Source organism: Roseovarius salinarum, from assembly GCF_002834145.1.
GTDB lineage: Bacteria > Pseudomonadota > Alphaproteobacteria > Rhodobacterales > Rhodobacteraceae > Roseovarius > Roseovarius salinarum.
The window spans coordinates 84324-133189 of record NZ_PHNT01000009.1 but is presented as its reverse complement, the minus strand read 5'-3'; the positions used below and the strand labels follow the sequence as shown (position 1 = coordinate 133189).

General features: G+C 69.2%; 48 protein-coding genes, 1 tRNA gene and 2 pseudogenes. 22 read left to right on the top strand and 29 right to left on the bottom strand.

The genetic code is table 11. The annotated features are described in order from the left end of the window. Positions 1-770: pseudogene (locus tag CEF10_RS10235) on the bottom strand (hypothetical protein); the annotation flags it as partial. Positions 771-1044: 274 nt separating this feature from the next. Here CEF10_RS10235 and CEF10_RS10230 point away from each other — a divergent pair. Continuing rightward, positions 1045-2112, top strand: a complete 1068-nt coding sequence (locus CEF10_RS10230; RefSeq protein ID WP_232796468.1) for a tetratricopeptide repeat protein — start codon at positions 1045-1047, stop codon at positions 2110-2112. An 8-nt stretch (positions 2113-2120) separates the two neighbouring features. On the opposite strand, the gene CEF10_RS10225 is transcribed toward CEF10_RS10230, so the two are convergent. The 4 genes from CEF10_RS10225 to CEF10_RS10210 are packed head-to-tail and all read right to left on the bottom strand — an operon-like array spanning position 2121 to position 6053. Further along, positions 2121-2864: an SDR family oxidoreductase gene (locus CEF10_RS10225; RefSeq protein ID WP_101068071.1), complete on the bottom strand. Its 744-nt coding sequence runs from the start codon at positions 2862-2864 to the stop codon at positions 2121-2123. After that, positions 2861-4183, bottom strand: a complete 1323-nt coding sequence (locus CEF10_RS10220) for an FAD-binding oxidoreductase (RefSeq protein ID WP_101068070.1) — start codon at positions 4181-4183, stop codon at positions 2861-2863. The genes CEF10_RS10225 and CEF10_RS10220 overlap by 4 nt, the downstream gene beginning before the upstream one ends. After that, positions 4180-4599, bottom strand: coding sequence for a GtrA family protein (locus tag CEF10_RS10215; RefSeq protein WP_232796467.1), 420 nt, complete (start codon positions 4597-4599; stop codon positions 4180-4182). Before CEF10_RS10215 ends, CEF10_RS10220 begins: the two co-directional genes overlap by 4 nt. An 11-nt stretch (positions 4600-4610) precedes the next feature. After that, on the bottom strand, positions 4611-6053 hold the full coding sequence (locus CEF10_RS10210) for a UbiA family prenyltransferase (RefSeq protein WP_101068068.1): 1443 nt from the start codon (positions 6051-6053) through the stop codon (positions 4611-4613). Positions 6054-6179: 126 nt separating this feature from the next. Here CEF10_RS10210 and mnmH point away from each other — a divergent pair, with 126 nt between their 5' ends. Beyond that, positions 6180-7241: a tRNA 2-selenouridine(34) synthase MnmH gene (gene mnmH, locus CEF10_RS10205; protein WP_101068067.1), complete on the top strand. Its 1062-nt coding sequence runs from the start codon at positions 6180-6182 to the stop codon at positions 7239-7241. Here mnmH and selD read toward each other — a convergent pair. After that, positions 7238-9430 (bottom strand): selenide, water dikinase SelD, encoded by a 2193-nt coding sequence (selD, locus tag CEF10_RS10200; protein ID WP_101068066.1) that lies wholly within the window; start codon positions 9428-9430, stop codon positions 7238-7240. The two genes, mnmH and selD, sit on opposite strands and share 4 nt — an antisense overlap. A 462-nt stretch (positions 9431-9892) precedes the next feature. Here selD and CEF10_RS10195 point away from each other — a divergent pair, with 462 nt between their 5' ends. After that, complete coding sequence (locus CEF10_RS10195; RefSeq protein WP_101068065.1) at positions 9893-10300, top strand: hypothetical protein; 408 nt, start codon at positions 9893-9895, stop codon at positions 10298-10300. 191 nt (positions 10301-10491) lie between these two features. On the opposite strand, the gene CEF10_RS10190 is transcribed toward CEF10_RS10195, so the two are convergent. Next, entirely contained in the window at positions 10492-11649 is a 1158-nt protein-coding gene (locus tag CEF10_RS10190) for a M24 family metallopeptidase (protein ID WP_101068064.1), read from the bottom strand. A 217-nt stretch (positions 11650-11866) separates the two neighbouring features. Here CEF10_RS10190 and CEF10_RS10185 point away from each other — a divergent pair, with 217 nt between their 5' ends. Together CEF10_RS10185 and CEF10_RS16885 are read left to right on the top strand one after the other, a co-directional pair. Next, a complete protein-coding gene (locus CEF10_RS10185; RefSeq protein ID WP_101068063.1) occupies positions 11867-12919 on the top strand; it encodes a zinc-dependent alcohol dehydrogenase family protein in 1053 nt (350 codons plus the stop codon). A gap of 128 nt (positions 12920-13047) precedes the next feature. Then, on the top strand, positions 13048-13209 hold the full coding sequence (locus CEF10_RS16885) for a hypothetical protein (RefSeq protein WP_157933001.1): 162 nt from the start codon (positions 13048-13050) through the stop codon (positions 13207-13209). A gap of 81 nt (positions 13210-13290) precedes the next feature. Here CEF10_RS16885 and ndk read toward each other — a convergent pair whose 3' ends face one another. Then, positions 13291-13713 (bottom strand): nucleoside-diphosphate kinase, encoded by a 423-nt coding sequence (ndk, locus tag CEF10_RS10180; protein ID WP_101068062.1) that lies wholly within the window; start codon positions 13711-13713, stop codon positions 13291-13293. 181 nt (positions 13714-13894) lie between these two features. Here ndk and CEF10_RS10175 point away from each other — a divergent pair, with 181 nt between their 5' ends. The 10 genes from CEF10_RS10175 to CEF10_RS10130 all read left to right on the top strand — a co-directional run bounded on the left by CEF10_RS10175 (position 13895) and on the right by CEF10_RS10130 (position 21771). Continuing rightward, positions 13895-15754 (top strand): ABC-F family ATP-binding cassette domain-containing protein, encoded by a 1860-nt coding sequence (locus CEF10_RS10175; RefSeq protein WP_101068084.1) that lies wholly within the window; start codon positions 13895-13897, stop codon positions 15752-15754. 94 nt (positions 15755-15848) lie between these two features. Continuing rightward, positions 15849-16478: a MarC family protein gene (locus CEF10_RS10170; protein ID WP_101068061.1), complete on the top strand. Its 630-nt coding sequence runs from the start codon at positions 15849-15851 to the stop codon at positions 16476-16478. A gap of 57 nt (positions 16479-16535) precedes the next feature. Next, positions 16536-17117, top strand: a complete 582-nt coding sequence (locus tag CEF10_RS10165) for a retropepsin-like aspartic protease family protein (protein ID WP_101068060.1) — start codon at positions 16536-16538, stop codon at positions 17115-17117. A 91-nt stretch (positions 17118-17208) separates the two neighbouring features. After that, entirely contained in the window at positions 17209-18462 is a 1254-nt protein-coding gene (chrA, locus tag CEF10_RS10160) for a chromate efflux transporter (protein ID WP_101068059.1), read from the top strand. Between the two features lie 65 nt (positions 18463-18527). Then, complete coding sequence (locus tag CEF10_RS10155; RefSeq protein WP_101068058.1) at positions 18528-19001, top strand: SspB family protein; 474 nt, start codon at positions 18528-18530, stop codon at positions 18999-19001. A gap of 109 nt (positions 19002-19110) precedes the next feature. Beyond that, positions 19111-19668 (top strand): class I SAM-dependent methyltransferase, encoded by a 558-nt coding sequence (locus CEF10_RS10150; RefSeq protein ID WP_101068057.1) that lies wholly within the window; start codon positions 19111-19113, stop codon positions 19666-19668. Between the two features lie 54 nt (positions 19669-19722). After that, positions 19723-21120: a class II fumarate hydratase gene (fumC, locus tag CEF10_RS10145; RefSeq protein ID WP_101068056.1), complete on the top strand. Its 1398-nt coding sequence runs from the start codon at positions 19723-19725 to the stop codon at positions 21118-21120. Beyond that, positions 21117-21293 carry a DUF4169 family protein gene (locus tag CEF10_RS10140; protein WP_101068055.1) on the top strand — a complete coding sequence of 59 codons (177 nt, stop codon included), beginning with the start codon at positions 21117-21119 and terminating at the stop codon, positions 21291-21293. The genes fumC and CEF10_RS10140 overlap by 4 nt, the downstream gene beginning before the upstream one ends. Further along, the gene (locus CEF10_RS10135) at positions 21290-21505 is read left to right on the top strand and encodes a ribbon-helix-helix domain-containing protein (RefSeq protein ID WP_101068054.1); all 216 of its coding nucleotides are present in this window, start codon (positions 21290-21292) and stop codon (positions 21503-21505) included. Before CEF10_RS10140 ends, CEF10_RS10135 begins: the two co-directional genes overlap by 4 nt. Positions 21506-21540: 35 nt before the next feature. Continuing rightward, positions 21541-21771 (top strand): N-(5'-phosphoribosyl)anthranilate isomerase, encoded by a 231-nt coding sequence (locus tag CEF10_RS10130; RefSeq protein WP_101068053.1) that lies wholly within the window; start codon positions 21541-21543, stop codon positions 21769-21771. 92 nt (positions 21772-21863) lie between these two features. Here CEF10_RS10130 and CEF10_RS10125 read toward each other — a convergent pair whose 3' ends face one another. The 3 genes from CEF10_RS10125 to CEF10_RS10115 all read right to left on the bottom strand — a co-directional run bounded on the left by CEF10_RS10125 (position 21864) and on the right by CEF10_RS10115 (position 25276). Further along, on the bottom strand, positions 21864-23237 hold the full coding sequence (locus CEF10_RS10125) for a cytochrome P450 (RefSeq protein WP_101068052.1): 1374 nt from the start codon (positions 23235-23237) through the stop codon (positions 21864-21866). Next, complete coding sequence (locus CEF10_RS10120; protein ID WP_101068051.1) at positions 23234-24448, bottom strand: hypothetical protein; 1215 nt, start codon at positions 24446-24448, stop codon at positions 23234-23236. Before CEF10_RS10120 ends, CEF10_RS10125 begins: the two co-directional genes overlap by 4 nt. Before the next feature lie 75 nt (positions 24449-24523). Next, on the bottom strand, positions 24524-25276 hold the full coding sequence (locus tag CEF10_RS10115) for a cytochrome c biogenesis CcdA family protein (RefSeq protein WP_101068083.1): 753 nt from the start codon (positions 25274-25276) through the stop codon (positions 24524-24526). A 92-nt stretch (positions 25277-25368) separates the two neighbouring features. Here CEF10_RS10115 and CEF10_RS10110 point away from each other — a divergent pair, with 92 nt between their 5' ends. Then, a complete protein-coding gene (locus CEF10_RS10110; protein ID WP_101068050.1) occupies positions 25369-25599 on the top strand; it encodes a sulfurtransferase TusA family protein in 231 nt (76 codons plus the stop codon). Positions 25600-25629: 30 nt separating this feature from the next. On the opposite strand, the gene CEF10_RS10105 is transcribed toward CEF10_RS10110, so the two are convergent. The 6 genes from CEF10_RS10105 to purC all read right to left on the bottom strand — a co-directional run bounded on the left by CEF10_RS10105 (position 25630) and on the right by purC (position 33753). Further along, positions 25630-28422, bottom strand: coding sequence for a ribonuclease E/G (locus tag CEF10_RS10105; RefSeq protein WP_101068049.1), 2793 nt, complete (start codon positions 28420-28422; stop codon positions 25630-25632). 475 nt (positions 28423-28897) lie between these two features. Further along, the gene (locus tag CEF10_RS10100) at positions 28898-30232 is read right to left on the bottom strand and encodes a sigma-54-dependent transcriptional regulator (protein ID WP_101068048.1); all 1335 of its coding nucleotides are present in this window, start codon (positions 30230-30232) and stop codon (positions 28898-28900) included. A gap of 6 nt (positions 30233-30238) precedes the next feature. Next, complete coding sequence (locus CEF10_RS10095) at positions 30239-31966, bottom strand: sensor histidine kinase (protein WP_198586175.1); 1728 nt, start codon at positions 31964-31966, stop codon at positions 30239-30241. 75 nt (positions 31967-32041) lie between these two features. Beyond that, complete coding sequence (purQ, locus tag CEF10_RS10090; RefSeq protein WP_101068046.1) at positions 32042-32710, bottom strand: phosphoribosylformylglycinamidine synthase subunit PurQ; 669 nt, start codon at positions 32708-32710, stop codon at positions 32042-32044. Further along, positions 32710-32949: a phosphoribosylformylglycinamidine synthase subunit PurS gene (gene purS / locus CEF10_RS10085; RefSeq protein WP_101068045.1), complete on the bottom strand. Its 240-nt coding sequence runs from the start codon at positions 32947-32949 to the stop codon at positions 32710-32712. The genes purQ and purS overlap by 1 nt, the downstream gene beginning before the upstream one ends. Before the next feature lie 42 nt (positions 32950-32991). After that, on the bottom strand, positions 32992-33753 hold the full coding sequence (gene purC, locus CEF10_RS10080) for a phosphoribosylaminoimidazolesuccinocarboxamide synthase (protein ID WP_101068044.1): 762 nt from the start codon (positions 33751-33753) through the stop codon (positions 32992-32994). A gap of 157 nt (positions 33754-33910) precedes the next feature. Between purC and CEF10_RS10075 the strand changes: the two genes are divergently transcribed. Together CEF10_RS10075 and bmt are read left to right on the top strand one after the other, a co-directional pair. Further along, the gene (locus CEF10_RS10075; RefSeq protein ID WP_101068043.1) at positions 33911-34225 is read left to right on the top strand and encodes a DUF1476 domain-containing protein; all 315 of its coding nucleotides are present in this window, start codon (positions 33911-33913) and stop codon (positions 34223-34225) included. A gap of 91 nt (positions 34226-34316) precedes the next feature. Next, positions 34317-35336: a betaine--homocysteine S-methyltransferase gene (bmt, locus tag CEF10_RS10070; RefSeq protein WP_101068042.1), complete on the top strand. Its 1020-nt coding sequence runs from the start codon at positions 34317-34319 to the stop codon at positions 35334-35336. A 93-nt stretch (positions 35337-35429) separates the two neighbouring features. Here bmt and CEF10_RS10065 read toward each other — a convergent pair whose 3' ends face one another. Next, positions 35430-36530 (bottom strand): PA0069 family radical SAM protein, encoded by a 1101-nt coding sequence (locus CEF10_RS10065; RefSeq protein WP_101068082.1) that lies wholly within the window; start codon positions 36528-36530, stop codon positions 35430-35432. Between the two features lie 211 nt (positions 36531-36741). Between CEF10_RS10065 and CEF10_RS10060 the strand changes: the two genes are divergently transcribed. Both CEF10_RS10060 and CEF10_RS10055 read left to right on the top strand, forming a co-directional pair. After that, positions 36742-37446, top strand: a complete 705-nt coding sequence (locus CEF10_RS10060; protein ID WP_101068041.1) for a corrinoid protein — start codon at positions 36742-36744, stop codon at positions 37444-37446. Positions 37447-37515: 69 nt separating this feature from the next. Continuing rightward, complete coding sequence (locus CEF10_RS10055; protein ID WP_101068040.1) at positions 37516-38169, top strand: DUF1638 domain-containing protein; 654 nt, start codon at positions 37516-37518, stop codon at positions 38167-38169. Positions 38170-38230: 61 nt separating this feature from the next. Here the strand turns inward: CEF10_RS10055 and CEF10_RS10050 are convergent, their stop codons facing one another. Next, positions 38231-38641, bottom strand: a complete 411-nt coding sequence (locus tag CEF10_RS10050; RefSeq protein WP_101068039.1) for a SufE family protein — start codon at positions 38639-38641, stop codon at positions 38231-38233. 130 nt (positions 38642-38771) lie between these two features. On the opposite strand from CEF10_RS10050, the gene CEF10_RS10045 reads away from it, so the two are divergent. Then, a complete protein-coding gene (locus tag CEF10_RS10045; protein WP_101068038.1) occupies positions 38772-39290 on the top strand; it encodes a hypothetical protein in 519 nt (172 codons plus the stop codon). Positions 39291-39302: 12 nt separating this feature from the next. Here the strand turns inward: CEF10_RS10045 and rnd are convergent, their stop codons facing one another. The 3 genes from rnd to purM all read right to left on the bottom strand — a co-directional run bounded on the left by rnd (position 39303) and on the right by purM (position 42179). Beyond that, entirely contained in the window at positions 39303-40460 is a 1158-nt protein-coding gene (rnd, locus tag CEF10_RS10040) for a ribonuclease D (protein ID WP_101068037.1), read from the bottom strand. A gap of 79 nt (positions 40461-40539) precedes the next feature. Beyond that, positions 40540-41133, bottom strand: a complete 594-nt coding sequence (gene purN, locus CEF10_RS10035) for a phosphoribosylglycinamide formyltransferase (protein WP_101068036.1) — start codon at positions 41131-41133, stop codon at positions 40540-40542. Then, positions 41130-42179, bottom strand: a complete 1050-nt coding sequence (gene purM, locus CEF10_RS10030; protein WP_101068035.1) for a phosphoribosylformylglycinamidine cyclo-ligase — start codon at positions 42177-42179, stop codon at positions 41130-41132. Before purM ends, purN begins: the two co-directional genes overlap by 4 nt. Positions 42180-42287: 108 nt before the next feature. On the opposite strand from purM, the gene CEF10_RS10025 reads away from it, so the two are divergent. After that, positions 42288-42364, top strand: a tRNA-Ile gene (locus CEF10_RS10025). 906 nt (positions 42365-43270) lie between these two features. Here the strand turns inward: CEF10_RS10025 and CEF10_RS10020 are convergent. From CEF10_RS10020 to CEF10_RS09995, 7 genes and pseudogenes are all read right to left on the bottom strand, one after another. After that, positions 43271-44077 carry a carbohydrate ABC transporter permease gene (locus CEF10_RS10020; RefSeq protein WP_101068034.1) on the bottom strand — a complete coding sequence of 269 codons (807 nt, stop codon included), beginning with the start codon at positions 44075-44077 and terminating at the stop codon, positions 43271-43273. Continuing rightward, complete coding sequence (locus tag CEF10_RS10015; RefSeq protein WP_101068033.1) at positions 44074-44988, bottom strand: carbohydrate ABC transporter permease; 915 nt, start codon at positions 44986-44988, stop codon at positions 44074-44076. Before CEF10_RS10015 ends, CEF10_RS10020 begins: the two co-directional genes overlap by 4 nt. Positions 44989-45053: 65 nt before the next feature. After that, complete coding sequence (locus CEF10_RS10010; RefSeq protein ID WP_101068032.1) at positions 45054-46316, bottom strand: ABC transporter substrate-binding protein; 1263 nt, start codon at positions 46314-46316, stop codon at positions 45054-45056. A gap of 13 nt (positions 46317-46329) precedes the next feature. Continuing rightward, entirely contained in the window at positions 46330-46701 is a 372-nt protein-coding gene (locus CEF10_RS17445; protein WP_332870148.1) for a TOBE domain-containing protein, read from the bottom strand. 249 nt (positions 46702-46950) lie between these two features. Continuing rightward, positions 46951-47406 (bottom strand): annotated as a pseudogene (locus CEF10_RS17440) (ABC transporter ATP-binding protein); the annotation flags it as partial. Positions 47407-47420: 14 nt separating this feature from the next. Continuing rightward, complete coding sequence (locus CEF10_RS10000; protein ID WP_101068031.1) at positions 47421-48191, bottom strand: DeoR/GlpR family DNA-binding transcription regulator; 771 nt, start codon at positions 48189-48191, stop codon at positions 47421-47423. A gap of 319 nt (positions 48192-48510) precedes the next feature. Further along, complete coding sequence (locus CEF10_RS09995) at positions 48511-48825, bottom strand: hypothetical protein (RefSeq protein ID WP_101068030.1); 315 nt, start codon at positions 48823-48825, stop codon at positions 48511-48513. Between the last annotated feature and the right edge of the window lie 41 nt (positions 48826-48866).

Genomic DNA, 48866 nt, shown 5'->3' with positions numbered 1-48866 from the left:
GGCATGGCGCGCGCCAGCCGCCGCGGGCAGTGGCCCGCGCTGCGCGCGATGCGCGGCGCCGCGGCGCGTCCGGCGGCGGCCTCGGCGCGCTTCGTCTCGGGCTTGGCTTCGACGTCGGTGGTGGCTTCGGCGGCCGGCGTGGCGGTTGCTGTCCGGGTCTCTGCCGGTGCGCCGGTCGTGTCCTCGGCCCGCGCGGAGCGGATCGCGGCGGCCATTTCGCCCAGATCGCCGGGGCGCTGGCGCGGACGCAGCGAGGCGCGCAGGACAGGCTGGGCGGCGGCGGCGGGCACGTCCTGTTCGGGGGCGGACGCCGCCAGCGTCGCCGGGCGCATGCGCGGGCGCAATGGTTGCGGTTCAAGCTGCGGATCGAAACGTGCCGGGCGTTGCGGCGGCACCGCCGCCGGCGCGCGCAGGTAGATGCGCGACACGGGCGAGGCGAGGTCCGGCCGGATCACCGTGCCGGAGCCGCTCAGCGACGCCAGGACCGGCACCTCCGGCACCGGCCGGCGCGCGGAGCCGGCGGTGACCGGCATTGACGGTGCCCGTTCCGCAACGCCGGCCGTCGCGCGCGTGGAGATCGGTGTGGGCGCACCCGTGGCCACGGCCGGCACATGGGTCACCACGTCGGGACGCATCAGGAACGCCGCCGCGCCGATCCCGGTCATGCCGAGAAGAAAGACGCAGGAGATGGCGGCGGCGCGGGGCGCGGCCAGACCGTCGAACAGGCGCAGGCCGCGCCGTGTCATGTGCAGGAGAGGATCGAATCGCATGCCGTGGGCCTAAATGCGAAACCTTAAGGGCGCAACTACGCCATGTTACGGCCCCCGCGAACGCCCGGTCAAGCGGCGGGAAACCGCCTGTCGCGCCGGCCACCGCGACGATCCGGGAAGGCCGCGGCCCGACCCGGCCCGTCCGACCACCTCCCGGCAGGCCGGCCCGGGCCGCGGATTCGCGCGCCGGGGGCGGCAATTTCCAGTCGCCATTCCGGCGATCTGCTGGCAAGGTAAGCGACGACACGACGCGACACCAAGGATGGAAAGACACATGCGACATGCAGCGAAATCCGTCATGATCGCCCTGCCCGCCGCGGCCGTTCTCGCGGCCGCCGTGCCCGCCGCGGCCCAGTCGACGGACGCCGCCGCCCGGTGCCTCGACGTGGCCGGACCGCCCGATGCGGGCGTGCCGGTCAGCCGCGATGCATTGGCGCGCGACCTGGAGGCGCTGCAGCGCGCGCGCGCCGACTGCGAGGAGGCCGCGGCCCGGCCGGACCCCGCCCCGGCCGCCCTTTACCACATGGGCGTCATCCTGCAGCGCGAGGGCGCGCACGATACCGCCCTCGCCCGCTTCGAGGCAGCCGCGGAACGTGGCGTCGCCGCCGCCCACACCAAGCTGGGCGACTATTACAACTTCGGCATCGGCCCGATCGAGGAGGACCACGACCGCGCCGTCGCGGGCTACCGGGCCGCCGCCGAAGCCGGCGACATGCCGGCCAAGACGACACTTGCGATCATGCACGGGCTGGGCCGCGGCGTGGCGCAGGACAGCGAGCGCATGATCGCGCTGCTGCAGGACGCGGCGGACGCCGGTTATCATTTCGCGCAGGTTCGGCTGGCGCAGGTCTACCGGAACGCCGACGGGCTGGCCGATACGCAGGCCGAGGCCCTGGGCCTGCCCGATCCGGAAAAAGCCGCGACGCTTTACGAAATGGCGGCCGAGCAGGGCAACACCACCGCCCGGACGGAACTGGCAAAACTCTACGCCGACGCTTCACTGTTCGACGACCCGGAGAAACAGGCGGCCTGGACGCGGCGCGCGGCCGAAGCCGGAAACCCGGCAGCGATCAACACGCTGGGGTTCCTGCATGAACGCGGCAAGGGGGTGGCGTACGACCCGGTGCGCGCGGCGGAGCTTTACGTCGAGGCGCTGGAGACCGGCGAGATCAAGGTCTCCGGGCTGCGCGGCCGCGACGGCGGGCGCACCCCGAAGTGGGACAGGCAGACGGCGCTGGAATTCCAGAAGATCCTCAAGGACCGCGGGTTCTACCGCGGCGCGCTGGATGCCATCGTGGGCCCCGGCACGCTGGGGGCGGCCCGAAAGCTGGCCGGGGACTGATCGGCGCCTCAGATCCGCGTGCGCTTGAACACCGCCTCGGGGATGTTGCGGATGACCAGCATGACCAGCGCCCAGATGCGCTTGTAGTAAAGGATGTTGCGGCCGCTGTCGCTGGCCCGCACCACCGCTTCGGCCAGGGTGACGGGATCGGTCGTCAGCCGTGGCGAGAGGTCCTTGCCCTCGGTCATCTTGGTCGCGACGAAGCCGGGCAGCACCGTCAGCACGTGCACGCCCTTGCCGGCCAGCCGGTTGCGCAACCCCGACAGGTAGGCCGTGAACCCCGCCTTGGCCGACCCGTAAATGTAGTTGGTGGCGCGCCCCCGGTCGCCCGCGACCGAGCTGATGCCGATCAGCGTCCCGCTGCCGCGTGCCTCGAAACGGTTGGCCAAGATCCCCAGCACGTTTGCCGGCCCCTCGTAGTTGGTGCGCATCACGGCACGCGCCGCCGCCGGGTCATGTTCGAGGTCCGCCTGATCGTCCCCAAGCAGGCCCACGGCGCAGACTGCGATCGCCGGTATCTCGGGCAGCGCCCCGACGAACCCCTCGTGCGTCTCCACGGCGAGCGCATCGAATTCGTGCAACGTCACGCTTACCCGGTGCCGCAACTCGATGTCGCGTTTCTCGGGATCAAGCGAGGCCGGGTCGCGCGCGGCAAGTTGCACGGGATGCCCGCGCGCCGCGAAGGCATGCGCGACGGCGAGCCCGATGTCCGAGCGCCCGCCGAGGACGAGAACCGCACCGCCGCCGCTCAAAGGCCCAGCCTTTCGGACTGCATCGAGGCGAAACCGCCCGCGTGGCCCGCCTGCCGTCGCATCCGGGCGAAGGCGTCGGCACGATCGTCCGAGGCATGCAGCGTGGCCGCCGACATCCGGGCATCCTTGGCCAGGTAGAACCGGCCGCCGTGGTCGAGCGTGATCTGGTCGAGTTGATCCATCAGGCGAAGTGTCCTTGTCGAGACGGGGAAATCCAGCGACAGCGTATACCCCGGCATCGGGAATGAGAACCGCCCGGTTTCCGCGCCGAACTTCTTGAGAACCGCCAGGAACGACCCCTGCCCCGCGTCCGACACCGTGCGCAGCAGCGCCTCGAGCCCGCGGTGGGCCTGCGGTTCGGGCAGCGCGCACTGGAACTGCACGAACCCGCGCCGCCCGTAGATCCGGTTCCAGCCCAGGATTCCGTCGAGCGGGTAGAAGAACCTGTCCCAGTGCTCGAAGACCGGCCCTGCGCGCCGGGCGCCCAGGCGGTAGTGGACCGCGTTGAACAGCCCCACGCTGTAGCGGTTGAGCGTGATGCCGGGCAGATCCAGCGGCACGCGGCCCCGCGGTGTCGCGGGCGGGCCGAAGGGATCGCGCCACAGCGTCGCCGGCAGATCGGCGCGCAAGGCATGTTCGCCCAGCATCAGCAGCGATCGGCCCAGCGCGCGCCCGCGGGCAAGGCAATCAAGCCAGGCCACCGAGTAGGTCCGGTCGCCGGTCGCCTCGAAGGCCGCCATGGCCGCGTCGAGGTCCGGTGCAGGGCGCGTCTCCTGCCGGATCCAGCCGCTTTCGACGGGGCGCAGCCGGATCGCAGCGCGCAGGATCACACCCGTCAGCCCCATGCCGCCCAGGGTCCAGGCGAACAAATCGGGGTTTTCGCCGCGCGAACACCGCCGCACCTGCCCTTCGGCGCCCATGACATCGATCCAGTCGACGAAATTGCCGAAGGTGCCGTCGCGATGGTGGTTCTTGCCGTGCACGTCCGCGGCGATCATGCCGCCGAGGCTGACGAACTTGGTCCCCGGCGTGACGGCAGGGAACCACCCGCGCGGCAGGAAACTGGCGATGATGTCGGCCAGCAGCACCCCGGCCTCCGCCTCCAGCCGCCCGGTGTCCGGGTCGAAGGCAAGCATCCGGTTGAAATGGCGCATTTCCAAGGTGTTGGCGGCACTCATCGCGCTGTCGCCGTAGGCGCGGCCGGCGCCGCGGGCGATCAGCGGGCCGTCGGCCAGCGCGGCGGTGATCGCGTCCGCGTCGCGCGGCGCACGCAGCCGGCAGTCCGCCACCGGGTATCGTCCCCAGCCAGCCAGCTTCACCGGACGGCCTCCGCATCCGTGCGGCGTGGCGCGAAAACGAACCGCTTGTCGAGGTTGTACTTGGTCACATAGCCCACCGTCAGCCCCAGCACGGCCCCGGCCTCGCGCATCAGGTCACTGCGCCAGATCAGCCAGAACGCCGTCTCGGTGCCCCAGAAGATACAGGTCGTCACCACCCCCATCGCCGTGTAGAGCGCGAACTTGCGGCCGTGGGTGGCCAGCCCCGTGGAGCGGTCGTCGAAGATCCAGCGCTTGTCGAGGACGTATTTCACCACCAGCCCGGTCAGCGTGCCCGCCGCGATCGCAACGGCAAGCCCCAGCCCCGGCGCCGGCCAGGACATGGCGAGAACGGCCCTCTGCGTGGCGAGGTTGACCAGCACGGCGGCCACCGCGAAGAGGGCGTAGCGCGCGATCAAGGCCCGCCGCGTCAAAGCACCGCCGCCCCGATGCTGAAGCCCGCGATCAGCGCCATGCAGACAAGGCTCGTGCGGTCTTTCACCGCGTAAAGCACGGGGTCGTCGTCCATCCGGCCGCGGTGGGTGATGAGCACGATCCGGCTGATCCAGTAGAGCAGCACAAGGCAGATCCCCCACAAAAGCCACGGCGCCGAGTAGAGGACCTGCACGCCCGGCGCGTTGAGGTAGAGCGCCAGCACCAGAACCGAGACATAGCCCGACGCGCTGGCCATCTGCGCAACCAGCGGGAGATCCTCGACGTTGTAACCCCGCCCGGCCGCCGCCAGCACCCCGCGATGGGCCAGATCCACGAGTTCGGCCTGCCGCTTGACGGCGGCCATGGCGAAGAAGAAGAAGATCGAGAACGCCAGCAACCAGACCGAAAGGCCGATCCCGGTGGCTACCGCGCCCGCGACGATGCGCAACGTGTACAGCCCCGCCAGGGCGCAAATATCCGCGATCGCCCGCCGTTTCAGCGCGAGCGAATACCAGGTCGTCAGAAAGAAATAGCCCAGCAGCACCAGGAAAAGCGAACCGCCCGCCAGCGCCGCCAGCCCGAGGCCCGCCAGCAGCAGCAACGGCGACATCACCGTTCCGTGCGCGATGGGCACCCGGCCCGCCGCGAAGGGTCTTTGACGCTTGCGCGGGTGCGCCCTGTCCGATCGCAGGTCGAGAAGGTCGTTGAGAACGTAGACCGACGACGACACCAGGCTGAACGCCGCGAAGGCGAGCAGCGCCTGAAGGATCACGGGCCACGCGAAGGCCTGCGCGGCCAACATCGGCACGAAGACAAGAACGTTCTTGAGCCACTGGTGCGGGCGCAGCGCCGCGGCATAGGCCGCCAGCCGCCGCGATGGCGCCCCGATGTGATCGTGATCGCCGCCCAGCGCGGCGACCCGCCGGCGCAACGTGGTGGGCGCATTGGCCGTGATGGCCCGCGCGGCATTGCGCCACACCGGAAGGTCCGCCGCGCTGTCGCCGATGTAGGCATAGCCCCGGGCGCCGTAGCGCGCTTCGAGGAAGCGCGACTTGCGCGCGCCCTTCAGGTTGGTCTCGCCGTCCGAACCGAAGACCTCGTCGAACAGACCGAGGTGATCGGCAACCGCCTCCACAAGCGTGGCGTCCGACGCGCTGACCAGGGCGGCACGCCCGCCCGACGCGCGCCAGTCGCGCACCCGCGCGATCACATCCTCGTTGAAGGGCAGGCTTTCGACCGACACGCTCGCCTGCCGCGCCAGCCGCCGCTTGAGCGCAGCGCGCCCCGACACCAGCGCGCGCACCGAGGCGAAGGGCGTGCGCCAGTCATCGGCCAGCCCCGCCCAGAAGCTTTCGAACAACATGTCCGACAGGATCAGCGTACCGTCCAGATCGACCACCAGAACGGGCAGCTCGGCCTGCGCATCCTTCGCCGTCATAAAGGTTTTCCGCCCTGCCCTTTTTGCCGTCGTCGGCACGGTAGCACGCCCGCGCCAGAGGCGGAAGCCGCCAGCGACGGTCCCGCCTCTGGCGCGGGAGCGGCATATCTCCTAGATACCACGCCCATGCACCTGACGCTGAACAGCCTCGACGATCTGGCCCGGCTGCCCGCCGATACGGTGATCGACGCCCGCTCGCCCGCCGAGTTCGCCGAGGATCACCTGCCCGGTGCGATGAACCTTCCATCGCTCAGCGATGCCGAGCGCGCCGAGGTCGGCACGATCTACGTCCGGCAGGACCGTTTCCTTGCCCGAAAGATCGGCGCGGCCCACGTCGCGCGCAACGTGGCGCGCCACCTGGAGGGACCGCTGCGCGACAAGGACGGCGGCTGGCGTCCGCTGGTCTATTGCTGGCGCGGCGGGCAGCGCTCGGGCGCCTTCGCCTCGATCCTGCAACAGATCGGCTGGCGGGCGCGTGTTCTCGACGGGGGCTACCGTGCCTACCGGCGCCTCGTGGTGCGGCTGCTCTACGACCGGCCGCTGGACCTGCGGCCGGTTCTGCTGGACGGCAACACCGGTACGGCCAAGACGCGCCTGTTGGCGCTTCTGGCCGACCGGGGCTGGCAGGTGGTCGACCTCGAGGGGCTGGCCAACCACCGTGGCTCCGCGCTGGGCGCCATGCCGGGCGGACAGCCAACGCAGAAACTGTTCGAAGGGCGAATCGCGCAAGCGCTCGCCCGGCTCGATCCGGCGCGCCCGGTGGTGATCGAGGCCGAGTCGAACAAGGTGGGGCAGCGCATCGTGCCGCCCGCGCTGTGGCAGGCGATGCGCGCCGCGCCCCTGGTGGAAGTCAGGGCCCCCGCGTCGGAGCGCGCGTGCTACCTCGCGCGTGCCTACGCCGATGTCACCGAGGCGCCCGAGCGGCTGGTCGGGCGCCTTGACGCGTTGCGCAAGCTGCAGGGCCACGCGCGCGTCGACGCCTGGCAGGCCATGGCGCGCGCGGGCGACTACACCGAACTCGCCCATGCGCTCATCCGCGACCACTACGACCCGGGCTATGCCCGGGTTCGGCGGCGGCAGGGCAAGCCGCCGGTCGCGCGCATCGACCTCGACGCGCTGGACGACGCCACGCTGGCCACCGCGTTGCCACGTCTCGAGACCGCGCTTCACGACGCCGCGAAGGGCTAGACGAGCACGATCCCGCCGCCTTCCGTCACGGTGCCGATCCGCACGGCGGGCAAATCCTGCGCGCACAGGCCCGCCAGTGCCGCCTCGGCCTGCCCGGGCGCGACGGCGGCCAACAGGCCACCGGCCGTCTGCGGATCGAACAGCGCCGCCCGACGGGCCGGATCTCCGTCGTCGCCGCCTGACAGATGTGGCGCGACATGCGCCGCGTTCGCCGCGTGAAGCGACGCGCGCTCCCCCGCGGCCAGCAAGCGTGCGGCCCCAGGCAGCAGCGGCAGCGCGTCCAGGCTCAATTCCGCGCCACAACCGCTGGCCCGGCAGATCGCCAGCAGGTGCCCCGCCAAACCGAAGCCCGTGACATCTGTCATGGCATGGGCGCCACGCAATTGCGCAGCGTCGATGGCAAGCGGGCGGGCCATCGACCCGAACGCGGCGACGACCGTGTCGCCGTCGGCGCGGGTGGCCATCTCGGCGGCAAGGATCACCCCTGTGCCCAGCGGCTTGGTCAGGATCAACGCGTCCCCCGGTCGGGCGCCGTCCAACCCGATGGGGTCCGCCTCGGCCATGCCCGTCACCGTGACCCCGATCGTCGTCTCCGCGCCCTGCGTCGTGTGCCCGCCGATGATCTCGGCACCGGCATCGGCCATCACGCCCTCGGCCCCCGCCATGATCTCGCGCAGTGTGCGCCGCTGCAGGCGCTCGGTCATGCGCGGCAGCACGATATTGAGCAAAGCCGCCTGCGGTGCCGCGCCCATGGCCCAGACATCGCCCAGCGCGTGAACGGCGGCGATGCGCGCCATCATCCATGGATCCTCGGAAAACGCGCGCAGGTGATCGGTGCTGAGCAACTGCCGCTGCCCGCCGATCACGAGCACGCCCGCGTCGTCGCCGGGGCGGCTGAGCACGTCCGCCCGACGCGGTGCGGCGAGGCCATCCAGCGTTTCGGCCAACGCGCCCGGCCCCACCTTGGCGCCGCATCCGCCGCAGATGACAGCGTGCCCCTCCAGCTCGGCCTGCACGCCCTGCGCCGCCTCGCGCGGAAGTGTCGGCGCGGGCATCTCGGGCAGCGCACGGAACCTGTCCATGAATCGCCGGTCGATCCGGTCCTTCCAGTGCCAGAGGCCGGGCAGATGCACGCCAAGCCCGCCCTTGTCTGCCACGGCCTGCCGGCCGCCCATCGACACCAGCTTGAGGAAATCGCGCTGCGGGCGGAACCGGCGCGGTGTGTGCCCCGCCAGCGCGGCGCGCAGGTTCTGGTACAGTACCGGCGCCGCGCGCACGGCATAGACGCCCGCCTTGGGGCGCGGCGCATGGGTCAGGTGCGCGCAATCGCCGGCGGCGTGGATCTCGGGCGTGCCCTCGACGCGCAGGGTGTCATCGACCTTGATGAACCCCTCGTGCAGCGGCAGGCCGGTGTCGGCAAGCCAGGGCCACGGCCGCGCACCGGCGGCCCCCACCGTCAATGCGGCCGGGATCTCGCGGCCATCCGTCAGGCACACCGCGCCCGGCGTGACCTCCGCCACGCCGGCCCCTGTCACCATCTCGATCCCGCGCCGCCGCATGGCACGTTCCAGCGCGCGCCGCGTGCCGGCGGCGGTGCCCTGCAGCGGCGCCCCCGCCTCGAGCACCCGCACCCTGGGCGGCGTTCTCGACAGCCCCGCCAGCCGGTGATGCATCGCCAGCGCCAGCTCCACCCCGGCCACGCCACCGCCGATCACCGCGACCTCGGGCGGCAGATCGCCGTCGGTCGCCTTTGTCAGGAAAGCGTGCCACCGGTCGGCGAAGGGGCCCAGCGGCTTGGCGGCGATCGCGTGGTCGGCGAACCCCGGCACCTCGGACATGTGCGACGTGATTCCGATGTCGATGGACAGCACGTCATAGGCGATGTCGGGCCGCCCCGCGACATGCACGCGCCGCGTCGAGGGATCGAGCCCGACAGCCCGCCCCTGGACCAGCCGCGCGCCGGCGAAACGCGCCAGCCGCACAAGGTCGATGTCCAGCGCGTCACGGGTATAGTGGCCGGCCACGAAGCCGGGCAGCATGCCGGTATAGGGCGCCTTGGGGTTCGGGTCGATCACCGTGAGCCGGGCGCCCGGCAGCGGCGCCATGCCCCAGCGGCGCAGCACCAGCGCATGCGCGTGGCCGCCGCCAATGAAGACGAGATCGCGGGTCAGGGGCACCTGTGGGTCCATGCGCCCGTCTCTATCCCCTGCCCGCGCAAGGGGCCAGTGGGCAAAATGCCCGAGGCGGTCACGGAAGCGTGCGCAGGGCGGCTGGTGCCCTCGCCCGACACGAGATCCCCGATGGACGCGGCGTATCGGCACCGGCCCAGCGCCCCCGGGCGACAAGGCCCCATGACGGCTTCGCCCATGCGTGACGGCAGCCCCGGCCCCTCAGGGCCGGCGGCGCACGGTTCGAGCAGTTCGTCCGCGGTTCCCGATCGACGGGCATCCGCAGGCGAACGACGCCCGACGGACTTGCGTGCAAGGGGCGCCGTGCGTTGCCGATGGGTTGCAGAGGACACCTCGGTTCGAAAAGCGTTTCCAAGGAGCGGTGACGGCAGCACCGCGACCCTCGACGCGGCACACTTGGGCAAGACCGTTTGACAGGCGTGCTACTTTGGTCGCCATGTCGCAAAAAAACGGGGGGCGGTGATGCTCATCACGGCATTGCTTTTCGGACTGGCGGCGTTGGGGCTTCTCGCGCTGGCAGCGAAGTACCTTCTCGGTCCGGCACCGGCCGACTATCACCGGCAGATCCTGGCGCATGACGGCCTGGACGACATCGAACCGGTGAAACACATCTTTCGCGCGCTCTACGTCATCATCGGCGCGGTATTGACATCGGTCGCGCTTGGCATCGGCGCGCTCGCCGCGGGGCCGGTGCTGGCCGGGTCCGGGCCGGCGGCGGCGATCGCCACCGGCATGGCCCTGGTGGCCGGCGTGCCCGGCGGCTTCGTCGGCTGGCAGGCGGAACGCCGCACCGGCGTGCGCACGCCCTGGCGCCAGGCAGCCGCGCTCACCGCTCTCGTCGTTTCGGGAGGCGTGCTCGCGGCGGTGTAGCGTAACGGGCCGCGCGACGCGCCGGGCCAAACGCTCCGCGGACGGCCTGATGCACCACTCGGGCGGGGCACTGTCCGCGCACCGGGGCCGAACAGCGGGAAGGTCCCGCATGGCCGCCCCTCGGAGCATCGTGCGAGCGCCCGGCGGCGCACCACAGGCGGGCCCGGGAACCTGTTGTCAGGTGGCGAACTCTAGCCGCGGCTCAGCAGGATCCGGCGCGGGTACTCGGTGAGGTACTCGCAGCCCGTTTCGGTAACGACGACCGAATCTCCGATACGCCCGGCCACCCGCCCGTCGACCGAGATGCCCCCGTCCACGGCGAAGGTCATGCCGGGCCGCAGCGTGGTCGTGTCGCCGGCCTTGAGCTCGGGCGCCTCGAGGTAGGCAACCCCGATGGAGCGGCCCGTGCGGTAGCCGGTCTCGTAGCCACGGGCGCGGTAAACCTCGTCGGCGGCGGCGGCGACCTCCTCGGCCGCGACACCGGGCCGGATCGCGGCGATGGCAGCCTGCTGCGCATCGATCGCCGCCTGCTGGACGCGCGCCGCCTCGTCGGTCGCCTCGCCAACGTGGAACATCCGGTCGAAGCCCAGCTTGTACTGCTTGAACTGGGCCATGTTGCAGAAACAGAAGTAGACGGGGTCGCCGCGTTCATAGGCCTTCACACTGGCGCGGCGGTGCACCATCGCGGTATCCGCCCCGCTCTGCACGATCTGCAGGTTGTGGATCATGGGAGAGACGAACCGTTCCCAGCCCGCGTCGGTCAGGAACCCCGCCGCCTTGCGCGAGCCCGCCTCGATCACGGCGACCGCGGACTCGTATTCGCGCGCGCCCTCGCGCAGTGAATCATGGGCCGCGCGCATCATCGCCCCCGCGATCTCGCCGGCCTGCTTCATCACGGCGATCTCGAAGGACGACTTGATCATCCGCATCGCGCCCAGCACCGGGGAAATGTCGCGCAGCCGCGTGCCCGGGTAGGTGTCGTCGATCCAGTTGCGCAGGATGGCGGGCAGCTGGTCGCGCTCCACCCACAGCTCTCCCGGCGCCTCGCCCAGCACGTCGCCCAGCACGCGGGGCCAGCGGCGCGGGCCCGAATCCTCCCATGCCCGCACGTCGTCGACCCATGTCATGGCCGCCACCATCTGGGATTCCATCAGCGGCGTGACGACCACCGGCGCGGCATCGGCCTCGACGATCAGCACGGTGGGCCGCCCGAATTCCACCCCCAGGTAGCCCCAGAAGCCGGCGAGGTAGGCGATCGAGCTTTCGTCGGTGAAGATCGCCCGTTCGATGCCCGCCCGCCGCATCCGGTCCTGCAGTTCGCGCGTGCGCGCCCTCGCCTGCTCCAACATGAGACGTCTCCCTTCGCCTGGTGGCCCGCGGCACGGCGGCCGCCCAAGCGCACGCTAGGCGACGGGGCCGTTGCGCGACAACCGGGTCTTGCGCCCGGCACCCGCGCCGCATGTCCCGAAGCCGACGGCGTGGATGCGACACGCGATGTCGCGAACCGGCCACAGGGCCACCCGGTGCAGGCCTAGTCTGGCGCCACACGCATTGCCCGGAGGCCCGATGAAAGCCGCCCTGATCACCGAATTCGACGGTCCGATCGACATTTCGCAGGTGCCCGACCCGACCTGCCCGCGCGACGGGGCCGTGGTGGCGGTGCAAGCCTGCGGCGTGTGCCGCTCGGACCACCACGCCTGGAAAGGCGCGGACCCCGATGTCGCGTTGCCCCACGTCATGGGGCACGAATTCGCCGGCGAGGTCATCGAGACCGGGCCGGAGTGCCATGCCTTCCGCCCCGGCGACCGGGTGACCGCCCCTTTCATCCTGGGCTGTGGCACCTGCGCGGACTGCCGCGGCGGCGAGCCCACCGTCTGCGCGGGGCAGACCGTGATCGGCTTCACCGTCTGGGGCGCCTTCGCCGAGCGAGTGGCGATCCCCTGGGCGGACTACAATCTCGTCCGCCTGCCCGACAGGGTGGATTACGCCGCCGCCGCCGGCATGGGATGCCGGGTGACGACCGCCTTCCGCGGCGTGGTGGACCGTGCGGCGCTGCGGCCGGGCGAATGGCTGGCGGTGCATGGGTGCGGCGGCGTCGGGCTGTCGGCGGTCATGATCGGCGCGGCCCTTGGCGCCCGGGTGTTGGCGGTCGACATCGACCCCGGCTCGCTGGACATGGCCGACGCGCTGGGCGCCGATGCCACGCTGGACGCGGGCAAGGCGGGTGGTGACGTCGGCGCGGCGGTGCAGGACATGACCGGCGGCGGGGCGCATGTCAGCGTGGAGGCTCTGGGCCGGACCGAGACGTTCGAGGCCTCGCTGCGCGGCCTGCGCAAGCTGGGCCGGCACGTCCAGATCGGGATGCCGGTGGGCGGCCACGCCAATCCGCCGCTACCGCTGCTCGATCTCGTCTACGCGCGGCAACTCACCCTGCACGGCACGCGCGGCATCGGTGCGCACAGGTTCGCGGCGCTGTTCGAGATGATCGCGGCCGGCCGGATGGACCCTGCGCGGCTGGTGACGCGCCGCATCGCGTTGTCGCAGGCCGAGGGCGCGCTGCGCGAGATGGACGGTTTCGCCGGGCGCGGCGTGACCGTGATCGACAGGATGGACGCATGAGACAGCCCCGAAAACGCCACCGTTTTTCCCCGCCCCCGGCAGGATCCCGCGCGAGACTGGAGGGATAACCAGAGGCGCCGGTCGGGCGCTGCCCGCCCCGGCCTGCGCCGCCAACACGGAGCAGACCCATGGCACGAGCAGCCCAATCGCCCCAAACACCCGCCGCCGGCGAGGCGGGCCAGCAGACCCAACGCGAGCCCAATCCGCCGAGGACGCCCGCCCAGGCGGGCGCGCAGCCCACGCCCAAGACGGTTTCGCGGCAGGTCTTCAACGATTTCGCCGCCATCTGAGCGGCGGGGCGAACACGAAAAAGACCGCACCCCAAGCGGATGCGGCCCTCGATTTCGCGCGTCGTGCGTTGCTGACCGGGCTCAGCCCACCAGTTCGAGCCCCGAGAAGAAATAGGCGATTTCCTCGGCGGCCGTCTCCGGCGCATCGGAGCCGTGGACCGAGTTCTCGCCAACCGATTCCGCGTATTCCGCGCGGATGGTGCCGGGTGCGGCCTCGGCGGGGTTGGTGGCGCCCATCACCTCGCGGTTGCGGGCGATCGCGTTCTCGCCCTCGAGCACCTGCACGACGACCGGTGCGCTGGCCATGAACTCGCACAGCTCGTCGTAGAACGGGCGCTCCTTGTGCACGGCGTAGAAGACACTGGCCTGTTCCTTGGTCAGCTTGATGCGTTTCTGCGCGATGATGCGCAGCCCCGCCTCCTCGAACTTGGCGTTGATCTTGCCGGTCAGGTTTCGGGTGGTGGCATCGGGTTTGATGATGCTCAGCGTGCGTTCGACAGCCATGTCAGCCCCTCTTTCGCGCAGATTCATGTGGTGGTGCGGTCCGGGCCGGGGTGCCCGGCCGGTTCCGGATCGCGGGTCCGATAGCACGGGGACCGCGGGTTGAAAAGGCGCAACGTGCCGTCGGGGCGCCGGCAGGCCCGCGGTGATTGACGCCCGCGCGCCCATGCGCCACACCGCGCCCATGCTGCGCATCGACGACATTTCCTATTCCGTGGCCGGTCGCCCGTTGTTCGAGCACGCCTCGGCGACCATCCCCGATGGCCACAAGGTGGGCCTCGTGGGGCGCAACGGCACCGGCAAGACCACGCTGTTCCGCCTGATCCGGGGCGAACTGGCGCTCGAGGGCGGCCAGATCACGCTGCCGCCGCGCGCACGCATCGGCGGCGTGGCGCAGGAGGCCCCGGGCACCGACGCATCGCTCATCGACACGGTCCTGGCCGCCGACGCCGAGCGCACCGCGCTGCTGGCCGAGGCCGAGACGGCGACCGACGGCGCGCGCATCGCCGACATCCAGACCCGGCTGGCGGACATCGACGCCTGGGGCGCCGAGGCGCGCGCGGCGTCCATCCTTAAGGGCCTGGGGTTCGACGATGCCGCCCAAAGGATGCCGTGCAGCGCCTTCTCCGGCGGCTGGCGGATGCGCGTGGCGCTGGCCGCGGTGCTGTTTTCACAGCCCGACCTGCTGCTTCTGGACGAGCCCACCAACTACCTCGACCTCGAGGGTGCGCTATGGCTGGAATCCTACCTCGCGCGGTATCCGCACACCGTGATCGTCATCAGCCACGACCGCGGTTTGCTCAACCGTGCCGTGGGCGCCATCCTGCACCTCGAGGACCGCAAGCTCGCGCTCTACCAGGGGGGCTACGACGCTTTCGCCGAAACCCGCGCCGCCCGCGTCGCCGCGGCCGAAGCGGAAGCGAAGAAGCAGGAGGCGCGCCGCGCGCACCTGCAATCCTATGTGGACCGGTTCCGTTACAAGGCGGACAAGGCCAAGCAGGCGCAGGCGCGGATCAAGGCGCTGGCGAAGATGAAGCCCGTGGCCCGCCCTCAGGAAGCGGCGTTGCGCGCCTTCACCTTCCCCGAGCCCGAGGCGCTTTCGCCCCCGATCCTGCGGGTCGAGGATGGCGCGGTGGGCTACGACGACACGCCGGTGCTGTCACGGCTCGACCTGCGCATCGACCAGGACGACCGCATCGCGCTGCTCGGGCGCAACGGCGAGGGCAAGTCCACGCTGTCGAAGCTTTTCGCCGGCAAGCTGCCCCCGATGTCCGGGCGGCTGCACACCGCCGCCAAGCTGCGCGTCGGCTATTTCGCGCAGCACCAGGTCGATGAGCTGCACGAGGACGAAACCCCGCTGGACCACATCCGGCGTCACCGCCCGGACACGCCGCCCACGCGGCTGCGCGCGCGGATGGGCGCCTTCGGCATCGGTGCCGACCAGGCCGACACGCCCGTCGCGCAGCTGTCGGGCGGGCAGAAGGCACGGCTTTCGCTGATGCTGGCCACGCTGGACGCGCCGCAATTGCTGATCCTCGACGAGCCCACCAACCACCTCGACATCGAAAGCCGCGAGGCGCTGATCGAGGCGCTGACCGCCTATTCCGGCGCGGTGATCCTGGTGAGCCACGACATGCACCTGCTGGAGCTGGTGGCCGACCGGCTGTGGTTGGTGGCGGGCGGGCGCGTGCGGCCCTACGACGGCGACCTGGAAAGCTACCGCGCCGAACTGCTGGCCGGCGACAAGCCCGGCCGGCGGGCCGGGACACCCAAACCGGCCAAGCCGCAAAAGCCGGCAAGGGAGGCGCGCGCGAACCTGCGCCAAGAGGTGCGCAAGTGCGAGGCGCGCGTCGAGAAGCTCAACGAGATGCGCGACCGCATCGCCGCCAAGCTGGCCGATCCCGCGCTCTACGACGACGCGCGCGCCAACGAGGCCGCCGAATGGCAGAAGAAATACGCCGAGGTCATGGACGGGCTGGACCGGGCGGAGGCGCTGTGGATGGACGCGCTGGAACGGCTCGAGGCCGCCGGCGGCGACGCCTGAGCGCGCCCGGCCGCCGCCGGCGGCGACCCGCCCTGCCGGCGCCGCGCGCGACACGCCCCTTGCCAAGGCGGGCCGGACATGGTCGCAATGGCGCATGGACAGCGCCTTTCTGATCACGGCCTTCGTCACGCTTTTCGTGATCATCGATCCCATCGGCATGACGCCCATCTTCGTGGCGCTCACGCAAGGGATGACGGCGGCGCGCCGGCGGGCGATCGCCCTGCGCGCCTGCATCACCTCGGTGCTGATCCTGATCGTCTTCACGGCCTTCGGCGAGGCGGTGCTGGACTTCGTCGGCATCTCGATGCCGGCCTTCCGCATCGCCGGCGGCATCCTGCTTTTCCTGACCGCGCTGGACATGCTGTTCGAGCGCCGCACCAAGCGGCGGCAGGGCCAGGCCGACCAGGCCGAGGAGGAGGACGACGGCGACGACCCCTCGGTCTTCCCGCTCGCGGTGCCGCTGATCGCGGGGCCCGGTGCGATCACCTCGGTGATCCTGCTGGCCGGCCAGAAGCCCGGGCTGGAAGGCATGGCGTGGGTTATGGGCGTGATGGCCGGGGTGATCGCCATCGTGCTGCTGCTTTTCCTTGCGGCGGGGCTGCTGGAACGCGCGCTGGGGCGCACCGGCATCAACGTCGTCACCCGCATCCTCGGCATGCTGCTGGCCGCGCTGGCGGTGCAGTTCGTTCTCGACGGGCTGAAGGGCTTCGGGCTTGCGGGGTGATCTTACAATACGGCACGGATGCGCCCATATGGGGCGCACACGCGCGAGGGACACGGCATGAACGACTTCGACACCGCCCAGTTGATCTATCTGGTCGTGCTCGGCACGGCCATCGTTCTCATCTACGTCACGCACCATCGCGGCTCGCTGGGGCGGATGATCCAGCAGGCGATGATCTGGGCGCTGATCTTCGTGGGCGTGATCGCGGCCGTCGGCCTGTGGGGCGACATCCGGCAGGGCATGCGCCCGGGCCAGGCGGTGATGACGGGCCCCGGCAAGATCGAGCTGCCGCGCGCCCCGGATGGCCACTACTACGTCACCGCGCAGGTCAACGGCGCGCCGGTGCGGTTCGTCGTGGATACCGGCGCGTCGCAGATCGTGCTGTCGAAATCCGCCGCGCGCGAGGCCGGGATCGACCCGGACGGGCTGGCCTACGTCGACCGCGCCTACACCGCCAACGGCGAGGTGCGCACGGCACCGGTGAACCTTGGCAGCTTCGAGATCGGGCCGATGCGCGACACGGGCCTGCGCGCCTGGGTCAACGAGGGGCGGATGGACCAGTCCCTTCTCGGGATGAGTTACCTGCAGCGGTTCGAGAGCGTCGAGATCGCGAACGGCAAGCTGGTGCTCACGCGGTAGCGGCCCGCCGGCGTTGCGGTTGGCATGACAATTCCATGACGGCGCGCGATCCCGGTTTGCCCCTCGGCGCGTTGGCGTTATGACCCGCTGCATGGACGGGCCCGACCTCTGGCAGTTATTCCGCGTCTTCGGGCGCATCGGCGTGCTGTCCTTCGGCGGGCCCGCGGCGCAGATATCGCTCATGCACACCGAGCTGGTGGACCGCCACGGCTGGCTAGAGGAGCGGCAGTTCCTCGGCGCGCTTTCGTTCTGCATGCTTCTGCCGGGGCCGGAAGCGATGCAGCTGGCCACCTACGCCGGCTGGCGACTGCGCGGGGTGCCCGGCGGGCTGATCGCGGGGCTGCTGTTCGTTCTGCCGGGCGCGGCCGTGATCCTGGCGCTGGCGCTGGGATATGCCGCCTTCGGGCAGGTGCCGCTGGTGCAGGCGCTGTTCGCCGGCATCCAGGCGGCGGTGGTCGTGATCGTGCTTCAGGCCCTGCTGCGCCTCGCCGCCAAGGCACTCGAGGGCTGGGATGCCTGGGCGCTGGCGCTGGGGGCGTTCGCGGCGATGTTCGTCTTTTCGGTGCCCTTCCCGGCGGTCATCGCGGTGGCCGCCTTTTGGGGGGCACTGGCCCGGCCCCGCGAACAGGATGCCGCCGCGCCCGCCCCGCACCGCGCGCCACACTGGCGGGGCACCGCCACGACAGTCGCCACCTGGGGGGCGCTCTGGGCGGTGCCGGTGCTGGTCGCCTGGGCGGCCGACGCGGAATTCCTGACCGGCGTGGCTGTCTTTTTCAGCAAGCTCGCGGTCGTGACCTTCGGCGGCGCCTACGCGGTGCTCGCCTACATGACACAGGCGGTCGTCGAGACCCACGGATGGCTGACCACGCCGCAGATGATCGACGCGCTCGGGCTCGCCGAAACGACACCCGGCCCCCTGATCCTGGTGACCCAGTTCGTCGGCCATCTTGCCGGCTACCAGGCGGGCGGCCCCGGGCTGGCGCTGGCCGCCGGCGCGCTGACGCTGTGGGTCACCTTCACGCCGTGCTTCCTGTGGATCTTTGCCGGCGCCCCCTACATCGAGACGCTGCTGGCGCGGCCCCGGCTGAAGGGCGCGCTCGCGGCCATCTCGGCGGCGGTCGTGGGCGTGATCCTGAACCTGTCCGTCTGGTTCGCGCTGCACGTGCTGTTCGGCCGGGTCCGCGACACCGCCTTCGGCGCGATTCCCGACTGGAGCAGCTTCTCGCCCCAGGCGGCCGGCCTGACGGCGCTGGCGATGGCGCTGCTGCTTGGCCTGCGGCTGCCGCTTCTTGCCGCGCTCGGGCTGATGGCGCTGGCCGGTGCGGCGGTGCAGGCACTTGTCTAGCGCGTCCGGGTCTTTCGTTTCGCGCCGAATCCCTTATGCTGACCTTCAGGAGGATGTGCTGCCCGATGACCAGTTCGATCGACTACGGAAACCTGATGCACCGCGCGATGCGCGGACTCATCCAACAGGTGCTGACGGATGTTCAGCAAAACGGCCTGCCGGGGGCGCATCATTTCTTCATCACCTTCGACACCACCCATCCCGACGCGCGCCTGGCCGGCTGGCTGCGCGAGCGTTACCCGTCGGAAATGACGGTGGTGATGCAGCACTGGTTCGACGACCTCGAGGTCACCGACGAGGGCTTCTCGGTCACGCTGAACTTCGGCGACGCCCCCGAGAACCTGTACGTGCCCTACGACGCGATCCAGACCTTCGTCGACCCGTCGGTCGAATTCGGCCTGCGGTTCGAGACGCAACAGACCGACGAGGCCGAGGACGAAGAGCCAGACGATGACACCGCCGGACCGGAGGCCCGCGACGACGACGAGGCCCCGGCCGGCGAGGCGGACGTCGTCAGCCTCGACAGTTTCAGGAAATGACGACGGCATCGCCCGTGAAGATTTTGTGAATTTGTGACGCCCGTTATTGCCCGCCCCGGAAACCTCGCTAGGAACGGGCGCGACGGATCAGCCGAGGAGGACGTCTTTCATGGCCAGCGATTTGGGTGTGTTTCTGGGTGAGTTGCTGCGGCGCCCGGCCGAGGTTGTCGCCATCGCGCCATCATCGGGGGCGGTGGCGCGCCGCATGACCGAAGGCGTGGAGGATGTCGACGGCCCCATCGTCGAGATCGGCCCCGGCACCGGCAGTTTCACCAAGGCGATCCTTGCCCGCGGCGTGGCGCCCGAGCGGGTGACCCTGCTGGAGACCAACGCCCGCTTCTGCGAGACGCTGCAGCAGAAATTTCCCGGTGTGACGGTGCTCAACCGTCCCGCGCAGGAGATCGACCAGATCGGCCTTGCAGGCGTTGGCGCGGTGATCTCCGGCGTGCCCGTTCTGGCGCGCCCCCAGATCCAGCGCGACGTGGTCGGACGCGCCCTGGGCGTGATGGCCCCGGGCGGCTTCTTCAGCCAGATCACCTACAGCCCCAACGCCCCCATCGGGCCGCAGATTCAACGCGAACTGGGCGTTTCGGCCGAGAAGCGCGGCACCGTGTGGGCGAACCTGCCGCCCGCCCGCGTCTTCGTGTTCCGCCGCCTGAGACATTGAATTCGCGCGCGTGTCGGGTATGAAGTCGGCGACCCGGAACAAGGAGAGCCGACGATGACCGCGACACGCACCGAAACCGACAGCTTCGGCCCGCTCGAAGTGCCTGCCGACAAGTACTGGGGCGCGCAGACCCAGCGGTCGATCATGAACTTCCCGATCGGCTGGGAACATCAGCCGCGGGCCATCGTTCGTGCGCTGGGCGTCATCAAGAAGGCCTGCGCTCAGGCCAACGTCGCGCAGGGCACGCTGGACCCGAAGATCGGCGAGGCCATCGTGCAAGCCGCCGGCGAGGTCGCGGATGGCCAGCTCGACGATCATTTCCCGCTGGTGGTCTGGCAGACCGGCTCGGGCACGCAATCCAACATGAACGCAAACGAGGTGATTGCCAACCGCGCCATCGAGATCCTGGGCGGGCGGATGGGCACCAAGGACCCGGTCCACCCCAACGATCATTGCAACATGGGGCAAAGCTCGAACGACACCTTCCCCACGGCGATGCACATCGCCACGGCAATGACGGCGCGCGACGTGACGCTTCCGGGCCTGCGCAAGCTCCACACGGCGTTGCAGGCGAAGACCAGGGCGTTCGACGGCATCATCAAGATCGGCCGCACGCACACGCAGGACGCGACGCCGCTGACCCTGGGCCAGGAGTTCTCCGGCTACGCTCACCAGGTCGCGACGGGCATCGCCCGCGTCGAGGCCGCGCTGGGACGCATCCACGAGCTGGCGCAGGGCGGCACCGCGGTGGGCACGGGGCTGAACACCCGCAAGGGCTGGGCCGAAACGGTCGCCGGGAACATGGCCGAAATCACCGGCCTGCCCTTCGTCACCGCCCCCAACAAGTTCGAGGCGCTCGCGGCCCATGACGCGATGGCCGAGATGTCGGGCGCGCTCAAGACGGTGGCGGCGAGCCTCTTCAAGATCGCCAACGACATCCGGTTCCTGGGCAGCGGCCCGCGCTGCGGGCTGGGCGAATTGATCCTGCCCGAGAACGAGCCGGGCAGCTCGATCATGCCGGGCAAGGTCAACCCCACGCAGTGCGAGGCGCTCACCCAGGTCTGCGCGCATGTCATGGGCAACGACGCGGCGGTGGGCTTCGCCGGCAGCCAGGGGCATTTCGAACTGAACGTCATGAAGCCGATGATGGCCTACAACGTGCTGCAGTCCATGCAGCTTCTGGGCGATGCGTCCGTGGCATTCACCGACAACCTCGTGGACGGGCTTCGGGCCAACGAGGAACGGATCGAGAAGCTGATGCGTGAATCGCTGATGCTGGTCACCGCGCTCGCCCCGGAAATCGGCTACGACAACGCCACCAAGGTCGCCAAGACGGCGCACCGCAACGGCACCACGCTGAAGGAAGAGGCCGTCAACCTCGGATTCGTGGACGAGGCCACCTTCGACCGCGTCGTGCGCCCCGAGCAGATGATCGGCCCCAAGGACGCATGAGCCGGCCGGTGAACCTCAACCGCGTGCGCAAGCAGAAGACGCGGGCCGACAAGAAGGCCCGCGGCGATGCCAATGCCGCGCGGTTCGGGCGCAGCAAGGTGGAAAGAGAGCTGGACGCAGCGCGCGCCGAGAAGTTCCGGCGCGAAACCGACGGCCACAAGCGCGACGAATGAGCGGCCGGCCGGTCAAGCGCTCGCTGACCCTGCGCGGGCACCGCACGAGCGTCTCGCTGGAGGACGCGTTCTGGCACGCGTTTCGCGAGATCGCCGCCGAACAGGGCAAGCCCGTCAACGTGCTGGCCGCCGAGATCGACGCGGCGCGCGACCTCGACACCGGGCTGGCCTCGGCGATCCGGGTCCACGTCCTGCAGCACTATCGCGGTTAACCGGCTGTTTACCCGGGTGCGGGCAGGGTCGGGGCATGAACCGGATGCACGCCCCCCTGCCCGCCGACCTGTGGATGCGCCAGATATTCGACGCCCGCGCCGCGCGCGAGGGCGGGGTCGTGCGCCGGCAGGTGGCGCATGTCGAACGGATGGTCGGCCGCCCCGCCTTCGAGGCCGAATTGCGCCGCCGCGGTTTTCACGCCATCGAGAATGCGGGACATTTCGTCATCTTCTGCAACAACGAACCGGTGAAAGTCCTGTGCTGAGCGGGCCACTGGCCGCCCAAAACCTTTCCGAAAGGTTTTGGAAAAGGTTTTGTCAAAACCTTTGGCAAATCTTTTGACAAAAGATTTGCCGCTCAAGGCGCGCGCGGGGTGACGCGCAGCCAGATACCTTCGCGCCCCCGGACCGTCAGATGCGCCACGGGCATCGCCGGCCGCTCGGCCACCGCTTCGAACCGGTAGTCGCGCACCAGCATCGCCAGGAGAAGCGGGCCTTCCATCATCGCGAAGCCCGCACCCGTGCAGACGCGCTGGCCCGCCGAGAAGGGGATATAGGCATCGCGCAGGCAGGCCTTGCCGTTGTCCGTGGCGAAGCGCCCCGGGTCGAAACCGTCGGGGTTGTCCCACAGCCGCGTGTGCCGGTGCAGGTGCCACGGGCTGAGAACGATCTGCGCGCCCTTCGGCACGTCGCGATCGCGGAACCGTTCGGGGCACGCGGCTTCGCGCACCATCATCGGCACCGGGGGATAAAGCCGCAGGGTTTCGCGGAACACGTCCCGCGCGAAGCGCAGCCGGCCCACGACCGAGAAATACGCGCGCCGGGGGTCGATCTCGGCCTGCGCCTCGTCTGCCACGCTGTCCTGCCATTCCGGATAAAGCGCCAGCAGGTAAAGCGCCCAGGCCAGCGCCGAGGCGCTGGTCTCGTGCCCGGCGAGGAAGAAGATCGCGACCTGGTCTACCATCTCCCCGGTATCGAACCGCTCCCCGGTTTGCGGATCGGGGGTGGTCATGATCTTTGTCGCCAGGTCGTCCGGCGCCGTGCCGTCCGCGATCTGCGCCATCCGGTCGGACGTCAGCCGCGTGATCAGGTCCCGGATCTGCCGGGCGGTGGCCCGCGTGCCCCGGCGATGGAACCGCGGCACCCAGCGCGGCAGCGGCAGCAACGCGCCAAGGTTGACCACGGGCTGCGTGCGCTGGTGGGCACGGAAGCTTTCGAAGACCTGCCCCGCGACCTCGTGCTCGATCGGGATCGAGAACAGCGTGCGAAAGATCACGTCGGCGGCGGCGTGGCTGGTCTGCGCCTCGATCTCCACCGGTTCGCCGTCCGCCAGCGGCGCGAGCCGATCCGCCGCCGCCCGGCCCGCGTCCCACATCGCCGGGAAGGTGTCGCGCAGCCGCCCCCCCTCGAAGGCGGGGTCGATGATCCGGCGTTGGCGCTTCCATGTCGCGCCGTTGGTCACGAAGACCGAGTCGCCCAGAAGCGGCGCCAGTCCTTCGCGGATGCGGTCCGATTTCGGGAAATCATCGGGCCGCTCGCGCAGCACGAGATCCACGAGATCCGGCTGATTGCACAGGAACGACCGAAAGAACGGCGTGCGGAACTCGGCCATCCAGGCGCGGTAAAGACGGGCGGGCTGTGCCGACAGGATGTCCCGGCGGAACAGCCGCAGGTAGCGCCACAGCGACACGCGCCCTTCACGTGCGGGGGGCTTGGGCGGCAGGCGGCTCATGCCGACGCCTCCCGGACACGGACGACCGGCCGCTCGATCCGGCTGGGCGACGGCGCGCGCCCGGCAAAGCGGTCGGCCAAGCTGCGCGGCCCGGCGGTGATCGCGAAATAGTCGTAGTCGCCGGGCCTGTCGAAGGCGCAAAGATACTGGAAATGCAGCCGGAAGAACCGCCACCGCAACGCGCGCCACCGCGCGGGGCTGAGCGTCTGCGTGAATGCGGCCGAGAGGACCAATGGCCAGCGCTTGCCCGTCGCGGGTGCCGCGCCCGAAACCGCAACGGGATCGCACAGGGCGAACGCGCAGCCGTCTCCCGGCGCGGTCACGTCCACCCAGGCGATCTCGGGCCGCGTGCAAAGATACGCCAGGTCGGCGCGCAGCCGGTCCGCCCGCGGCAGCACCGACACCATCGGGATCACCTGCCCCAGCGTCAGAAGCGACAGCGCCGGGCCGTCATCGGGCACACGGCCCGCGCGGAGCAGGTCGGCCAGGCAGGTCACGGCCAGATGCGCGCCGGAACTGTGGCCGACGACCAGCACCTCGTCCACGTCATCGGCCAACGCGTCGGCAATCGCGTCGGTGAACACGGCCAGGCGCGCCTCCAGCGCCGGTGGGTTGGCCCCCTTGAACTGCGCGGAATAGGCATAATCGTGCATCAGGTAATAGGCATAGAACCGGTTGTCGCGCCGGCGGAACCAGCCCAGCACCAAGGGCACGACCGCCAGGCCTGCCCAGGCGGCCCAGGGATGCGCCAGCGCCAGCAACCGGCCCGCCGCCCACGCCAAGAGCAAAGCCAGCACCAGCTGCAGCAACAGGAAACCGACCGGATAGAGCGCGGCGATCACAGGCCCCTTGCGCAAGCGCATGAGTCGAAACAGCGCGCCGGTCGCGATGTAGGTCCAGGCCGTGCGCGCCAACTGCCAGTAGGTCGCGGCGATGCCATGGCCCATGCTGGCCTTCACGATGTCCGACCACACCAGCACATCGACGTCGGCGGTGACATCGGCGCCCTCGACGCGCGCGTCGACATGCCAGCCGAACCGGCCCGCGCCACCGCCGGGCGACACCCGGATCGCGTGGCCCGAGATCTCTGCCTGCGCCGCCGCTTCCTTGCGGTAAAGCTCGCGGTAGCGGCGCGGGTGGATCGGATCGTAGCCCGGGATGTAGAAGACGCGCCGGCGCGCCACCGGCCGGCCTGCTGCGCTGATGTCCATGCCTGACCTCTTGCCCTGCGCCAGCCTAAACCGGATTTTGGACGAGAGTAAGGCCGCCGCGGCGGGCCGCGCGCCTCAGCCCAGTGTCGCCAGCGCCGGGAAGGTTTCCAGCAGCCAGTAGGAGAAGTCGGAGAACCCGCCGGTGACCATCAGCAAGCCGATGGTCCACAGCAGCAGGCCCATGACACGCTCGATCCGCTCCATGTGCCGCTTCATCCAGGTCATCAGCCCGCCAAGCCGCGGCAGGAAGGCCGCGACCAGCAGGAAAGGCACGCCAAGCCCCGCGGCATAGATCGCCAGAAGAACCGTGCCGCGCGTGACCGAGGCCTCCGACGCGGCCAGCGACAGGATCGCACCCAGCTGCGGGCCGATGCAGGGGGTCCAGCCGAAGGCGAAGGCCAGCCCCAGCACATAGGCGCCCGCTGCACTGCCCCCGCGGTCGCCGGCGTCCATCCGTGCCTCGCGATCCAGAGCGGGTATGCGGAACACGCCGACGAAATGCGCGCCGAAGATCATCACCAGCACCCCCGCCACGAGGCTGAAGGTATCCTGGTACTGCAGGAAGGCCGCGCCGATCGCCGAGGCCGTGAACCCGAGGAACAGGAACACCGTCGACAACCCCAGCACGAAGAACAGGGCCGGCATCACCGCGTGGGCCCGCCGGCCGCCCGTCTGCGACAGCTCGGCCAGCGTCACGCCGCTCATGTAGGCCAGATACGGCGGCACGATGGGCAGCACGCAGGGGCTGAGAAACGAGATGATCCCGGCCACCAGTGCCACCGTCATGGCGGGCAGAAGTCCTGCGTCGATGATTTCGATTCCGAACATGCGTCCCACATAGTCCATCACGGCGGGAAGGTCACGGCGCGATCTGTCACAACATCGTGGACAGCCGGTCGCACGCGCCCTATCCCTGCGGCATGGACGATTGCGATACCCTCGACGCGCGCGGGCTGCTGTGCCCGCTTCCGGTGCTCAAGCTGCGCAAGCGCATGCAGAAAATGCCGGCCGGCAGTTTCGTCCGGCTGTTGTCGGACGATCCCGCGGCACGCATCGACGTCCCGCATTTCTGCAATGAATCGGGACACGAACTGGTGGCCGCCGACGAGGCCGACGACCACCAGAGCTATGTCGTGCGCAAGGCGGGCTGACACCACCGCGGCGCGCGCTGTGTCGCGCGCTCAGCGGCCGCCCAGCGACCACCAGCCGCGCCGGCGCGGCCGGCGCTTCTCCGCATCGTCCGAGTCGTCCGTGTCCGTTCCGGCCTGCCCGGCGTCCGGGGTTTGCGCCTCGCCGGCGGGGACGCCTTCGGCCACCTTCGCCGGCTGCGCCCCGGGTTCGGCCGCGGCCTGCGGTTCGGCTGCCGGCTCCGGCGCGGCGGCCGGTTCGGAATCGGGCGACGTGGCGCTCCGGTCTGACCCTTGTGCGACCGAGGGCTCTGCCTTCGCCTGCGGCTCTTCCGCGGGTTCGGCCTTCTTGCGGCGGCTGCGGGGCTTGCGCGCCGGTTTTTCGGGCTGCGCGTCCGGCGCATCATCCTTCTCGCCCGAAGGCTCGGGCGCCACATCTCCGTCCGATCCACTTGCCTCAGTGGGCGTGCTGCCGTCTGCCTCCGCCGGTTCGGCGGTGGCCTCGTCCGCCTCGGACGTTTTCTTGCGTGGCTTTCGGCTGCGCTTGGGCTTGGGCTTCTGCGCGGTCTCCGCGTCTTCGCCCGTGGCTTCGCCCTCGGCGGCGGAGTCGGCCGTGGCGTCGGCAGGCCCTGTTTCTGCCGGTGCCGATCCCTCGGCCGTCTCGCCGTTATCCGCCGCTTCCGTTTCAGACCCGGACTTGTCGCCGGACTTGGACCTGCGGCGGCGCCGCCGGCGGCGTTTCTTGGGCTTGGGCGCCTCTTCCTGTTCGGGCGCCGGCGCTTCGGCCGCCTCCGGCGCGGGTTCTTCCTCTGCCTCGGCGATCTCGAGCCCGGAACTGTCGACCGACACGACCGGCGCACTCGCTTCCGGCACCCGCCGCGAGGCGGTCTTGAACTTCTCGATGGCGAAATCCGGGCTGACCAGCATCGGGTCGCCCTCGATCCGCACGGACAGGCCGTAACGCGCCTCGATCTGCGCGACATGCTCGCGTTTCTGGTTCATCAGGAAGTTGGCGATGCCCACCGGGGCCTTGACCAGCACCTCGCGCGACCGGCCGCGCACGCCTTCCTCCTCGATCTGGCGCAGGATCGACAGCGCGAGATTGTCGTCCGAGCGGATCAGCCCGGTGCCGTGGCAGGCCGGGCACGGCTGGGTGGTCGCCTCGATCATGCCCGGACGCAGGCGCTGGCGGCTCATCTCCATGAGGCCGAAGCCCGAGATGCGCCCGACCTGGATTCGCGCGCGGTCGGTTTTCAACCGCTCCTTCATCCGCTTCTCGACGGCGGCGTTGTTCTTGCGCTCGTCCATGTCGATGAAGTCGATCACGATCAGCCCGGCCAGGTCGCGCAGGCGCAGCTGGCGGGCGATCTCCTCGGCGGCCTCCAGGTTCGTCTTGAGCGCCGTCTCCTCGATCGAGCCCTCCTTGGTGGCCCGCCCCGAGTTCACGTCGATCGCCACGAGCGCCTCGGTCACGCCGATCACGATGTAGCCGCCCGATTTCAGCTGCACCGCCGGGTTGAACATCGAGCTGAGGTAGCTTTCGACCTGGTAGCGCGCGAAGAGCGGAAGCGTGTCCTGGTAGTGCTTCACGTTCTTGGCGTGCGAGGGCATGATCATCTTCATGAAGTCCTTGGCGATGCGGTAGCCGCGCTCGCCCTCGACCAGGACCTCGTCGATCTCGCGGTTGTAAAGGTCGCGGATCGACCGTTTGATCAGGTCGCCTTCCTCGTAGATCTTCGCCGGAGCGACGGACCTCAGCGTGAGTTCGCGGATCTGTTCCCACAGCCGCTGGAGGTACTCGTAATCGCGCTTGATCTCGGACTTGGTGCGCTTGGCGCCCGCCGTGCGGATGATCAGGCCCGCGCCCTTGGGCACGTCGATCTCGCTGGCGGTGGCCTTGAGCTTCTTGCGGTCCGCGGCATTGGTGATCTTGCGGCTGATGCCGCCGCCGCGCGCGGTGTTGGGCATGAGCACGCAGTACCGCCCCGCGAGACTGAGGTAGGTCGTCAGCGCCGCGCCCTTGTTGCCGCGTTCTTCCTTCACGACCTGCACCAGCAGGATCTGCCGGACCTTGATGACCTCCTGGATCTTGTACTTGCGCGGCCGCGGCCGGCGTGGCGGGCGGATGTCCTCGGCATCGTCATCATCCGATACCGCCTCGATCGCGCCATCAGGGGCGTCGCGCCCGCGCGTGCCGGCAGGGGATGCCTCGTCTGTCTCGGCTTCCGCGGTCTCGGCCGGCGCCTCGTCACCTTCGGCGCGGTCCGTATCGGCGGGCGCCCCGGGCTTCTGCTCGGCCTCGCCGCCGTCCTCGCCGGCGGGCGTGTCCAGCGGCTCCGCCACCGGCGTCGCGCTGACCGTATCCATGGGCGAGCTTCCCTCGGGCGTGGTGCCTTCGAGGTCGATGGTCTCCATTCCCGAGATCTCGCCCTGATCCCCCGGTTCCGCGGTCTCCACCGCGTCGCCGCTGGCCGTCTTCTCGGCCTTCGACCGGCCGCGTGACCGACGCTTGCCGCGCGGCTGGTCCTCGACGTCCTCGCCGGCCGAGATTTCCTCGGCGTAGGCCTGTTCCTCCTCCAGCAGCTTTTCACGGTCGGCGACCGGAATCTGGTAATAGTCCGGGTGGATTTCCGAGAAGGCGAGGAACCCGTGGCGGTTGCCGCCGTAATCGACGAACGCCGCCTGAAGCGACGGTTCGACCCGGGTTACCTTGGCCAGGTAGATATTGCCGGCGAGCTGCCGCTTGTTTTCCGATTCAAAGTCGAATTCCTCGACCTTGTTTCCGTCGACCACCACGACGCGGGTTTCCTCCGCGTGGGTGGCGTCAATGAGCATTTTCTTTGCCATGTTATCCGTGTGCACCGCGGCAGCCGCGCCGGCCCGGGCGGGGCGGCACGTTGCGGGTGGTGTCTTGCAAGGGCGACGGCACGCACAGCGTCAGCGGTGCCGGTGACGGCCCCTGCCCTGACTTGGTTATCCTGCACGCGCCTCATCGCGGTTCTTCATCTCCGGCGCCGCTTGGGGCGCCCGTTCGGGGCCCGGCATGCCTGTCGCACGGCGCAGGTGTCGGGCTTTCTGTCGGCCCGGATTCCGGGCCAGATCGGCCTGTTCAGAAGCGGCGGAATAGCTTTCCTGCAAAACGTCCGAAACAGCGAAACTCTTGGCGGGCGCCGCGCACCCTTTGCCTTGCTGTTACAATAAAGCGTCCCGCGCGGCGATTACAATGGGGAAAATTCCCGCCATATCCGTCGCATGGCATGCGGCCCGCATCACGGCTGCAGCCCGTACCGCGCGGCACGTCCGGCCGGGCCCGTCTTGCAACTCACATGTAGTCGCCGCGCTGAAGGCCGTATTTGGCCATTTTCTCGTTCAGCGTGCGCCGCGGCAGGCACAGCTCGTCCATCACCGCGGCGATCGATCCCTTGTGGCGGCGCATGGTGTTGTCGATCAGCATGCGTTCGAAGGCTTCCACGTATTCCTTCAGCGGCTTGCCCTCGGTGGTCATCACCGGCTGCATCTCCTGATGGTCGGACATCAGCAGCGACGCGATGGTCCCCGAGCCGCGGCGCGATTGCAGGACAGCCTGTTCCGCGACGTTGATGAGCTGGCGCACGTTGCCCGGCCACGGCGCCTGCAGCAGCTGCGCCGCCTCCTGGGCATCGACCTGCGGCGCGGCACAGCCGTAATCCTCGGCGAACTGGTCGGCGAAACGGGTGAACAGCGTCAGGATATCCTCGCCGCGGCTGCGCAGCGGCGGCACCGTGATGCGCAGGCTGGCAAGGCGGTAGAACAGGTTGGGGCGCAGCGCGTCCTCGATGCTGCGGCCCTCGTCCTGCATGTTGCAGATGGCCACGATGCGGGTTTCGGGCGGCGTGCCCTCATCGTTGAGGAAGGTCAGCAGCCGCGCCTGCATGGCGTCGCTGAGCGCCTCTATGTCCTCGAGCACCAGCGTGCCGCCGCGCGCCTCCTCCACGGCGGGAATCTGGCTTTCCTCGGGGTTCATCGGCCCGAACAGCCGCTTTGACAGCGCCTCCTCTTCCATCGCGGCACAGGACAGCAGCACGAACTTGCGCCCGGCACGCGCGCCGACGGCGTGCAGTGCATGGGCCACCAGCGTCTTGCCGGTGCCGGTCTCTCCGTCGATCAGCACATGGCCATCGGCCTGGCCGAGGTCGAGAATGTCCTCCTTCAGCCGCTCCATGACCGGGCTGACGCCGATCAGCTTGTTCATGAGCTGGCTGCCGTCGCTCAGTTCGCGGCGCAGGGCGCGGTTGTCCAGCGTCAGCCGGCGGGCGTTGGTTGCCTTCTTCGCCAGTTCGTTCATGCGCTCGGGGTTGAACGGCTTCTCGAGGAAGTCGTAGGCGCCGAGCCGCATCGCCTCGACGGCCATCGGCACGTCGCCGTGGCCGGTGATCATGATGACCGGCAGGCTTGAATCGGTGCCCATCAGCTTCTTGAGGAACTTCATGCCGCCCATCCCGGGCATCTTGATGTCGGTGACCACGATGCCGGGATAATCCGGCCCCAGCACCTTGAGCGCGTCCTCGGCACTGGCGAAGGATTCGGTATCGTAGCCCGACAGCGCCAGCCACTGGCTGATCGACTGGCGCATGTCGCGTTCGTCGTCGATGATCGCGATCTTCATGGCGTTGGGCATGTCCCGTCACTCCGCTGCACGCGTTTCTCCTTCCGGCAAGATAGGCAGTTGAACCTCGAATACAGCCCCCCCGCCCGGCGCATTGCGGGCGGTCAGCCGGCCGCCGAGATCGTTCACGATGCCCGACGAGATGGCAAGGCCCAGGCCGACCCCCTGCCCCGGCTGCTTCGTGGTGTAGAACGGCTCGAACAGGTTCTCGAGATCCTCGATGCCCGGGCCGTTGTCGCGCACCGTCAGCACCGCGGTGTCGCCGGCGGCCAGCAGGATGTCGATCTGCGCGTCCTCGACCGACTGCGTGGCATCCATCGCGTTGCGCAGAAGGTTGATCATGACCTGCTCGATTCGCACCCGATCGGCCATGACCATCACGGGCGCCTCGGGCAGCGACCGGTTGATCCGCACCTGCCGCTGGCGCAGTTGGGGTTCCATCATCGCCAGCGCCGAGGCCAGCGCATCGGCCATGTTCACGGGCTCGAAATCCTCGCCGCCCTGCCGGGCATAGGACTTGAGCTGCCGCGTGATCGCGCCCATGCGCTCCAGCAGACCGTCGATGCGCTGGAAGGACGACAGCGCCTCGTCGGGGCGATTGCGCGACAGCAGCAGACGCGCGCCGGCAAGGTAGGTCTTCATCGCCGCCAGCGGCTGGTTCAGCTCGTGGCTCACGGCCGCCGACATTTCACCCAGCGCGGCCAGCTTGGAACTTTGCGCCAGCGTCTGCTCGGCCACGGCGAGGTTTTCCTGCACCCGTTCGCGCTCGGCAATTTCCCGCTGCAAGCGCGCGTTCAATGCGCGAAGCTCTGCCGACTCGCGCTGGAAAAGCGCCATGCGCAGCGCCGTCTTGCGGTTGAGCATCCAGAAGGCCAGCGCGAGGAGAATCGCGAACCCCATGATCTCGAGCGCCAGCACGCCGTTCACCTTGTCGCGAACGCTGGCGTAGGTGGTGAAGCTGGCGATGCGCCAGCCGCGAAAGCCCACGCGCCCCTCCACGCGCATCACCGCCTCGCCGCGGACATAGGCATCGGCCGGCAGCGCCGTCCAGTCGGCGGTGGCCTGGATCGCGCGCTGGATGGCGCTGTCGACCGGCTCGTGCTTGAGCGCCTCGGACTCGGTCAACCCGCGCCAGCGCGGCTCGGTCGCGAGGATGATGCGGCCCTCGCTGTCCGTCACCAGCACGGCGTCGGAAATGCCCGCCCAGGCGCGTTCGTATTTGCCCAGGTCGACCTCGGCGACGATGACACCGGCCACACCGCTCTGGCTTTCGACCTTGCGGGCGTAGTAGAAGTTGTAACCCCCCGCTTCCTGCTGCAGAACCTTGAAAACCGTGTCCTTGGACCGCAGGGCATCCACGAAATAAGAGGCCTGGCGGTGCGATTCACCGAGCGACTTCCGATCGGTGGAGGCCACCGTGCGCCCGTCCTTGTCCAGCAGGGACAGCGACTTCGCGCCGATCTCGTCGAGATAGGACATCAGCCGCTGGGTGGACTTCGAGTAATCGCCGGAATTGAGCGCGCCGATCAGGGCCGGATCGCGGGCCAGAAGCTGCGGCACGATGGTGTTCTGCCGAAGTTCGCTGAGCAGGTTGCCCGCGTAGAGCACGAGGCGCAGCTCGGCGCGGTTGCGGGTGGTTTCGGTGAACCGGTCGGTCAGCAGTCGGTTGGTGACATAGACGGTGACGACAGCCAGCAGCACGAGGCCGAGAAACGCCAGCCGCGTGCGCCAGGTGGTCGTGCGCATGCGCCTGAGCGGAGCCTTGGCCGGTCTGTCTTCCATTGGCGCAGTTTACGTGGCGCGTCGCGGCGCCTCAAGCGGTCAGGCGGGAACGACCTGCGCGACAAGGCCCTCGAACAGCGCCGCACCGTCGGTGCCGCCGTGCAGCGGCTCGGCCATGCGTTCGGGGTGGGGCATCATCCCCAGAACCCGGCGGTTTTGCGACAGGATGCCGGCGATGTCGTCGACCGACCCGTTCGGGTTGTCGACATAGCGAAAGGCGACGCGGTCGTCGCCGCGCAGCCTGTCCAGAGTGTCCGGGTCGGCGAAGTAGTTTCCGTCATGGTGCGCGATCGGCACCGTGATCGTGCTGCCCGGCGCATAGCCGGCGGTGTAGGGGCTGTCGGCGGTCTCGACCCGAAGCGCCACGGCCTTGCAGATGTATTTCAGGCCCGCGTTGCGCAGCAGGACGCCGGGCAGCAGCCCGGTTTCGGTCAGCACCTGGAAACCGTTGCAGATACCCAGCGCGTAACCCCCGCGGTCGGCATGTGCCACGACGGACCGGCAGATCGGGGAATTCGCCGCTATGGCCCCGCAGCGCAGGTAGTCGCCGAAGGAAAACCCGCCAGGGATGGCCACAAGGTCGGTGCCTTCGGGCAACGCCGTGTCCTTGTGCCAGACCATCGAGACGCGCGCGCCGGCGCGCTCCAGCGCCACCGCCAGGTCGCGGTCGCAGTTGGAGCCGGGAAAGACGAGGACGGCGGCGTGCATCAGCCCACCTCCACCGCGTAGCTCTCGATCACCGTGTTTGCGAGCAGCTTCTCGCACATCTCGTTGACCTTGGCGCGCGCGGCTTCGGGGTCCGTCTCGTCCAGGTCAAGCTCGATCACCTTGCCCTGGCGCACGCCCTCGACGCCCTCGAAGCCGAGGCTGCCAAGCGCGTGGCGCACGGCCTCGCCCTGCGGATCCAGAACACCGTCCTTCAGCATCACCTGCACGCGTGCCTTCATCTTCTATCCTTCCCAAAGAAGCCCGCGGACCCTTCGCCGGGCTCAGTTGATCAGCGTCGGGCGCGCCACCTGCGTGTTGCCCTTGGGCATCAGCCCGAGGCGCGAGGCGACCTCGGTGTAGGCGTCCGTCAGGTTGCCCAGGTCGCGGCGGAACACGTCCTTGTCGAGCTTGCGGCCGGTCTCGATGTCCCACAGCCGGCAGCTGTCGGGGCTGATCTCGTCTGCCACGATCAGGCGCTGGTAGTCGCCGTCGTAGACGCGGCCCACCTCGATCTTGAAGTCCACCAGCCGGATTCCCACGCCGAACATCACGCCCGACATGAAATCGTTGACGCGCAGCGCGAGGCTGAGGATGTCGTCCAGGTCCTGCTGGCTGGCCCAGCCGAAGGCAGCGATATGCTCCTCGGTGACCAGCGGGTCGCCCAGATCGTCGTTCTTCAGGCAATACTCCACGATCGGCCGGGGCAGCTGCGTGCCCTCTTCGAGCCCCAGCCGCCGGGCCATCGACCCCGCGGCATAGTTGCGCACGATGACCTCGAGCGGCACGATCTCGCAGGCGCGCACGAGCTGTTCGCGCATGTTGATGCGCCGGATGAAATGTGTCGGCACGCCGATGTTGTTCAGCCCCGTCATGAAGTATTCCGAGAGCATGTTGTTGAGCACGCCCTTGCCCTCGATCACGTCCTTCTTCTCGGCGTTGAAGGCCGTCGCGTCGTCCTTGAAATACTGCACCACGGTGCCCGGCTCGGGCCCTTCGTAGAGCGTCTTCGCCTTGCCTTCGTAGATCTTCTTGCGCCGTGCCATGGCCACTCCTCGCTGCCGCGGGGCGAGTCCCCGCAGGCGTTGCGCCCTGATAGTCCATGGGCGCCAAGGTCGCAAGACGGCGCGCGGGGTCTTGCCCTCGAAGCCGCGGGGCGTCATATCTGTGCCGACTTCAACGCATGCCCCGGGGAGCCGACCCATGACCACATTCGACGACCGCGAGACAGCCTTCGAAAACAAGTTCGCCCACGACCAGGAGATGCAGTTCAGGGCCGAGGCGCGCTGCAACAAGCTTCTGGGCCTCTGGGCGGCCGAGATGCTGGGCAAGACCGGCGAGGACGCGCAGACCTACGCCGCCTCGGTCGTGAAGGCCGACTTCGAGGAAGCCGGCCACGAGGACGTGGTCCGCAAGGTGGCGGGCGACCTGGGCGACAAGGCCACCCCGGAAGAGATCCGCGCCAAGCGCGCCGAGCTTCTTGCCGTCGCCAAGGGACAGATCGCCGAGGAACACTGAGCCCGGGGCGCGCCCGCGCCGCCACGGACGCCCCGTCGCGTCCCCGCAGGGGGACGCCCCCGAAACCAGGCCGACCGCCGCGGGAGGCAAGATGACCGATGCTTTGTCCCGGATGCTGGGCCGGCGCGAGTGGCTCCTCGCCGACGGCGCCACGGGCACCAACCTGTTCAACATGGGGCTGGAATCGGGCGATGCGCCCGAGCTGTGGAACGACCGGCACCCGGACCGGATCCGCCGGCTCTACGCCTCGGCGGTGGAGGCGGGCAGCGACCTGTTCCTGACGAACTCCTTCGGCGGCAACGCCGCCCGGCTCAAGCTGCACGATGCGCAGGACCGCGCGCGCGAACTGTCCCGCATCGCCGCCGAGCTGGGCCGCGACGTGGCCGACACCTCCGGCCGCGAGGTCGTCGTCGCCGGCTCCGTCGGCCCCACGGGCGAAATCATGGCGCCGATGGGCCAATTGACCCACGAGCTGGCGGTCGAGATCTTCCACGAGCAGGCCGACGGCCTGAAGGAGGGCGGCGCCGATGTGCTCTGGCTGGAAACCATCTCGGCGCCCGAGGAGTACAAGGCCGCCGCCGAGGCCTTCCGGCTGGCCGGCATGCCGTGGTGCGGCACCATGAGCTTCGACACCGCGGGGCGCACGATGATGGGACTGACCTCGGCTGACATGGTGACGATGGTCGACGGCCTCGAATACCCGCCGCTGGCCTTCGGCGCCAACTGCGGCGTGGGCGCCTCGGACCTGTTGCGCACCGTCCTGGGGTTCGTCGCGCAGGGCCCGGAACTGCCGGTCATCGCCAAGGGCAATGCCGGCATCCCGAAATACGAGCACGGCCACATCCACTACGACGGCACGCCCGATCTCATGGCCGAGTACGCCGTGCTGGCACGCGACGCGGGCGCGACCATCATCGGCGGCTGCTGCGGAACCATGCCCGAGCACTTGGCGAAGATGCACGAGGCGCTGGAGACCAGGCCGCGGGGGCCACGCCCGACACTGGAACAGATCACCGAGGCGCTCGGGCCGTTCTCCTCGGCCGCCGACGGCACCGGCGAGGGAGAGGAGCCGACACCGCGGCGCGGCCGCGGGCGGCGGCGCCGGGGCTGACCCGCGGGGGCCGTCGCACCCGTCCCGGCGGCCGGCCCCGGCCGCGCCGGGACGATGAGTATTTGGGGCAAGATGAAGACGGGCCGCGGCCCCTCAGCCGCCGCACGTCGCGAACAGGTCGGGCTGATCGGGATCGCGCGGTGGCGGGCGGAACAGGTCGCAGCGCAACGCGGGCTGCGGCGCGTCGAGCCCCAGCCGCCGCGCCGCGACCCGGAAGCGCTGCGCGATCATCTCCGCGTGCGGCCCCTGCCCGCGCATCCGGCGGCCCCACCGGGCATCGTAATCCTTGCTGCCGTGCATGTCCCGCACCAGCCCCATAACCCGGCCCGCACGATCCGGGCAATGCTCTGCCAGCCATTCGCGGAACAGCGGCGCGACCTCGCGCGGCAGGCGCAGCATGATCCAGCTGGCCGCCGCGGCACCGGCATCCCGGGCGGCGTACAGCAGCGCCTCGACCTCGTGATCCGTCAGCCCGGGAATCACCGGGGACGTCATCGCCCGCACGGGCACGCCGGCCTGCGCGAGCGCCCGGATCGTCGCCAGCCGACGGGCCGGGCCGGGCGCGCGCGGCTCCAGCCGCCGGGCGAGGCCGGCGTCCAGCGTCGTCAGCGAGATGCCCACACGCGCCAACCCCCGCGCGGCCATGCGTGACAGGATGTCAAGATCGCGCTCCACCAGCGCGCCCTTGGTGACGATGGCCACGGGGTGGCGGGCGTATTCCAGAACCTCCAGGCAGGCGCGGGTGACGCGCCATGCCTCCTCCACCGGCTGGTAGGGATCCGTGTTGGTGCCGATGGCGATGGGCGCCACGCGGTATCCCGGCGCAGCGAGTTCACGCCGCAAGGTGTCCGCGATGCCGGGCCGCGCGATCAGGCGGGTTTCGAAATCCAGCCCGGCCGAGAGGCCCAGCCACGCGTGGGTGGGCCGCGCGAAACAGTAGATGCAGCCATGTTCGCAGCCGCGGTACGGGTTGACCGAGCGGTCGAAGGGCAGATCGGGCGAGCGGTTGTAGGTGATCGCGCGACGGGGCCGTTCGGCGCGCGCCTCGGTCCGCAGGAGCGTCCGGCCCGCGCCCGCCGGATCCCCCGCCGCATCGGGTTGTCGCGCGTGGCGTTCGAAGCGCCCCGCGTCGTTGCTGCACGCGGCACGGCCCGGGGTTCTGAGCGCGGGATCGATGCGAGGGGCTTGCGTCATCCGCCCCACGATGGAACATTTGGCGAACATTTGCAATAAATGCCGCTGCGGCATGGAAACTTCCGCCGGGCCACCGCCACAAATCCGCGTGACAGGTCGGTCGCGGGATCGGCCATGTCGCAATCCGAACAGTCCCGCTGCGACAAATTGACGAAACGTGAGGCCGGAACAACGCGCGCGACCGCGCCACAAGAGCCGGGGAAAACACGCCATGTCGGAAGAAGAAGACGACATCATCCTTTCGGAACTGGACGACGAGGAACTCGTCCAACAGATGTTCGACGACCTCTACGACGGTCTCAAGGACGAGATCGACGAGGGCGTGAACATCCTGCTCGAACGCGGCTGGGCCCCCTACAGGATTCTCACCGAGGCGCTGGTGGGCGGCATGACGGTCGTGGGCCAGGATTTCCGGGACGGCATCCTGTTCGTTCCCGAGGTGCTTCTGGCGGCCAACGCGATGAAATCGGGGATGAACATCCTCAAGCCGCTTCTGGCCGAAACCGGCGCGCCGCGCGTGGGCAAGATGGTGATCGGCACCGTCAAGGGCGACATCCACGACATCGGCAAGAACCTCGTGTCGATGATGATGGAGGGTGCCGGCTTCGAGGTCGTGGACATCGGCATCAACAACCCGGTCGAGAACTACCTCGAGGCGCTGGAGACCGAACAGCCCGACATCCTGGGCATGTCGGCCCTGCTGACGACCACGATGCCCTACATGAAGGTCGTGATCGACACGATGGTCGAACAGGGCGTGCGCGATGATTACATCGTTCTCGTGGGGGGCGCGCCGCTGAACGAGGAGTTCGGCAAGGCCATCGGCGCCGACGCCTACTGCCGCGATGCGGCCGTCGCGGTGGAAACCGCCAAGGATTTCGTGTCGCGCAAGCACAACCAGGGCGCCACGGGCTGACCGGTCCGCCCCGCGACCGGACAGACGGCCCGCCCCTGTCGCGGGCCGTTTGCTTTTTGGGAGGACGCGATGACGGATCAACTGCCACAGGATGACACCTTGACCGAAACCGGCCTCGACGCGCGGGGCGCCGGGCGTATCCTGCTGATCGCCTGCGGGGCGCTTGCGCGAGAGATCCTTGCGCTCAAGCAGGCCAATGGCTGGGACCACATGGACCTGACCTGCCTGCCGGCCAAGCTGCACCTGTTCCCCGACCGGATCACGCCGGCGGTGGCCGAGGCCGTGGAAGCCAACCGGGCGGATTACGACCGGATCTTCGTCGTCTACGCCGACTGCGGCACCGGCGGGGAGCTGGCGCGCAAGTGCGCCGAGCTCGGCGTCGAGATGGTGGAAGGCCCTCATTGCTATGCCTTCTTCGAGGGCAACGCCGCCTTCGCCGAGCGCGCCGACGAGGAAATGACGGCATTCTACCTCACGGATTTCCTCGTCAGGCAGTTCGACGCCTTCGTCTGGAAACCGATGGGGCTGGACCGCCACCCGGAGCTGCGCGACATGCTGTTCGGCAATTACACCAAGCTGGTCTACCAGGCGCAGACGGATGACCCGGCCCTGACGGAGAAGGCCCGCGCGTGTGCCGAGCGCCTCGGCCTCGCGTTCGAACGCCGCTTCACCGGCTACGGCGACCTTGCCACCGCCCTTGAAGAACAATCGGCAAGATATTGATTTTGAATATTTTCATCTAGCGGCAGACGACGGCAAGGTGTGATGCCCGCGCCGTTGCTGCTCAGGCCGCCTCGGCGCCGACCTGCCGGATCCGCTCGACCATCGCGCGCAGGCCGTTCGAGCGCTGCGACGACAGGTGATCGTGCAGCGCCAGCCGCGCGAGTTCGCCTTCCGCGTCGATCTTCGGCACCTGGTCCACCGGCGTGCCGTTGTAGAGCGCGCGCAACACTGCGATCAGGCCGCGCACGATCATCGCGTCGCTGTCGCCATAGAAGGAGAACACGCCGTTCTCGACGTGCGGGTGCAACCAGACCTGGCTGGCGCAGCCCTCGACCTTCGTGGCGGGCACTTTCAGCGCGTCGTCCAGCGGCTCCATCGCCTTGCCGCGGTCGATGACGTAGCGATACCGGTCCTCCCAGTCCTCGAGGAACTCGAAGTCCGCAACGATTTCTTCGAAGGCGTCGCTTGCCATGCGTGCATTCTCCCCTGTCTTCCGCACAGGTAAGACGCCTGCCGCCGAAGGTCCAGTCCGCGCTTGCATCTTTCCGTCCGCGGCGTGATAGGGTACGCAGACACCAGACAATCCGGAAAAGGCGGCTGCGATGCGGTTTCTGCTCACCCTGTTCACGATCTCGGCGCTGGCCCTGGCCGGCTGTTCCAGCCTGCGCGATTCCCGCGTGAACCCGGCCAACTGGTTCGGCAAGAGCAAGTCCGAACCCCGCGCCGAGCAGACGGAACAGGCCGGAAATCCCCTGATCCCCGAGAACGAGGGCGAGGGGGTGTTCAGCCTGATGGGCGACAAGGACCATGAAGGAACCCCCGTCGCGCAGGTCACGGGCCTCGAGATCAAGCAGGTCAGCGGCGGCGCGATCGTGCGCGTGCAGGGCATCACCCGCCGGCAGGGGGCGCATGACGTGCGCCTGGCCTCGCCCACCGAAGGCGAGCCGGTTGACGGCGTGCTGACCCTGCGCCTGGAGGCCGCCCAGCCCGAGGACACCGCGATCGGCCCCGAGCGCACGCGCGTCGTGAATGCCGCGCGCTTCATTCCCGAACGGGAACTGCGCCGCACCCGCAGCGTGCGGGTGATCGCCGAAACCAACGTGCGCACATCCCGCCGCTGAGGCGGGGGCGCGTCACAGCGGCACCGTTTCCACCGAGTTGCCCTGGACCGCGAGCGCGATCTCGCCGTCGCACAGCCGCAGCGCCTCTGACCCGAAAACCTCGCGCCGCCAGCCGCTGAGCGCCGGCACGTCGCGCGCGCCCGACGCGATGGCATCGAGATCGGCCGCGCTGGCGATCAGCTTGGACGCGACGCCGTAGCTTTCGGTGCGCGCCTTGAGCAGCACGCGCAGCAGGTCCGCCAGCGCGGGGTTGACCTGCGGCTTGTCGCGGGCCTTGTCGGGGCGCGGCAACTCGGCCTCGGGGCAGTCCAGCCCGGCCTTCACCGCAGCGATGATGCCGTCCGCGATCTCGCCCTTGCGCGCCTCGCGCAGAAGCAGCCGCGACCGGCCCAGGTCCTGGGCGCTTTGCGGTTTCGTCGCGGCCAGTTCGACCAGCGCGTCGTCCTTGAACACCCGGTTGCGGGGGATGTTGCGCGACTGCGCGTAGCCTTCGCGGAACCGCGCCAGTTCGCGCACGATCGCAAGGAACCGCGGCGAAGTGTTGCGCGTCTTGACACGCTTCCACGCCTGGCCGGGCCGGGTGATGTAGGTTTCGGGATCGGTCAGCGCCTCGATCTCCTCGGCGACCCATTTGTCGCGGCCCGTGCGGGCCAGTTCCGCGGCAAGATATTCATAAATCTGGCGCAGGTGCGTCACGTCGGCCAGCGCGTATTTCTTCTGCGCCTCCGACAAAGGCCGGCGCGACCAGTCGGTGAATCGCGACGTCTTGTCGAGCGACGCGCGCGCCACCTTGCGCACCAGTGTCTCGTAACCCACCTGCTCGCCGAAGCCGCAGACCATCGCGGCCACCTGCGTGTCGAACAGCGGCCGCGGGATCAGGCCGCCGTCGACGTGAAAGATCTCGAGGTCCTGACGGGCCGCGTGAAAGACCTTCACCACCGACTCGTCACGAAACAGATCGTAGAGCGGGTCGAGCGCGAGGTCGCCCGCGATGGGATCCACCAGAACGGCGGTGTCCTCGCCCTTACCGGGCATCGCAAGCTGGATCAGGCAAAGCTGCGCGTAATAGGTCCGCTCTCGCAGGAACTCGGTGTCCACGGTGACGTAGTCGTGCCCGCGCGCGTCCTCGCAGAATCGGGCAAGTTCCTCGGTCGTGGTGATGGTCTTCATGCAGGGGTCCCGGCTTCGATCTGTCGCGCGTTGACGGCCACCTATAGGACAGCCGCAGCCGAATGGAAATGCCGGACTGTCAGCCCAGGTTCACCGGCGTCCGGTCGCCGGACGCGAAGCGGCGCAGCACCGCGGGGTAAAGGCGGTGTTCCATCTCCAGCACGCGGGCCGCAAGGCTGTCAGGCGTGTCGCCCGGTTTCACCGGCACCCGCGCCTGGCCCAGCACCGGCCCGGCGTCGAGGTCGGCCGTCACCTCGTGCACGCTGCATCCCGCCTCGGCGTCGCCGGCGTTCAGCGCGCGGGCGTGCGTGTCGAGCCCCGGGTATTTCGGCAGCAGGGAGGGATGGATGTTCAGCATCCGCCCCTGCCAGCGCCGCACGAACCCTTCGGTCAGGATGCGCATGAACCCGGCGAGGCAGATGATCTCGGCGCCCGCCTGCACCAGCACGGCGTGAAGTTCGGCCTCGAAGGCCGCGCGATCGCCCTTGAACGGCCGGTGATCGACCACCGCCGTGGGGATGCCCCGCGCCCTTGCCTTCTGCAGACCGCCGGCCCCCGGGACGTTGGACAGCACCAGGCAGGGCCGCGCCGGGTGGTCACCCGTCATGCTGTCAGCCAGAGCCACCATGTTCGAGCCGCCGCCGGAAATCAGGATCGCGACGCGCACGCTCACCCCAGCGTCCCGGTGTAGGTCACGCCCTCGCCTTCGGTGACCCGCCCGAGGGGGACGACCGCCTCGCCCGCCTCGTCCAGCAGGGTGCTGACGGCCTCGGCGCGCCCGGGGTCCACCGCCAGCACCATGCCGACGCCGCAGTTGAAGGTGCGCAGCATCTCGTCCGGCGCGATGCCGCCCTGCCCGGCCAGCCAGCCGAACACGCCCGGCAAGGTCCAGGCGTCGAGGTCCACCGTGGCCCCGCAGCCCGCGGGCAGGACACGGGGGATGTTCTCGGTCAGACCGCCGCCGGTGATATGGGCTAGCCCGTGCACGCCGCCCGCGGCGACGGCCGCCAGCGCCGGGCGCACGTAAAGCCGTGTCGGCGCAAGGATCGCGGCGCCCAGCGTTTCCCCCTGCCCCCAGGGGCTGGGATCCTCCCAGCCAAGTCCAGCCAGCTCCGCCAGCTTGCGCACGAGGCTCAGGCCGTTGGAATGCACGCCGTCGCTGGCCAGCCCCAGCAGCACGTCGCCGGCCGCCACCCCTTCGGGCAGCGCCGTGCCGCGTTCCATCGCGCCCACGGCAAAGCCGGCAAGGTCGAAATCGCCGGCGGCATACATCCCCGGCATCTCGGCCGTCTCGCCGCCGATCAGCGCGCAGCCGGCGCGCGCGCAGCCCTCGGCGATGCCTTCGATGACCCGTGCCGCGGCCTCGGTCTCCAGCTTGCCGGTGGCAAAGTAGTCGAGGAAAAACAAAGGCTCCGCGCCCTGGCAGACCAGATCGTTGACGCACATGGCGACAAGGTCGACGCCCACCCCGTCAAGATGGCCGGTATCGATGGCCACCCGCAGCTTGGTGCCCACGCCGTCGGTCGCCGCCACCAGCACCGGATCGTGGTAACCGGCCGCCTTCGGATCGAACAGCGCGCCGAAACCACCCAGCCCGGCCATGACGCCCGGCCGCTCGGTGCGCCTGGCGGCGGGCTTGAGGCGGTCGACCAGGTCGTTTCCGGCGGCGATGTCCACGCCCGCGTCGGCGTAGGTGATGCCGTTCCTGCCTTCGCTCATCGCCAGTCTCCCTCGGTGATCGCGAAAGCAGTTAGCCCATCACCCCCGCCCACGCAATCGCAAAGCCTTGACGCCCCGGCGCGCCCCGCCTACCACCCGGTGCAGGTCGGGCCTGTAGCTCAATTGGTTAGAGCAGAGCGCTCATAACGCTTTGGTTGGGGGTTCGAGTCCCTCCGGGCCTACCATTCATTTCACGTGTCAAGCATGTCGCCCCATTCGGCGGAATGGTTCCTTGAACCACATTCACGCCGCAAACACCCCCTCGACGCACTCAGGTTGCGTGCCGGCTCGTGTATCCTCCTTGGTATTTGCCCGATCCTGTCGTCTCCAATTGGCGTTCGACGCGCCGTGACGGCAGACTTGACGCCGTGGCCACGGTCGCATGCACGACACCGCCCGGCCAACGCGGTTTCCCGCAAGTTGCCGGCATACATGCCACTCCGGGCAAAGTCTGTCGGGACGCCGGGGCGGCTCAAGCGGTCTTTCCCGGCGGCCCACGCCAAGCCCCAGTTGGATGACCGGCGCGTTCTGTCCGGCATGATCTTCAACAACCGGAATGTCCCGCGCTGGCGTGACACGTCGAAGCGCGCGTTGCCCTCACGCGCCCCTATGCAACCGCTGGAAGCCGAGGGGACAGAAGGGCGTGTTCGCCCGGATCCTGACGGGGCTGGCCACCGGGAATGCGGCAGGGGAAAACCGTCACGATCGACGCGACCTGCCTCCAGCCCCACGGCACGGCGACCAGACGGCCGCGCAAAGGCACAAGGGGGCGGCAACTGGGCCGTGACGGCCATCCGCGCGCCGGAACAGATTCAGGCCAGCGCGCGCCGTTTCGATTTCGCGGCCCGGGACGAGCGCAGCCCGGGGCCGCCAGAGAGGACGAATAGCAGACCCCTGCCATCTCCGCACCGTGGCCGGCCCATTCGTCGCAGGCCGCCGTTTGCCGCGCCTTGTCGTGCCGGGACTTTCCGAGCGGGTCGTGGACGCGTGTCCTGGTGCTAAAGCGGCCGGTCGCAGGCCGGTTGCCGGGCCGGACCCTGCGACTACGCCCGCTCGGCAGGCCGGGTGCCGACGCCCCGGCAGGCGCGGTCCTACTTGATACCCGCGCGCAGGAAGGCCTGCACGAACTGCCGCTGGAAAACCAGGAACGCGGCAAGCAACGGCAGGATCACCATCACCGTGGCCGCCGAGATCACCGAGATGTCCACACCGTTTTCCGGCGCGCCGAAGATCGACAGGCCCACGGTCACCGGCCGTGTGGTTTCCGAGTTCGTGACCACCAGCGGCCACAGGAAGTTGTTCCAGTGCGTCGCGACGGACACCAGGGCGTAGGCAAGATAGGTCGGACGCGCCGCCGGCACGTAGACGCGCCAGAGCACGCCCAGCAGGCTGCACCCCTCCACGCGCGCCATCTCGTCAAGCTCCTTCGGCACGGATTTGAAGGCCTGGCGCATGAGGAAAATGCCGAAGGCCGAGGCCATGTAGGGCGCGCCGATGCCGATGATGCTGTCGAGCAGCCCGAGGGTCGCGGCGACCCTGTAGTTCTCCACGATCAGCACCTCGGGCAGGATGAAGAGCTGCAGCAGCACCAGCACGAAAAGCGTGTCCTTGCCGCGGAAACCGACCTGCGCGAAGGCAAACCCCGCCAGCGTGCAAAGGATGAACTGGCCGATCAGCACCGAGGTCACCAACAGGAAGGAGTTGAGGAAATAGCGCAGCCATGGCGCGCCTGACCAGGCCGTCCGGAAGTTCTCGAGCGTCAAAGGCGCGGCTAGGTTGAAGTTCACCGCGTCCGTGCTGGTGTGGAACGCCGCCCAGAAAGCGAAGACAAGCGGAGATATCCACAGCACGGCGAGGACCAGCGCAAGCCCGCTTTCGATATGGCGCCCGAGGTTCATTGATAGTGGGTCCTGCGATCGAGAACGAAGAACTGCACCGCGGCCAGCGCGCCCAGCACGGCCAGCACCAGCACCGTCATCGCGGCCGCGGCGGGGGCGTCGAAGAAGGCGAAGGCGTTTTCCCAGATGTAATAGAGGATCAGCTTGGAGGAATCGAACGGGCCGCCCTTGGTCAGGATGAAGAGGTGATCGATCAGCTTGACCGAGTTGATGAGCGCGTTGATGAGTACGAACAGGGTGGTCGGCATCAGAAGCGGCAGCACGATGCGGCGCGTGTAGGTCCAGCGGCTGGCGCCCTCGATGTCCGCCGCCTCCTTGAGGTCCGGCGGGATGGTCTGCAGCGCGGCAAGGTAGAAGATCATGAAGAAACCCGCCTCCTTCCAGATCGTCACGGCGCAGATGGCCCAGAGCGCGGTCTCGGGCTGGCCCAGCCAGTTGACGGACGGCGCGCCGAAAAGGGCGCCGATCTGGTCCAGGACGCCGAACCCCGGCGTGTAGAAGAACAGCCAGAGGTTGCCCGCGGCGATCATCGGAAGAACTGTCGGCGTGAAATAGGCGGTGCGCACGAAGCTGCGCGCGGGGATCTTCGAGTTCGCCCAGAGCGCCATCGCCAGCGCGATGACGATGGAGGCCGGAATGGTGACGGCGGCATACAGGATGTTGTTCTGCACGACCGTCCAGAAGGTGGGGTCGTCGAACAGCCGCTGGTAGTTCTCGAACCCGACGAACTCGGACGGGTTGCGGCGCGTGCCGCGCGAAAAGGCCGAGGTCCAGACCGTGGCGAGCGACGGGTAGAATGCGAAGGTGGTCAGCATGATCAGCGCGGGCGCCAGCAGCAGCCAGCCGTGTATGGCGCGGCGGCGCTGCATGAGCGCGCCGTGCGGAACCGGGTGTGCTGTCGCCTGCGCCATGACCGTCTCGTCGCGGGAAGGGGCGGCGCCGGGCTGGGCCCGGCGCCGCCGCGGGATCCATCGTCTTACTGGTAGGCGGCCAGCAGCCGCTCGGCGGCCGCCTGCGCCTCGGCCAGCGCCGCCCCGGGCGATTTCGCGCCGGTCAGCGCGGCCTGGATGGCGTTGTTCAGCCCCTCGCGCACGCGGGCCGTCTCGAAGGTCGAGAACTCGGCGACGGCGTGCCGCAGCTGGTTGCGTGCCACCAGTGCCGGCGGGAATTCCTGCGTGTATTCCTGCAGCTTCTCCGTCTCGTAGGCAGCGGGCGAAACGCCCATGTAGCCGGTCCGGATCGACCATTCCGCGGCCTGCTCGGGGGCGGTCATGAACTTGATCAGCTCAAGCGCGGCCGCGCGCTCCTCGTCGGTGGCGTCCTTGAAGATGTAGAAGTTGCCGCCACCGGTTGGCGAGCCCAGCCGTTCCTTCTTGGGCAGCATGGCGACGCCGAAGTCGAAGTCGGCGTTGTTCTTGACCGCCGTCAGGTTGCCCGTGGAGTGCCACATCATCGCCGTCTCGCCTTCGAGGAAGGCCTGCCGCAGCGTGCCCCACTCGACGGTGCCCTCGGGCATGATGCCGTGCTCGGTCGACAGCGATTTCCAGAATTCCAGCGTCTCCACGACCTCGGGGTCGTCGAAACGGGTGGTCAGCCCGTCGGCGGCCATCAGCTCCTTGCCGTTCTGGATCGCCAGCGCCTGGAACATCCAGTAGGGATACCCCGTCGACGGGATCATCAGGCCGTGGGTGTCAGCGTCGGTGAGGGCCTTGCCCATCTCGACCATCTCGTCCCAGGTGCGCGGCGCCTGCTCGGGGTCGAGCCCGGTCTCGCGGAACATGTCCTTGTTGTAGTAGGCCACGATGGTGGAGCGCTGGAACGGCACGCCCCAGGTCTTGCCCTCGATCTCGGAGTTGGCCATCAGTGCCGGGTAGAAACCGTCCAGCCATGCCTTTTCCTGCTCGGTCGCGATCACGTCCTCGAAGGGCACGATCAGGTCCTGCTCGATCAGGTCGTAGGCGTCGATCGAGAACATCACGGCCAGCTGGGCGGGGTCGCCCGAGTTGAGTGCGGACAGCGCCTTGATGCGGGTGTCATCGTAGTTGCCGGCGTAGATGGCATTGACGCTGATATCGGGGTTCTGGGCCTCGAAATCCGCCACGATCCCGTCGACCACCTGGGTGAGCGGGCCACCCACGGCGATCGGGTAATACATGGTCAGTTCGGTCTCGGCGGCGGCCGGATTGACAAACGCCGCGCTCGCGGAGAGCATGGCGACGGCAGTTGAATAGCGAAGCATTTGGCCTTCCTCTTCAGTCTTGTAGGGGTTGGGGTTGAAGTGCCTTGCGGCTATCACGGGGCGCCGTTTGGCGATGGTCCGCCCCGTAATCCTGCTGCGGGTTCTCTTTGAGCCGGCCCGTGCCGGCGTCGAAGAGAACCCGGTGTTCTTCCGGCAGGCCAAGCCCGATCTCGTCGCCCGGCTGCCACTGGGCATGGCCCGGCGCGCACAGGATCAGCCCGCGCGCGGCCGGGTGGTCGACGACCACATGCGTCTGCGCGCCCAGGTACTCGACCGCACGGACCCGCCCGGCAAGGTCCGCCTGCTGCGGCTGAACGGCCACGATGTGCTCGGGACGGATGCCGATCGTGCGCCCCGCGGCACCCAGGGCCGCGCCCTCGATCATGGCCATCGGCGGGTCGCCGACGAATTCGGCCGCGAAATCGCTGGCCGGCCGCGCGTAGAGTCCCGCGGGCGTGTCGACCTGCTCGACCCGGCCGTCGCGCATCAGCACGACCATGTCCGACAGCGACATCGCCTCTGTCTGGTCGTGGGTGACGTAGATCACGGTGAGCCCAAGCTTGCGCTGCAACGCCTTGATGTCACGCCGGACGGCGTGCCGCAGCTTGGCATCGAGGTTCGACAGCGGCTCGTCCATCAGGCACAGCGGGTGGCCCGAAACCACGGCGCGGGCCAGCGCGACGCGCTGGCGCTGCCCTCCCGACAAGGCGGCCGGCTTGCGCGTCTCGAGCCCTTCGAGCCCAAGCATCTCGACCACCTGGGCGAACTCTTCCTCGCGCTCGGCCTTGGATACCTTGCGTACCTTCATGCCGAACACGACATTCTCGCGCACGCTGAGATTGGGGAAAAGCGCGTAGGACTGGAAAACCATCGAAAGGCCGCGCCGGGACGCGGGCAGGCGCGTTACGTCGCGCCCCTGGATCTCGATCCGGCCCGCCTGAAGCTACTCCAGCCCCGAGATGAGACGCAGGAGCGTGGACTTGCCGCAGCCCGAGGGTCCGAGCACCGAGACGAAACTGCCTTCGGCCACCTCGAGCGTGACATCGGCCACGCCACCGCGTCCGTCCCAGCGGCGGCTGACACCATGCATCGCGACGAAGGGCGTCATGCGACCGCTCCGGCGTTGCCTGCCACCCTCACCCGGTCCCTGAGCGGCTCCACAAGGGCGCCGAACGGTGCGTCGGGGCGGCGGTCGAGCACGACCGCATCCGCCTCGGCGAGCGTGCCGCCCACTGCCGCCGCGCGCCGCCCGAACTTGCTGTGGTCGGCCACGAGAACCGAGGTGCGGCTGTTGGCGCGGATCTGCTCGCGCGCGCGCACCTCGGGTTCGTGGAAATCCAGAAGCGAGCCGTCGACATCGATCCCGCCCACGCCGAAAATCCCGAAGTCGGCACGGTAGGCGGAAAAGACGGAGATCGCCTCCTCGTTCAGGAAATCCCGGTCCGGCAGGCGCATCTCGCCACCGGGCAGGATGATGCGGTTGGCCGAGTTCTCGGAAAGCGCCATCGCCGCGTTGAGATTGTTGGTGATCACGGTCAGCGCCTCTTTCTCCGCAAGCGCCCGTGCCACCAGCGCGGGCGTCGTGCCGATGGAGATGAAGACGGTGGCCCCGTCGAACACCATGCCCGCGACCGTGCGGGCAATTCGCTGCTTGGCGTCGAAATTGAGCACGGAGCGTGCGGCGTATGGCATGTTGGCGCTGCCGTCGATAAACTCCGCCCCGCCGTGCAGCCGGCGCAACTTGGTTTCCTCGCAAAGGGCATTCAGATCCCGCCGCACGGTATGGGAGGACACTCCGAGTTCTTCGGCCAGAGCGTCCACCATGACCCGCCCGTCCCGCTGCGCCAATTCGAGAATCACCGACCGCCTGTCCATTTGCGCCCCCGTTTTGCTCACATGAGCAGACCACTGTGACAGGGGAATGAACGGGACGACGCGAGCGGGACGCGGCGATCGGCCGATCGTCCTTGCGGCAGCTCGGCGAAAGAAAGGTGTGCCCCCCGGCAATCCGGTCCGAGTTTGGCACGGCTCCGCCGTCCTGCCGGCGCCTGTCCGCGCACTGGCGGGCCCACTCACCCCAAGGCGAGTGGGCCCGTCCATTTGCCACCAGGTCGCCGATGACCCGATTCGGCAGTTGCCGCGAAAGGCGGGAACGCCAGCTGGATCTTTCTGCGTTCCCGCCCCTGTCGCCCGGTCAGCCGAGGATCGGCAGATCCTTGCGGTCGTTGGGGTCGAGGTCGCCCGCCGCGATCTGGTTCATGCTCTTGCGGTCATTGACGTCGAGGTCGCCGGCGATCTGGTTCATCGTCTTGCGGTCGTTGACGTCGAGGTCGCCGGCGATCTGGTTCATCGTCTTGCGGTCGTTGACGTCGAGGTCACCCGCGATCTGGTTCATGGTCTCGCGGTCGTTGACGTCGAGGTCGCCGGCGATCCGCTCGGCGGCGGGGGCGGCCAGCGATGCGGTGGCGGTGGTGGCGATGATGGCGAAGATGCTGAGTGCGGTGCGCATGGTGTCTCTCCTTTTGGCGTCCGTCTGGTGTTTCGGGTCCG

Excerpts from the sequence above, each read along its gene's own strand:
- CEF10_RS10115 (WP_101068083.1), bottom strand. The coding sequence starts at position 25,276 with ATGTTCGGAATCGAAATCATCGACGCAGGACTTCTGCCCGCCATGACG.
- purQ (WP_101068046.1), bottom strand. The coding sequence starts at position 32,710 with ATGCACGCCGCCGTCCTCGTCTTTCCCGGCTCCAACTGCGACCGCGAC.
- CEF10_RS10230 (WP_232796468.1), top strand. The coding sequence starts at position 1,045 with ATGCGACATGCAGCGAAATCCGTCATGATCGCCCTGCCCGCCGCGGCC.
- rnd (WP_101068037.1), bottom strand. The coding sequence starts at position 40,460 with ATGAAGACCATCACCACGACCGAGGAACTTGCCCGATTCTGCGAGGAC.
- CEF10_RS10015 (WP_101068033.1), bottom strand. The coding sequence starts at position 44,988 with ATGGCGCAGGCGACAGCACACCCGGTTCCGCACGGCGCGCTCATGCAG.
- CEF10_RS10075 (WP_101068043.1), top strand. The coding sequence starts at position 33,911 with ATGACCACATTCGACGACCGCGAGACAGCCTTCGAAAACAAGTTCGCC.
- CEF10_RS10010 (WP_101068032.1), bottom strand. The coding sequence starts at position 46,316 with ATGCTTCGCTATTCAACTGCCGTCGCCATGCTCTCCGCGAGCGCGGCG.
- CEF10_RS10130 (WP_101068053.1), top strand. The coding sequence starts at position 21,541 with ATGAACCGGATGCACGCCCCCCTGCCCGCCGACCTGTGGATGCGCCAG.
- CEF10_RS10190 (WP_101068064.1), bottom strand. The coding sequence starts at position 11,649 with ATGTTGGAGCAGGCGAGGGCGCGCACGCGCGAACTGCAGGACCGGATG.
- CEF10_RS10105 (WP_101068049.1), bottom strand. The coding sequence starts at position 28,422 with ATGGCAAAGAAAATGCTCATTGACGCCACCCACGCGGAGGAAACCCGC.
- CEF10_RS10150 (WP_101068057.1), top strand. The coding sequence starts at position 19,111 with ATGGCCAGCGATTTGGGTGTGTTTCTGGGTGAGTTGCTGCGGCGCCCG.
- CEF10_RS10120 (WP_101068051.1), bottom strand. The coding sequence starts at position 24,448 with ATGGACATCAGCGCAGCAGGCCGGCCGGTGGCGCGCCGGCGCGTCTTC.
- CEF10_RS10095 (WP_198586175.1), bottom strand. The coding sequence starts at position 31,966 with ATGCGCACGACCACCTGGCGCACGCGGCTGGCGTTTCTCGGCCTCGTG.
- CEF10_RS10050 (WP_101068039.1), bottom strand. The coding sequence starts at position 38,641 with ATGGCAAGCGACGCCTTCGAAGAAATCGTTGCGGACTTCGAGTTCCTC.
- CEF10_RS10210 (WP_101068068.1), bottom strand. The coding sequence starts at position 6,053 with ATGACGGCGAAGGATGCGCAGGCCGAGCTGCCCGTTCTGGTGGTCGAT.
- bmt (WP_101068042.1), top strand. The coding sequence starts at position 34,317 with ATGACCGATGCTTTGTCCCGGATGCTGGGCCGGCGCGAGTGGCTCCTC.
- CEF10_RS10185 (WP_101068063.1), top strand. The coding sequence starts at position 11,867 with ATGAAAGCCGCCCTGATCACCGAATTCGACGGTCCGATCGACATTTCG.
- CEF10_RS16885 (WP_157933001.1), top strand. The coding sequence starts at position 13,048 with ATGGCACGAGCAGCCCAATCGCCCCAAACACCCGCCGCCGGCGAGGCG.
- CEF10_RS10110 (WP_101068050.1), top strand. The coding sequence starts at position 25,369 with ATGGACGATTGCGATACCCTCGACGCGCGCGGGCTGCTGTGCCCGCTT.
- CEF10_RS09995 (WP_101068030.1), bottom strand. The coding sequence starts at position 48,825 with ATGCGCACCGCACTCAGCATCTTCGCCATCATCGCCACCACCGCCACC.
- CEF10_RS10100 (WP_101068048.1), bottom strand. The coding sequence starts at position 30,232 with ATGCCCAACGCCATGAAGATCGCGATCATCGACGACGAACGCGACATG.
- CEF10_RS10140 (WP_101068055.1), top strand. The coding sequence starts at position 21,117 with ATGAGCCGGCCGGTGAACCTCAACCGCGTGCGCAAGCAGAAGACGCGG.
- CEF10_RS10055 (WP_101068040.1), top strand. The coding sequence starts at position 37,516 with ATGACGGATCAACTGCCACAGGATGACACCTTGACCGAAACCGGCCTC.
- purS (WP_101068045.1), bottom strand. The coding sequence starts at position 32,949 with ATGAAGGCACGCGTGCAGGTGATGCTGAAGGACGGTGTTCTGGATCCG.
- CEF10_RS10060 (WP_101068041.1), top strand. The coding sequence starts at position 36,742 with ATGTCGGAAGAAGAAGACGACATCATCCTTTCGGAACTGGACGACGAG.
- mnmH (WP_101068067.1), top strand. The coding sequence starts at position 6,180 with ATGCACCTGACGCTGAACAGCCTCGACGATCTGGCCCGGCTGCCCGCC.
- CEF10_RS10125 (WP_101068052.1), bottom strand. The coding sequence starts at position 23,237 with ATGAGCCGCCTGCCGCCCAAGCCCCCCGCACGTGAAGGGCGCGTGTCG.
- CEF10_RS10045 (WP_101068038.1), top strand. The coding sequence starts at position 38,772 with ATGCGGTTTCTGCTCACCCTGTTCACGATCTCGGCGCTGGCCCTGGCC.
- CEF10_RS10175 (WP_101068084.1), top strand. The coding sequence starts at position 13,895 with ATGCTGCGCATCGACGACATTTCCTATTCCGTGGCCGGTCGCCCGTTG.
- CEF10_RS10000 (WP_101068031.1), bottom strand. The coding sequence starts at position 48,191 with ATGGACAGGCGGTCGGTGATTCTCGAATTGGCGCAGCGGGACGGGCGG.
- CEF10_RS17445 (WP_332870148.1), bottom strand. The coding sequence starts at position 46,701 with ATGATCGAGGGCGCGGCCCTGGGTGCCGCGGGGCGCACGATCGGCATC.
- purM (WP_101068035.1), bottom strand. The coding sequence starts at position 42,179 with ATGAGCGAAGGCAGGAACGGCATCACCTACGCCGACGCGGGCGTGGAC.
- CEF10_RS10195 (WP_101068065.1), top strand. The coding sequence starts at position 9,893 with ATGCTCATCACGGCATTGCTTTTCGGACTGGCGGCGTTGGGGCTTCTC.
- purC (WP_101068044.1), bottom strand. The coding sequence starts at position 33,753 with ATGGCACGGCGCAAGAAGATCTACGAAGGCAAGGCGAAGACGCTCTAC.
- CEF10_RS10135 (WP_101068054.1), top strand. The coding sequence starts at position 21,290 with ATGAGCGGCCGGCCGGTCAAGCGCTCGCTGACCCTGCGCGGGCACCGC.
- CEF10_RS10155 (WP_101068058.1), top strand. The coding sequence starts at position 18,528 with ATGACCAGTTCGATCGACTACGGAAACCTGATGCACCGCGCGATGCGC.
- chrA (WP_101068059.1), top strand. The coding sequence starts at position 17,209 with ATGGACGGGCCCGACCTCTGGCAGTTATTCCGCGTCTTCGGGCGCATC.
- fumC (WP_101068056.1), top strand. The coding sequence starts at position 19,723 with ATGACCGCGACACGCACCGAAACCGACAGCTTCGGCCCGCTCGAAGTG.
- CEF10_RS10170 (WP_101068061.1), top strand. The coding sequence starts at position 15,849 with ATGGACAGCGCCTTTCTGATCACGGCCTTCGTCACGCTTTTCGTGATC.
- CEF10_RS10165 (WP_101068060.1), top strand. The coding sequence starts at position 16,536 with ATGAACGACTTCGACACCGCCCAGTTGATCTATCTGGTCGTGCTCGGC.
- selD (WP_101068066.1), bottom strand. The coding sequence starts at position 9,430 with ATGGACCCACAGGTGCCCCTGACCCGCGATCTCGTCTTCATTGGCGGC.
- ndk (WP_101068062.1), bottom strand. The coding sequence starts at position 13,713 with ATGGCTGTCGAACGCACGCTGAGCATCATCAAACCCGATGCCACCACC.
- CEF10_RS10065 (WP_101068082.1), bottom strand. The coding sequence starts at position 36,530 with ATGACGCAAGCCCCTCGCATCGATCCCGCGCTCAGAACCCCGGGCCGT.
- CEF10_RS10020 (WP_101068034.1), bottom strand. The coding sequence starts at position 44,077 with ATGAACCTCGGGCGCCATATCGAAAGCGGGCTTGCGCTGGTCCTCGCC.